This is a genomic window from Parasphingorhabdus sp. (assembly GCF_036964565.1).
Taxonomy (GTDB): Bacteria; Pseudomonadota; Alphaproteobacteria; order Sphingomonadales; family Sphingomonadaceae; genus Parasphingorhabdus.
Window position 1 is genome coordinate 285,406 of the sequence record NZ_JBALTN010000005.1, and the last position, 57,184, is coordinate 342,589.

Annotated in this window: 55 protein-coding genes (2 of these 55 running past the window's edge); 27 read left to right on the forward strand and 28 right to left on the reverse strand. The window is 61.2% G+C overall.

Annotated features, from left to right (window positions below; genetic code table 11):
* The 5 genes from V7650_RS09115 to V7650_RS09135 form a co-directional block, all read left to right on the forward strand.
* Nucleotides 1-803, forward strand: partial view of a helix-turn-helix domain-containing protein gene (locus V7650_RS09115; protein WP_335655918.1) — the 3' portion only. The gene continues 589 nt to the left of window position 1, outside the view; 803 of the gene's 1,392 nt are visible here — the last part of the coding sequence; the start codon falls outside the window, past its left edge; it ends in the stop codon at nt 801-803.
* Between the two features lie 163 nt (nt 804-966).
* Nucleotides 967-2,355, forward strand: a complete 1,389-nt coding sequence (locus V7650_RS09120) for a TIGR03013 family XrtA/PEP-CTERM system glycosyltransferase (protein ID WP_335655919.1) — start codon at nt 967-969, stop codon at nt 2,353-2,355.
* Nucleotide 2,356: 1 nt separating this feature from the next.
* Nucleotides 2,357-4,453 (forward strand): XrtA/PEP-CTERM system histidine kinase PrsK, encoded by a 2,097-nt coding sequence (gene prsK / locus V7650_RS09125; RefSeq protein WP_335655920.1) that lies wholly within the window; start codon nt 2,357-2,359, stop codon nt 4,451-4,453.
* Entirely contained in the window at nt 4,450-5,835 is a 1,386-nt protein-coding gene (gene prsR, locus V7650_RS09130) for a PEP-CTERM-box response regulator transcription factor (protein ID WP_335655921.1), read from the forward strand. The genes prsK and prsR overlap by 4 nt, the downstream gene beginning before the upstream one ends.
* A gap of 3 nt (nt 5,836-5,838) precedes the next feature.
* Nucleotides 5,839-7,830 carry a tetratricopeptide repeat protein gene (locus V7650_RS09135; protein WP_335655922.1) on the forward strand — a complete coding sequence of 664 codons (1,992 nt, stop codon included), beginning with the start codon at nt 5,839-5,841 and terminating at the stop codon, nt 7,828-7,830.
* Between the two features lie 172 nt (nt 7,831-8,002).
* Here the strand turns inward: V7650_RS09135 and V7650_RS09140 are convergent, their stop codons facing one another.
* Together V7650_RS09140 and V7650_RS09145 are read right to left on the reverse strand one after the other, a co-directional pair.
* Nucleotides 8,003-8,347 (reverse strand): GntR family transcriptional regulator, encoded by a 345-nt coding sequence (locus V7650_RS09140; protein ID WP_335655923.1) that lies wholly within the window; start codon nt 8,345-8,347, stop codon nt 8,003-8,005.
* 80 nt (nt 8,348-8,427) lie between these two features.
* Nucleotides 8,428-9,030 carry a nitroreductase family protein gene (locus V7650_RS09145; protein ID WP_335655924.1) on the reverse strand — a complete coding sequence of 201 codons (603 nt, stop codon included), beginning with the start codon at nt 9,028-9,030 and terminating at the stop codon, nt 8,428-8,430.
* A gap of 163 nt (nt 9,031-9,193) precedes the next feature.
* Between V7650_RS09145 and V7650_RS09150 the strand changes: the two genes are divergently transcribed.
* From V7650_RS09150 to V7650_RS09160, 3 genes are read left to right on the forward strand one after another with little or no spacing between them, the layout of a single operon-like run.
* Nucleotides 9,194-10,783, forward strand: a complete 1,590-nt coding sequence (locus tag V7650_RS09150) for a peptide MFS transporter (RefSeq protein ID WP_335655925.1) — start codon at nt 9,194-9,196, stop codon at nt 10,781-10,783.
* Nucleotides 10,784-10,799: 16 nt separating this feature from the next.
* The gene (locus tag V7650_RS09155) at nt 10,800-12,200 is read left to right on the forward strand and encodes an amidohydrolase (protein WP_335655926.1); all 1,401 of its coding nucleotides are present in this window, start codon (nt 10,800-10,802) and stop codon (nt 12,198-12,200) included.
* Nucleotides 12,197-13,492, forward strand: a complete 1,296-nt coding sequence (locus V7650_RS09160) for an amidohydrolase family protein (protein WP_335655927.1) — start codon at nt 12,197-12,199, stop codon at nt 13,490-13,492. Before V7650_RS09155 ends, V7650_RS09160 begins: the two co-directional genes overlap by 4 nt.
* Before the next feature lie 3 nt (nt 13,493-13,495).
* Here V7650_RS09160 and V7650_RS09165 read toward each other — a convergent pair whose 3' ends face one another.
* A complete protein-coding gene (locus tag V7650_RS09165) occupies nt 13,496-14,488 on the reverse strand; it encodes an aldo/keto reductase (RefSeq protein WP_335655928.1) in 993 nt (330 codons plus the stop codon).
* The gene (locus V7650_RS09170; protein WP_335655929.1) at nt 14,485-15,705 is read right to left on the reverse strand and encodes a dicarboxylate/amino acid:cation symporter; all 1,221 of its coding nucleotides are present in this window, start codon (nt 15,703-15,705) and stop codon (nt 14,485-14,487) included. The genes V7650_RS09165 and V7650_RS09170 overlap by 4 nt, the downstream gene beginning before the upstream one ends.
* Nucleotides 15,706-15,880: 175 nt before the next feature.
* On the opposite strand from V7650_RS09170, the gene glmM reads away from it, so the two are divergent.
* The 5 genes from glmM to V7650_RS09195 are packed head-to-tail and all read left to right on the forward strand — an operon-like array spanning nt 15,881 to nt 18,954.
* Entirely contained in the window at nt 15,881-17,218 is a 1,338-nt protein-coding gene (gene glmM / locus V7650_RS09175) for a phosphoglucosamine mutase (protein ID WP_442955277.1), read from the forward strand.
* Nucleotides 17,218-17,445, forward strand: a complete 228-nt coding sequence (locus tag V7650_RS09180; RefSeq protein WP_335655930.1) for a DUF1272 domain-containing protein — start codon at nt 17,218-17,220, stop codon at nt 17,443-17,445. The genes glmM and V7650_RS09180 overlap by 1 nt, the downstream gene beginning before the upstream one ends.
* Nucleotides 17,442-17,630: a hypothetical protein gene (locus V7650_RS09185; protein WP_335655931.1), complete on the forward strand. Its 189-nt coding sequence runs from the start codon at nt 17,442-17,444 to the stop codon at nt 17,628-17,630. The genes V7650_RS09180 and V7650_RS09185 overlap by 4 nt, the downstream gene beginning before the upstream one ends.
* Entirely contained in the window at nt 17,627-18,400 is a 774-nt protein-coding gene (thiD, locus tag V7650_RS09190) for a bifunctional hydroxymethylpyrimidine kinase/phosphomethylpyrimidine kinase (protein WP_335655932.1), read from the forward strand. The genes V7650_RS09185 and thiD overlap by 4 nt, the downstream gene beginning before the upstream one ends.
* Nucleotides 18,397-18,954 (forward strand): ribonuclease HII, encoded by a 558-nt coding sequence (locus V7650_RS09195; protein WP_335655933.1) that lies wholly within the window; start codon nt 18,397-18,399, stop codon nt 18,952-18,954. The genes thiD and V7650_RS09195 overlap by 4 nt, the downstream gene beginning before the upstream one ends.
* Here V7650_RS09195 and V7650_RS09200 read toward each other — a convergent pair.
* Nucleotides 18,951-19,982 (reverse strand): acyl-CoA desaturase, encoded by a 1,032-nt coding sequence (locus tag V7650_RS09200; protein ID WP_335655934.1) that lies wholly within the window; start codon nt 19,980-19,982, stop codon nt 18,951-18,953. The genes V7650_RS09195 and V7650_RS09200 overlap by 4 nt on opposite strands.
* A gap of 332 nt (nt 19,983-20,314) precedes the next feature.
* Here V7650_RS09200 and V7650_RS09205 point away from each other — a divergent pair, with 332 nt between their 5' ends.
* Nucleotides 20,315-21,457 carry a site-specific DNA-methyltransferase gene (locus V7650_RS09205; RefSeq protein WP_335655935.1) on the forward strand — a complete coding sequence of 381 codons (1,143 nt, stop codon included), beginning with the start codon at nt 20,315-20,317 and terminating at the stop codon, nt 21,455-21,457.
* Nucleotides 21,458-21,469: 12 nt separating this feature from the next.
* Nucleotides 21,470-22,594 carry a dihydropteroate synthase gene (gene folP / locus V7650_RS09210; protein WP_335655936.1) on the forward strand — a complete coding sequence of 375 codons (1,125 nt, stop codon included), beginning with the start codon at nt 21,470-21,472 and terminating at the stop codon, nt 22,592-22,594.
* Nucleotides 22,595-23,113: 519 nt separating this feature from the next.
* On the opposite strand, the gene V7650_RS09215 is transcribed toward folP, so the two are convergent.
* The 4 genes from V7650_RS09215 to V7650_RS09230 all read right to left on the reverse strand — a co-directional run bounded on the left by V7650_RS09215 (nt 23,114) and on the right by V7650_RS09230 (nt 27,184).
* Entirely contained in the window at nt 23,114-23,944 is an 831-nt protein-coding gene (locus tag V7650_RS09215) for a hypothetical protein (RefSeq protein WP_335655937.1), read from the reverse strand.
* A 146-nt stretch (nt 23,945-24,090) separates the two neighbouring features.
* A complete protein-coding gene (locus V7650_RS09220) occupies nt 24,091-24,669 on the reverse strand; it encodes a hypothetical protein (protein WP_335655938.1) in 579 nt (192 codons plus the stop codon).
* A gap of 397 nt (nt 24,670-25,066) precedes the next feature.
* Nucleotides 25,067-25,921 (reverse strand): archaetidylserine decarboxylase, encoded by an 855-nt coding sequence (asd, locus tag V7650_RS09225; RefSeq protein ID WP_335655939.1) that lies wholly within the window; start codon nt 25,919-25,921, stop codon nt 25,067-25,069.
* A 21-nt stretch (nt 25,922-25,942) separates the two neighbouring features.
* Complete coding sequence (locus V7650_RS09230) at nt 25,943-27,184, reverse strand: threonine ammonia-lyase (protein WP_335655940.1); 1,242 nt, start codon at nt 27,182-27,184, stop codon at nt 25,943-25,945.
* 75 nt (nt 27,185-27,259) lie between these two features.
* Here V7650_RS09230 and V7650_RS09235 point away from each other — a divergent pair, with 75 nt between their 5' ends.
* The 4 genes from V7650_RS09235 (at nt 27,260) to V7650_RS09250 (ending at nt 31,184) form a co-directional block, all read left to right on the forward strand.
* Nucleotides 27,260-28,132 (forward strand): NAD(P)-dependent oxidoreductase, encoded by an 873-nt coding sequence (locus tag V7650_RS09235; RefSeq protein WP_335655941.1) that lies wholly within the window; start codon nt 27,260-27,262, stop codon nt 28,130-28,132.
* A 15-nt stretch (nt 28,133-28,147) separates the two neighbouring features.
* Complete coding sequence (locus V7650_RS09240) at nt 28,148-29,821, forward strand: amidohydrolase (RefSeq protein ID WP_335655942.1); 1,674 nt, start codon at nt 28,148-28,150, stop codon at nt 29,819-29,821.
* A gap of 201 nt (nt 29,822-30,022) precedes the next feature.
* Nucleotides 30,023-30,256 (forward strand): hypothetical protein, encoded by a 234-nt coding sequence (locus V7650_RS09245; protein ID WP_335655943.1) that lies wholly within the window; start codon nt 30,023-30,025, stop codon nt 30,254-30,256.
* Between the two features lie 163 nt (nt 30,257-30,419).
* A complete protein-coding gene (locus tag V7650_RS09250; RefSeq protein ID WP_335655944.1) occupies nt 30,420-31,184 on the forward strand; it encodes an arginyltransferase in 765 nt (254 codons plus the stop codon).
* Nucleotides 31,185-31,289: 105 nt separating this feature from the next.
* Here V7650_RS09250 and V7650_RS09255 read toward each other — a convergent pair whose 3' ends face one another.
* From V7650_RS09255 to arfB, 4 genes are all read right to left on the reverse strand, one after another.
* Entirely contained in the window at nt 31,290-32,768 is a 1,479-nt protein-coding gene (locus tag V7650_RS09255; protein ID WP_335655945.1) for an RcnB family protein, read from the reverse strand.
* 161 nt (nt 32,769-32,929) lie between these two features.
* A complete protein-coding gene (locus tag V7650_RS09260) occupies nt 32,930-33,415 on the reverse strand; it encodes a GAF domain-containing protein (protein WP_335655946.1) in 486 nt (161 codons plus the stop codon).
* 2 nt (nt 33,416-33,417) lie between these two features.
* On the reverse strand, nt 33,418-35,511 hold the full coding sequence (locus V7650_RS09265; protein ID WP_335655947.1) for a S9 family peptidase: 2,094 nt from the start codon (nt 35,509-35,511) through the stop codon (nt 33,418-33,420).
* A gap of 89 nt (nt 35,512-35,600) precedes the next feature.
* Nucleotides 35,601-35,999, reverse strand: a complete 399-nt coding sequence (gene arfB, locus V7650_RS09270; protein WP_335655948.1) for an alternative ribosome rescue aminoacyl-tRNA hydrolase ArfB — start codon at nt 35,997-35,999, stop codon at nt 35,601-35,603.
* A 366-nt stretch (nt 36,000-36,365) separates the two neighbouring features.
* Between arfB and ctrA the strand changes: the two genes are divergently transcribed.
* Nucleotides 36,366-37,073 (forward strand): response regulator transcription factor CtrA, encoded by a 708-nt coding sequence (gene ctrA / locus V7650_RS09275; RefSeq protein ID WP_335655949.1) that lies wholly within the window; start codon nt 36,366-36,368, stop codon nt 37,071-37,073.
* 72 nt (nt 37,074-37,145) lie between these two features.
* Here ctrA and V7650_RS09280 read toward each other — a convergent pair whose 3' ends face one another.
* From V7650_RS09280 to V7650_RS09305, 6 genes are all read right to left on the reverse strand, one after another.
* Nucleotides 37,146-37,913, reverse strand: coding sequence for a metallophosphoesterase family protein (locus V7650_RS09280; protein WP_335655950.1), 768 nt, complete (start codon nt 37,911-37,913; stop codon nt 37,146-37,148).
* 104 nt (nt 37,914-38,017) lie between these two features.
* Nucleotides 38,018-39,202 (reverse strand): saccharopine dehydrogenase family protein, encoded by a 1,185-nt coding sequence (locus tag V7650_RS09285; RefSeq protein WP_335655951.1) that lies wholly within the window; start codon nt 39,200-39,202, stop codon nt 38,018-38,020.
* Complete coding sequence (locus V7650_RS09290) at nt 39,177-39,671, reverse strand: DoxX family protein (RefSeq protein WP_335655952.1); 495 nt, start codon at nt 39,669-39,671, stop codon at nt 39,177-39,179. Before V7650_RS09290 ends, V7650_RS09285 begins: the two co-directional genes overlap by 26 nt.
* A 72-nt stretch (nt 39,672-39,743) precedes the next feature.
* Nucleotides 39,744-40,298: a dCTP deaminase gene (dcd, locus tag V7650_RS09295; RefSeq protein WP_335655953.1), complete on the reverse strand. Its 555-nt coding sequence runs from the start codon at nt 40,296-40,298 to the stop codon at nt 39,744-39,746.
* Between the two features lie 19 nt (nt 40,299-40,317).
* Nucleotides 40,318-40,995 (reverse strand): glycoside hydrolase family 25 protein, encoded by a 678-nt coding sequence (locus V7650_RS09300; RefSeq protein WP_335655954.1) that lies wholly within the window; start codon nt 40,993-40,995, stop codon nt 40,318-40,320.
* 47 nt (nt 40,996-41,042) lie between these two features.
* Nucleotides 41,043-41,525, reverse strand: coding sequence for a UPF0262 family protein (locus V7650_RS09305; protein WP_335655955.1), 483 nt, complete (start codon nt 41,523-41,525; stop codon nt 41,043-41,045).
* A 150-nt stretch (nt 41,526-41,675) separates the two neighbouring features.
* Between V7650_RS09305 and V7650_RS09310 the strand changes: the two genes are divergently transcribed.
* Together V7650_RS09310 and V7650_RS09315 are read left to right on the forward strand one after the other, a co-directional pair.
* Nucleotides 41,676-43,175, forward strand: a complete 1,500-nt coding sequence (locus tag V7650_RS09310) for a replicative DNA helicase (RefSeq protein ID WP_335655956.1) — start codon at nt 41,676-41,678, stop codon at nt 43,173-43,175.
* Between the two features lie 94 nt (nt 43,176-43,269).
* On the forward strand, nt 43,270-43,713 hold the full coding sequence (locus V7650_RS09315; protein ID WP_335655957.1) for a DUF3592 domain-containing protein: 444 nt from the start codon (nt 43,270-43,272) through the stop codon (nt 43,711-43,713).
* Nucleotides 43,714-43,747: 34 nt separating this feature from the next.
* Here V7650_RS09315 and V7650_RS09320 read toward each other — a convergent pair whose 3' ends face one another.
* The 7 genes from V7650_RS09320 to V7650_RS09350 form a co-directional block, all read right to left on the reverse strand.
* Nucleotides 43,748-44,530: a phosphoadenylyl-sulfate reductase gene (locus tag V7650_RS09320; protein ID WP_335655958.1), complete on the reverse strand. Its 783-nt coding sequence runs from the start codon at nt 44,528-44,530 to the stop codon at nt 43,748-43,750.
* Nucleotides 44,523-44,948, reverse strand: a complete 426-nt coding sequence (locus V7650_RS09325; RefSeq protein WP_335655959.1) for a DUF934 domain-containing protein — start codon at nt 44,946-44,948, stop codon at nt 44,523-44,525. Before V7650_RS09325 ends, V7650_RS09320 begins: the two co-directional genes overlap by 8 nt.
* Nucleotides 44,941-46,575, reverse strand: a complete 1,635-nt coding sequence (locus tag V7650_RS09330; RefSeq protein WP_335655960.1) for a nitrite/sulfite reductase — start codon at nt 46,573-46,575, stop codon at nt 44,941-44,943. The genes V7650_RS09325 and V7650_RS09330 overlap by 8 nt, the downstream gene beginning before the upstream one ends.
* 1 nt (nt 46,576) lies before the next feature.
* Nucleotides 46,577-46,873 carry a DUF2849 domain-containing protein gene (locus tag V7650_RS09335; RefSeq protein WP_335655961.1) on the reverse strand — a complete coding sequence of 99 codons (297 nt, stop codon included), beginning with the start codon at nt 46,871-46,873 and terminating at the stop codon, nt 46,577-46,579.
* Complete coding sequence (cobA, locus tag V7650_RS09340) at nt 46,870-47,661, reverse strand: uroporphyrinogen-III C-methyltransferase (RefSeq protein WP_335655962.1); 792 nt, start codon at nt 47,659-47,661, stop codon at nt 46,870-46,872. Before cobA ends, V7650_RS09335 begins: the two co-directional genes overlap by 4 nt.
* 66 nt (nt 47,662-47,727) lie before the next feature.
* Complete coding sequence (astD, locus tag V7650_RS09345; protein ID WP_335655963.1) at nt 47,728-49,173, reverse strand: succinylglutamate-semialdehyde dehydrogenase; 1,446 nt, start codon at nt 49,171-49,173, stop codon at nt 47,728-47,730.
* A 121-nt stretch (nt 49,174-49,294) separates the two neighbouring features.
* The gene (locus V7650_RS09350; RefSeq protein WP_335655964.1) at nt 49,295-50,695 is read right to left on the reverse strand and encodes a protein adenylyltransferase SelO family protein; all 1,401 of its coding nucleotides are present in this window, start codon (nt 50,693-50,695) and stop codon (nt 49,295-49,297) included.
* Nucleotides 50,696-50,755: 60 nt separating this feature from the next.
* On the opposite strand from V7650_RS09350, the gene V7650_RS09355 reads away from it, so the two are divergent.
* From V7650_RS09355 to V7650_RS09375, 5 genes are all read left to right on the forward strand, one after another.
* Nucleotides 50,756-51,619, forward strand: a complete 864-nt coding sequence (locus tag V7650_RS09355; protein WP_335655965.1) for an alpha/beta fold hydrolase — start codon at nt 50,756-50,758, stop codon at nt 51,617-51,619.
* Nucleotides 51,620-51,650: 31 nt separating this feature from the next.
* Nucleotides 51,651-52,796: a glycosyltransferase family 4 protein gene (locus V7650_RS09360; protein WP_335655966.1), complete on the forward strand. Its 1,146-nt coding sequence runs from the start codon at nt 51,651-51,653 to the stop codon at nt 52,794-52,796.
* 80 nt (nt 52,797-52,876) lie between these two features.
* The gene (locus V7650_RS09365) at nt 52,877-54,280 is read left to right on the forward strand and encodes an NAD(P)H-dependent flavin oxidoreductase (protein ID WP_335655967.1); all 1,404 of its coding nucleotides are present in this window, start codon (nt 52,877-52,879) and stop codon (nt 54,278-54,280) included.
* Between the two features lies 1 nt (nt 54,281).
* Nucleotides 54,282-54,737, forward strand: coding sequence for a GNAT family N-acetyltransferase (locus V7650_RS09370; protein WP_335655968.1), 456 nt, complete (start codon nt 54,282-54,284; stop codon nt 54,735-54,737).
* Between the two features lie 42 nt (nt 54,738-54,779).
* Nucleotides 54,780-55,112, forward strand: coding sequence for a hypothetical protein (locus tag V7650_RS09375; protein WP_335655969.1), 333 nt, complete (start codon nt 54,780-54,782; stop codon nt 55,110-55,112).
* Here V7650_RS09375 and V7650_RS09380 read toward each other — a convergent pair.
* Both V7650_RS09380 and V7650_RS09385 read right to left on the reverse strand, forming a co-directional pair.
* Nucleotides 55,109-56,422, reverse strand: coding sequence for an ammonium transporter (locus V7650_RS09380; protein WP_335655970.1), 1,314 nt, complete (start codon nt 56,420-56,422; stop codon nt 55,109-55,111). The genes V7650_RS09375 and V7650_RS09380 overlap by 4 nt on opposite strands.
* 99 nt (nt 56,423-56,521) lie before the next feature.
* Nucleotides 56,522-57,184 carry the 3' portion of a 2-hydroxyacid dehydrogenase gene (locus V7650_RS09385; protein WP_335655971.1) on the reverse strand. The gene runs 336 nt beyond the window's last position, so 663 of the gene's 999 nt are visible here — the last part of the coding sequence; the start codon falls outside the window, past its right edge — the gene reads right to left on this strand; the stop codon is at nt 56,522-56,524.

Genomic DNA, 57,184 nt, shown 5'->3' on the forward strand with positions numbered 1-57,184 from the left:
GCCGTCTCGACCTGCATGCGCGGCAGTTGCAGCTCTCGGAAATGCTCGATCCGGCCTCCCGAACGTTCCAGGCGGCATTGCTGCTGGGCCAGATCGAGGCCAAGGCAGAAATTGACGCGCTGGCCGCGGGCGGGAATTTCGCCGATCGCGCTTCCGACAAATTGTTCCGTCGCCATCTGTCGAGCTATTTTGCCGCCGCGCTGATGATGCCCTACGACCGGTTCCTGAAGGCGTGCGAGCAGAGCGGCTACCGGATACAGCTGTTGCAGCGCCGTTTTGGTGCCGGGTTCGAGCAGATTGCGCATCGCCTTACGACCTTGCAGCGCGTGGGGTCCCGCGGATTGCCCTTTTTCATGGTCCGGATCGACCGGTCCGGCATGATCTCGAAACGCTATGCCGGGGCGAGCAACGCGCCGCTGGTGGAAAGCGCCCATCGCTGCCCGCTCTGGGATATCCACCGGGTGTTCGAACAGCCGGCGGAAATCCGGTCCCAGCTGGTGGCGCTGGAGGACGGCTCGACCTGGTTCACCCTGTCCCGCGCGGTGCAGGGCATCGGCTCGGGTGCAGGGGGCTATACGCCTGCCTTTGCAATCGGGCTCGGCGTCTCTGCCGATGTCGCATCGCAGCTATATTATGCGCGGGGGAAAAATCTCAACATCGAGCACGCTGATCCCATAGGTCTCGGTTGCCCCGCCTGTACCAGGACCCAATGTTCCCAGCGTTCCGCTCCGCCGCGCAGCCGGGCGCTCAAATTCGACGAAAGGGAACGGGGGCTGACCCCCTTTGATTTCGTCAACGACTAGGAATGCCACGGATGCTAGCCGTTTTACGCCCGCCAATATTGTCGGGAAATTGAACAGGATTCACGCAATTTGACGGATCAGGGCGAATTGTCCTGTAAAGTTTACCGACAGCTAACCAATTTTCCCTATGCACGTCGATGTCCAAGGAAAGATGGCGCGCAAGATGATCCGATTGTTCAAGCATTATATTGCCTATCCGGTCATTTTTCTCGGCCTGATCGATTTCGTGTTGCTGCTGATGGCTGCGGAAATAGGCTGGATATTGCGAGCCTTTCAGATCGGGATGGATGTCGGGTCGATTGCAGGCCGGCCGGCACCGATCATCAGCTTTGCCTTTGCCCTGCAGCTGGCCCTGATCGCGGTCGGGATTTACGGTACTGAAGCCCTGCAGTCCCTGCGCTTTGCCGCCGCCCGCATTCTCGTGGCGATTTCTCTCGGGGTAATTTTCCTGTCGCTGCTCTCCTTCGCCTTCCCGGGGATCACGCTCTGGCGTTCCAATTCGCTCTATGCGATGCTTCTGGCGATCCTCTTCCTGATGGTCATCCGGATGCTGCTGGGGACGGTGCTAGACAGCGATATTTTCAAGCGGCGGCTGCTGGTGCTGGGCGCCGGGCCGCGCGCCGGAAGGATTGCCGCGCTGGAGCGTCGCAACGAAAGCGGGTTCATCATTGCCGGCTATGTCGACATGAACGAGGGCCCGAGCCTGATCGACGGCGCGGTCCGCCGTCAGGATATCGTCAATCTGCCGCAGCACGTGATCGATCTTGCCGTCAGCGAGGTGGTGCTGGCGCTCGAGGAACGGCGGAATTCGCTGCCGGTGGCAGACCTGCTGACGATCAAGACGACCGGGGTTCATGTCAACGATCTGTCGAGCTTTCTGGAACGGGAAACCGGGCGCGTCGATCTCGACAGCGTGAACCCGAGCTGGTTCATCTTTTCCGACGGCTTTTCCTCCGGACGCCGCCTGTCGACCCTGTTCAAGCGGGGCTTTGACATATTCCTGAGCTTTCTATTGCTGGTCCTGACCGGACCGGTGATCCTGATCTTCGCGTTGCTGATCAAGCTGGAAAGCCGCGGTGGATCGTTTTTCAAGCAAGAGCGGGTCGGGCTGTATGGCCAGAAGTTCGCGATCCTGAAACTGCGCTCGATGCGATCCGATGCCGAGGTCGAGGGGCAGGCGATATGGGCGTCGGAAAATGATCCTCGAATCACCCGCATCGGCCGCTTCATCCGCAAGGTCCGGATCGACGAACTGCCGCAGGCCTGGAGTGTGCTGAAAGGCGAAATGAGCTTTGTCGGCCCGCGTCCGGAACGGCCGCAATTTGTCGACGACCTGCAAACGAAAATGCCTTTCTATGCCGAGCGCCACATCGTCAAGCCCGGCATCACCGGCTGGGCGCAGATCAACTATCCCTATGGTGCCTCGACCGAGGATTCGCGGCACAAGCTTGAGTATGACCTTTACTATGCCAAGAACTACACACCCTTTCTGGATCTGCTGATCATCCTGCAAACCATTCGCGTCATCCTGTGGCCCGACGGAGCGCGCTGAGATGGCGTCGGTTCTCGACTATATCAGCCTGCTGGGCCATGGCGTGGCGGCGGCGCTGTTTGCTGCGCTCGCCATCTGGCAGTTCCAGCGCAAGGTGGAGCGCAGCGAAAAGCATGCCTGGCTGATCATCGCGATTGCGCTGACCAGCTTCTGGTCGCTTTCGATCGCGGTCGAGGGTTCGCTGTCGCCGATTGCCCGCTTTGCCGAGACATTGCGCAATTTTGGCTGGCTGGCCTTCATGTTCATCCTGCTGCGTACCGGGGAGGGTCGCGACGAGCCGAAAACCGTCAACATCATCTATATCGCGCTGGCCTTCGTGCTGGTTGGGCAGGTGCTGGTCGACTCGCTCCTGCCTGCGCTCGTGGGCAGCCCCCGGCTCGAGGGCGTGACGCTGTACACATCGCTGGTGCTGCGGATGATCTTCTCCGTCGGCGCGCTGGTCCTGGTGCACAATCTCTATTCGATCACGGCGCCGGAAACCCGCTGGGGCATCCGGCTGCCGATGGCGTCGCTCGCCGCGATCTGGACCTATGACCTCAACCTGTTCACGATCACCTATCTGACCCAGCAAACCCCGTTGGAACTGCACGCCATGCGCGGGCCGATGATGGCGGTCATTGCCCCCATTCTCGTGCTCGCCTCGATCCGCAACACCGAATGGAACCTGAAGCTGTCGCGCAGCGTCGCCTTCCGGTCGCTGTCGCTGGTCGCGATCGGCAGCTATCTGCTGATGATGATCGTGATCGCCACGGCCTTGCAGATCATCGGCGGCGACTATGCGCGGCTGGCCCAGATCAGCTTCCTGTTCGGAACCACCATCGGTGCTCTGTTGCTGCTGCCCTCCGGACGGTTCCGCGCCTGGCTCAAGGTCAAGCTCGCCAAGAATTTCTTCCAGCACCGCTATGACTATCGTTCCGAGTGGATCCGCTTCACCGATACCGTCGGTCGTCCGGGCGCCGACAGCGCGCCATTTCACGAGCGGGTGATCAAGGCGATCGCCGACATCACCGATTCACCGGCCGGCATATTGCTGGTGCCGGACGAAGCGGGCCAGCTGGTGCTGCAGTCGCGCTGGAACTGGTCGTCGATCGTGGTGCCGCCCCGGGCCTGCACCGCTGGGACCACGGCATTTTTCGAGGACAGCGGACATATCGTCGAATTTGACACGCTGCGCGCCGGGCAGGATCCGAAATGCGATCCGTCCGTGATCCCGGACTGGATGAACAGCGACGAACGGACTTGGGTTGCGGTGCCGCTGGTGCATTTTGACCGGCTCGCTGGGGTTATGCTGCTGGCCCGGCCCCGCGTCCACCGCAAGCTCGACTGGGAAGATCTCGACATGCTGCGTATCGTCGGCCGCCAGGTCGCGAGCTATCTGGCCGAATATCGCAGCCAGGAATCGCTGTCGGAGGTACAGCGGTTCGACGAATTCAACCGCCGGATGGCGTTCATCCTGCACGATATCAAGAATTTGGTCAGCCAGCTCAGCCTGCTCGCCGGCAATGCCAAGCGTCACGCCGACAATCCCGAATTTCAGGCGGACATGATCGATACGCTGCAGGATTCGGCCCGGAAGATGAACGGCCTGCTCGAGCGCCTGTCCCAGCACAACAAGGCCAGCCCGGCCGAACCGCGCGCGGTCAAGGTCGCCGACCTGATCCGCTCCACGATCGAGAAGAAACGCCTGCTGCACAGTCTCGAGAGCAAGCGCGTCGATGATCTCACGGTGTTCGCCGACCCGGCGCGCGTCGAGCAGATCCTCGGCCATCTGATCCAGAACGCCATCGACGCCAGCGCGCCCGATGCACCGATCACGATCAATGCCCGTCGCCGCGACCTGTCCGTCGCGATCGAGGTCTGCGACCATGGCACCGGCATGTCGAACGAGTTCATCCGCAGCCAGCTGTTCAAGCCCTTTGCTTCAAGCAAGCAGGGCGGTTTCGGCATTGGCGCCTACGAGGCGCGCGAACTGGCCCGTGCGATGAACGGCCGTCTTGAAGTCGAGAGCACCGAGGGGGTCGGCAGCCGCTTCACGCTGATCCTGCCGCTCGCCAAGCATTTATCCGATGACGTTCCAGCAGACGAAAGGGCCGCATGATGCCGGACAAAAATCAACCGAGGAAGGAAAAGCTGCTGATCGTGGAGGACGATCCCGGTCTCCAGAAGCAGCTGAAATGGGCCTATGACGATTTCGAGGTGATCATCGTCGGCGACCGGGAATCGGCGATCGAGATGCTACGCGCCGAAGAGCCCGATGTCGTGACGCTGGACCTCGGTCTGCCGCCGGATCCCGATGGCACGACCGAAGGCTTCGCGACGATGGATGCGATTCTCAGCCTGAAGCCCGACACCAAGATCATCGTCGCCTCCGGCCATGGCGAAAAGGCCAGCGCGCTGCGGGCAATTTCCGGCGGGGCCTGGGACTTTTACCAGAAGCCGGTGGATATCGACGAGCTGGGCCTGATCGTCCGCCGGGCCTTCCACGTGCACAGGCTGGAACAGGAAAATGCCAGCCTCGCCGCGCGCGGTAGTGGCGAGAACGTCATCCTCGGCCAGATCGTCACCGGGGCGCCGGAAATGCTCAAGGTCGCGCAGATGGTGGAACGGGTTGCCAATACCAACGCATCGGTGATGCTGCTCGGGGCCAGCGGCACCGGCAAGGAGCTGCTGGCGAGGGGATTGCACGACGCCAGCGACCGTCGCAACAAGGCCTTTGTTGCCATCAATTGCGCGGCCATTCCCGAGAACCTGCTGGAATCGGAACTGTTCGGCCATGAAAAGGGCGCCTTCACCGGGGCGATCAAGACGACCGAGGGCAAGATCGAGCAGGCCAATGGCGGCACGCTGTTCCTCGACGAGGTCGGTGATATCCCGCTGCCGCTGCAGGTGAAGCTGCTGCGTTTCCTGCAGGAACGGGTGATCGAGCGGATTGGCGGACGTCACGCGATCGCGGTCGACACCCGGATCGTTTGCGCGACGCATCAGAATCTCGAACAGATGATTGCCGACAACGCGTTTCGTGAGGATCTCTATTATCGCCTCGCCGAGATTGTCATCAAGATCCCGCCGCTGTCCGGCCGCTCGGGCGACGCCAGCCTGCTGGCGCGGCATTTCCAGACGAAATTTGCCGCCGAGATCAACCCGGCGGTCAAGGGTATCGCACCCGATGCCCTGGCCGCACTCGAAGCGTGGCACTGGCCCGGCAACGTTCGGGAACTGGAAAACCGCATCAAGCGGGCCGTGATCATGGCCGATGGCAAGATGATCGGCGCCCGGGATCTCGACCTCGAAGTGAACGATGAAGCCGCCCAGGACCTGCTCAACCTCAAGGCCGCCCGCGAGGCCGCCGACCGGTCCGCGATATTGCGGGCGATTTCGCAGACCAGCGGCAATATCTCCAACGCTGCCAAGCTGCTGGGGATCAGCCGGCCGACGCTCTATGACCTGCTCAAGCAGTACAAGCTGCAGCAGGCCAGCTGAACGATGATGCACACCCTTGTTCACAGTCTGCGGGCCCGCAGCGGTCCGACCCTGCTGGCGGCGATGCTTGCGGCCAGCCTGATCGCCCTGCCAACCGCGATCCATGGCGCCAGCGAGGGGAATAGCGAGGCCCGCGAAGCCTTTGGCAAGGCCGAGCAGTTCCGTGCGCGTCGCGATGTTCGTTCGGCCCGCATCGAACTGATGAACGCGATCAAGGCCGACCCGCAATGGATCGACGCGCGCGTGGCGCAGGCCGAAGTCCTGCTGAGCCTCCGCGATGGGCTGGCGGCGGAAGCGGAACTCGATCGTGCCGTGCAGCTCGGGCTCGATCCGGCTGCCGTCCGACATCTCTACGGTCATGCCTATTTTCTGCAGGGCGAGCCGGTCAAAGCCCGCGACCAGTTACTGGCTGGCGATATTCCGGTCCGCCATCAGGGCTATGCCGCCCGGGTTATGGGCAAGGTGGCGCTACAAATGGAAGATCCGGCGCTGGCCGGCACGGCCTTCAACCGGGCCATGGAACTGGATCCGAAAAATCCAGACCTGTGGGTGGATATTGCTCGGTTTCGCGCCGATTCCGGCGATCAGGCAGGCGCGACCAACGCGGTCGACGAAGCGGTCAGGCTGGACCCCCGCAACATCCGGGCGCTGCAATATCGCGGCGAGCTGCTGCGCTTCCAATTCGGCCTCGGGGCGGCGCTGCCCTGGTTCGAGCGGGCGATGGAGATCGACCCCAATGATGTGCCGCTGCTCACCGAATATGCCGCGACCCTTGGCGACATGGGCCGGATGACCGACATGCTGGTGGTGGCCCGCAAGATCATTGCCCTCGATGGCCGCAATCCGCGTGCCTTTTTCATGCAGGCGGTGCTCGCCGCGCGCGCCGGCCAATATGGCTTGGCCCGGCGCCTGATGCAGCAGACCCGCGGGGTGATCGACAATGTCCCGGCGGTCCTTCTGGTGCAGGGCATCATCGAGCATGGCGAGGGCAATTATAACGCGGCGGTGGACAAGTTCTCCCGGCTTGTATCGGTCCAGCCGGACAACCGGCAAGCGCAGAATCTGCTGGCGCGGTCGCTCTATCTCGCCGGCAGCCCGGTGGACGCCGTGGATGTGCTGAAACCGCAGGTCAACCGCAGCGGAGCGGATCCCTACGCTCTGTGGCAGGCCGGCAGGGCGCTGGAGGCGATGGACGAGCGTAGTCAGGCCGCGGGTGTCCTGAACCGCGCCGCGATCCACGACAGCGGCCGCGAAAGTGCTCTTGCCGCCCCCGCGCCGCTCAGCGTGTTGCAGGCCGAAGCCGGTCGCAACCCGGATGATGCAAGGATCGTCGTTCCCTATATTCGCGCCCTGTATGATGCGGGCGACCTTGCCGCCGCCTTTTCCGAAGCGAAGCGACTCCAGCAAGGCAATCCGGGAGCCAGCGCGGCGCATGTGCTGGTGGCCGACGTTGCCGCCGCGATGGGCAATTATGACGAGGCACTGGACGCGCTCGGGCAGGCGCGCAGCATCCGCTTCTCGGAGCCGGTCATGTTGCGCATGGTGGAAATGTTGCGAGCCAAGGGCGCCATGCAGCAGTCCGGCGAGGTGCTTGCCCAGTATCTCAACTATAATCCAGGCAATATCGCGGCGCTGCGCTGGATGGCCTATTCCCATCTGGAAACGGAAAGCTGGTCCGTGGCCGCGCATATCCTGGAAAATCTGCGCAAGCGGATTGGCGACAATGACGCGCTGATCCTGGCGGGCCTGACCCGGGCCTATACCGGTCTGGGACAAACGGACAGCGCCATCGCAACGGGCCGTCTCGCCTATCGCGTGCAGCCGTCCAGTCCCGTGGTTTCCCATCTTTACGGCATGGCGCTGCTGGCGGACAAGGCGCGCCAGCGCGATGCGGTCAGCCTGCTGAAAAAGGCCGTGGCCATCGTACCGGAAAACGAGGCCTATCGGGAAAGCTTGCGGCGTGCCCGTACGCTGCAGAGGGCCAGTCGCCGATAAAATGTGACGCTCGAGCGCATGTCGGCCAGCAGTGATCGGAATTTATGTCGTCAGTGCTGCTGAGCCTGCCTGCCGTGGTTCCAGCGGGCGACTTGGTTCGATTGCTTGAAGGCTAACCGGGAATATCCAAAGGCGACCATGTCTTGGCAGAACCGGGCTAGCCGGCCGCCGCTCAGGCTTCGCTTTTTACCAGATCGTCGAGCGAGATATCCAGCCGCTCCATCTGGCGATGAACCGGCGGCCAGACATTCTTGAGAAAATCTTCGCGTTGCGCGACCCGCAGACGGTTCTTGGCACCCGGGGCGACAAACATGCCGACGCCGCGCTTGACCGTGACCAGTCCATCTTCCTGGAAACCTTGATAGGCCTTGGCAACGGTCAGGGGATTGGCACCCTGTTCGGCAGCAAATACACGTACCGAAGGCAGCATGTCGCCTTCCCGATATTCACCGTCCAATATGGATTCGGCGATAATATCGCGCAATTTCAGATAGACGGGTTTAGTTGCGTTGGTCATGCTGCATCACTGCCATAACACAGCGAGGCAGGCAAGGGATAGTTATGATTTTTCCGCCATTTAGTTAAGACTGCAACCAACTATTCCGCGACAGAAGGTGTCCATTGCGACAATATATTCCGCAATTCTGGTCGCGGGCGTTCTTCCAGCTCGATGTTGGAGGTGCCGAGGTAGAGATAGCCGGCGACCTTTTCGGGTGACTGGCCGAACATGTCGCGCACGTCATCATTATAGGCCGGCCAGCCGGTGATCCATCCGCCGACAAAACCCATGGCATGGGCGGCGTGCAGGATATTCATGGCAAAGGCGCCGCAGCTCAGCTGCTGTTCCCAGAGCGGGATTTTGGTCGATTCGACCGGAGACAGCAGCAGCACGAGCAGGGCAGGCGCCTCGTGCGCCATTGTTTCCAGTCCCTCCAGTTCCAGCCGGCCAGCGGCGGGCTTCTCCCGCAGATAGGCGTTCTTGAATCCCTCTCCGAGCAGGTCTCGCTGGTCCGGTGCGACCGACACGATCCGCCACGGAGCCAGCTTGCCGTGATCGGGCGTGCGCATCGCCGTGCTCACGATTTCCTCAATCTGGGCGTCGCTTGGCCCCGGTGCGATCATGTTGCGCGGACGACCGGACCGGCGCGATGGGAGATAGGTGGACAGACTGCTCAGGTCGTTGAATCGGATATTTGTCATCCGCGTCACTTTGGAAGCGAAGGGCGGAATTGCAAGCGGAATTGCCGATAAACCGGTCTCGCTTGCAACAATCTGCTTCACTTGCGCATTTTTTTCATTAGGGTGCGAGGCAACGGGGCTGCATTGGATGGCCCCCAGTAAGTCATTGTCGGGGAGTATATATATGGCAGGTGCGTATCTGGAATCGGGTGATGCAAGAGGGACATTCCTCGGTCATCCCAAGGGGCTATTTGTCCTGTTTTTCGCCGAAATGTGGGAAAGATTTTCCTACTATGGCATGCGCGCCCTGCTCATTTTCTATCTGGTTCAGCACTGGATGTTCTCGGACAGCGAAGCGGGAATTATCTACGGTGCCTACACCGCTCTCGTCTATATCACGCCGGTCATCGGCGGCTATCTGGCTGACCGATATCTCGGGCAGCGCAAGGCCGTGGCATTTGGCGCATTGCTCCTGACCTTTGGCCATTTCCTGATGGCTTTCGAAGGCGATGGTGCAGGGCAGGCCGATCCTGCGATCAATATTTTCTGGCTGGCACTCGCATTCATCATTGTCGGCTCGGGCTTTCTGAAAGCCAATATCTCGGTCATCGTCGGTCAACTCTACACGCGCACCGATATTCGCCGCGATCCGGCCTACACGATTTTCTACATGGGAATTAATCTCGGTGCCGCGCTCGGTGCGATCATCGCCGGCTGGCTGGGCCAGACCTATGGCTGGTCCTACGGATTCGGGGCCGCCGGTCTCGGCATGCTGCTCGGGCTCATCGTGTTTGTCTGGGGCAAGCCCTTGCTGGTGGGTCGGGGTGAAGCCAATGACCCCGCCCTGCTGGAAAGCAAGGTCGCCGGGATCAAGTTCGAATGGCTCCTTTATCTGCTCAGCTTTGCCACGGTCGGAATTGTCTGGATCTTGATCCAGAACCAGGCGCTGGTCGGCTCGTTGCTGGGCATTGCCGGGGCGATACTGGTTGCCTACGTGCTGTATACGGCCGTGGCCAAGCTGGAACCCCAGGATCGCGACCGCATCTTTGCCGCCATGTTCCTGATCTTCGGTTCCATCCTGTTCTGGGCCCTGTTCGAACAGGCCGGTTCTTCTCTGAACCTCTTCACCGACCGCAGCGTAGACCGCGATATTTTTGGTATCGAGGTGCCCGCATCGGTCTTCCAGTCGATCAACGCCATCTACATCGTTCTGCTGGCACCGGTCTTTGCCCTGCTCTGGACGATGCTCGGCCGTCGCGGACTGGAACCGTCCGCGCCGGCGAAATTCGGCCTTGGCCTGATCCAGCTGGGGGCAGGCTTCCTCGTGCTGGTCGCCGGTGCCATGGCTGCCGGTACCGGCAACCTTACGCCGGTGCTGTTCATTTTCCTGATCTACCTGCTCCACACGACCGGTGAACTTTGCCTGTCGCCGGTGGGCTTGAGTGCGATGAACAGGCTGGCGCCTGCCCATATGGCGAGCCTGATCATGGGCACATGGTTCTTTGCGTCGGCAACGGGCAATTTCGCCGCCGGACTGATCGCCTCGGCGGTCGGTGCGGAAGGCGCGGGTCCGGATCGGGTTCTCGACGTCTATTCCACCGTTGGCTGGGTAGCTGTCGGTGTGGGCGTCGCGGTGATTGTCATCTCTCCGTTCATCAAGAAGCTGATGCATCTCGATACGCTGTCCGATGACAATGTGGGCGACGATCTCGAAGGCCGGGCCGAAGTGGGCGAACCGCAGGCCGCCGGCGTGCATCCGACGACCAGGCCATAAGAAAAAGGGGCGCTATATGAAATTCCGGACTTTGCTGGCATTGTGCGCTGGCGGATCTCTGCTGGCTGGCTGTGCGGCCAGCAGCTCAGAGACAAATTCCGCCAGTACGGCTGCAACACCACCGTCGAACAGCAAGGACGCGACGGCATTTCCGTCCACCTACGAGGCTTACCCGTCGACACCCACCGCGATCACTGGCGTGACCATCTTTGACGGCGAGGGCCGCCGGATCGACAATGGCACGGTGTTCATGGCCGACGGGAAAATCAGCGCAGTGGGCGGGCCCGAAACGGCAATCCCCGCCGGGACGACGGTCATTGACGGGATCGGAAAATATGTCACACCCGGGATCATCGACGTGCACAGCCATCTCGGGGACTATCCCACGCCCAGCGTGGATGCCCACAGCGACGGCAACGAGGCGACCTCGCCGGTGACTCCGGAAGTCTGGGCCGAGCATAGCGTCTGGCCGCAGGACCCCGGATTTTCACGCGCCATGGCCAATGGCGGGATCACCGCACTGCAGATCTTGCCCGGGTCGGCCAATCTGTTCGGCGGCCGATCAGCGACGCTCAAGAATGTACCGGCACGGACGGTGCAGGCGATGAAATTTCCCGGCGCGCCCTATGGCATGAAAATGGCCTGCGGGGAAAATCCGAAGCGCGTCTACGGCAACCGCAACCGGATGCCGTCGACCCGCATGGGCAGCCTTGCGGTCAACCGGCAGACGTGGATCGACGCGCAGGAATATCGCAGCAAGCGCAACGACGCCAAGCCGCCGAAGCGCGATCTCGGCAAGGAAACGCTGGCCGCGGTGCTCGACGGCGACATACTCGTCCACAACCATTGCTACCGCGCCGACGAAATGGCCCAGATCATCGATATGTCCAAGGAATTCGGCTACAAGGTCACCGCCTTCCACCATGCGATCGAAAGCTACAAGATTGCCGACATCCTGGCCAAGGAGGGTATCTGTTCGGCGGTATGGGCGGACTGGTGGGGCTTCAAGATGGAGGCCTATGACGCCATTCCGGAAAATGCGGCGCTGCTGCAGAATGCCGGCGCCTGCGTGATCATCCACAGCGACGACGAAAACCAGATCCAGCGTCTCAACCAGGAAGCGGCCAAGGCGCTCGCTGATGGCCGGGCGATGGGTATCGAGATCAGCGATGCGCAGGCCATTCAGTGGATCACCTACAACCCCGCCAAGGCGATGGGGATCGAAACCATGACTGGCAGCCTCAGGCCCGGCAAGATGGCCGACCTCGTGCTGTGGAACGGCAACCCGCTCAGCGTCTACTCGCGTCCGGACAAGGTCTGGATCGATGGCGCGCTGCTGTTCGACAGCAGCGATGCCAAGCGGCGTCCGGTCAGCGATTTCGAGCTCGGCCAGCCCGGAGAAGGAGACGTCAAATGAACCGCCTTTCCCTGTTGCTCGCCACCGCCGCCGCCCTGATTGCGAGCCCGCTTGCCGCGCAGACCACCGCGATTACCGGTGGCAAGGTCGTGATCGGCGACGGTAGCGCGCCGATAGAAGGAGGCACCGTGCTGATCCGGGGCGACCGGGTCATTGCCGCCGGCGCCAATATCGCGATTCCCGCCGATGCGCAGCGGATCGATGCGACCGGCAAATGGGTGACGCCCGGAGTTTTTGCCGGCTTCAGCCGGATCGGCCTGGTCGAGGTCGGCGCGGTCAGCGCGACCAATGACACGGAAGCCGACAAAAGCGTCTTTTCGGCGGCCCTCGACATACAATATGCGATCAATCCCTTTGCTTCGCCGATTGCGGTCAACCGTGCGGCGGGTGTTACCCGCGCGGTCGTCTCGCCCGAGAGCGGGTCGACGATTTTTGGCGGCTACGGAGCGGTGATTGATCTGGGTCAGGACGAAAATCCGATTACCCAAGCCCGGGCCTTTCAGTTCGTCGAGCTTGGCGAGACCGGGCACCGCCGGGCGGGCGGTAGCCGGGCCGCTGCCCATATCCTTTTTCGCGCCTTGCTCGAGGAGGCCCGAACCTATGCGCGCAGCCCCGCAGCGTTCGACAGCGACCTGCTGAAGGCGTCCGATGCCAAGGCCCTGCTTCCGGTACTCAACGGCAGTACCAAGCTGCTCGTCCATGTCGAGAGCGCCAACGACATTCTCAAGGTGCTCGACCTGCGCAAGGATTTCCCGGCGCTCGATCTGGTGCTGGTCGGCGCGAACGAGGGCTGGCGCGTTGCCAGGCATATCGCTGCAGCCAATGTCCCGGTTCTGGCATCGGCGCTCAGCGACCTGCCAGCCGGATTCGAGGATCTGTCCGCGACCCAGTCGAATATCGGCCGCATGAAGGATGCCGGGGTCAAGGTGGCGATCGGCATGATCAATGATCGCGATGCGCACCAGTTGCGCTATTCGGTCCAATATGCTGGCAATCTTGTTGCACTGACCAAGGTGCCCCGCGCCACAGGCCTGACCTGGGACGAGGCTTTTGCCGCGATCAGCTCGGTGCCGGCCGAGATCATGGACATGGGCGGTCAGCTCGGTTCGCTCAAGGCCGGCCACAAGGCCGATGTCGTTATCTGGTCCGGCGATCCGCTGGAGCTTTCCACCCAGGTGGAATCGGTGATGATCGACGGCGTCGACCAGTCGCTGGGCAACCGTCAGATGCGACTGCGGGACCGGTACAGCAATCCGACCCCGGGCGCCTTGCCCAAAGCCTATGATCACTAAGGCCTAGAGGCGGACCATCGCCATCATGGCCTCGCCATAGCGGGGACCGGCGGTGCCGCCGACCGGCGCTGCGGATTCCAGCTCGTCGAGATCGTCGCCGGTCAGCGTGATCTCGACCGCGGCCATGCTGTCCTCGAGCGTCGCGCGGCGCTTCGAGCCGGGGATCGGCACGACGAAATCGCCCTGCGCGAGCAGCCAGGCCAGTGCAATCTGCGCCGGCGAGCAGTGATGCCGCCCGGCGACCGCCTTGACCACGTCGACCAGCTTCATGTTGCGCGCAAAATTCTCTTCCGAATATCGAGGATCATTGCGCCGGTAGTCGCCTTCCGGCAGGTCGTCGCGGCTGCTGATCTGGCCGGTCAGAAATCCTCGGCCAAGCGGGCTGTACGGCACAAAGCCGACACCGAGATCCTGGCAGGCCGGCAGGATTTCCTCTTCCACGCCGCGTTCCCACAGCGAATATTCCGACTGCAGCGCCGCGATGGGGTGCGTCGCGTGCGCCCGCTTCAGCGTGTCTGCCCCGGCTTCCGACAGCCCCAGATAGCGGACCTTACCCTCCGCCACGAGCTCGGCCATGGCCCCCACCGTGTCCTCGATCGGCACCTTGGGATCGACTCGGTGCTGGTAGAAAAGGTCGATCGTCTCTACGCCCAGCCGGCGCAGCGATCCTTCGCAGGCGCGCCGCACATTGGCGGGAGAGGAGTCGGTCCCGACGACCTGTCCGTCGCTGAAGGCAAAGCCGAACTTGGTCGCGATCACCAGCCTGTCCCGGCGGCCGCGTATCGCCTGTCCGAGCAGCTCTTCGTTGATATGCGGACCATAGACCTCGGCGGTATCGAAAAAGGTGACGCCCAGCTCGATCGCTCGGTCGATCGTCGCCAGGCTTTCCGCCCGGCTGGCTTCGCCATACATGCCCTTGCCGATGCCGGCCATCGGCATGCACCCGAGGCCGAGGGCGGATACGTCAAGCTCTGCTCCCAGTTTGCGATATTTCATGTCAAATCTCCTTCGCTCTTGGCGATGATCGCCGTCACGCTCATGTCGGCGCTGACATTGGCCACCGTCCGGATGATATCGGGAAAGGTCTCGATCGCCAAAAGCAGGACCAGCGGTTCGATGGGGATACCCATGGCGAGGCATATCGGCGCGATCGAGGTGATGAAGCTGATCGAGCCGGGCAGGCTGACCGCTCCCATCGTGGTGATCGCGGCCACCACGACGCCGATCGCCAGCGCCCCGACGGACAGTTCGATGCCCAGCAGATGCGCGACATAAATCGCCACCGCAAGATTCATGCAGGGACCGGTCGCGCGGAACAGCGCAACCGCGATCGGCAGGACGACATCGGCCGACCGCTCGCCCACACCCATTGCCCGGACGCCGCTGACCATCGCCGGCAGCGACGCCAGCGAGCTCTGGGTGGATATGGCGACCGCCTGGGCCGGTGCCGACGCCTTGAAAAAGGCAACCGGGCCGGTTCTGCTTCCCGCATAGGTCAAGATGTAGCTGAACGCCCAGACCACCACGCCGACGCTGCTCACCACGAGCACATAATGCAGCAGGGCGCCGAAGGCCGCCAGCCCGGCATTCGCTCCGACACCGAGCGCCAGGGCAAACACGCCCACGGGGGCCAGCGCCAACACCCACTGGATCAGGATCAGCAAGGCATCGGCCACGGCGTTGAAAAACCGGTCGAGCATCAGCCTTTGCTCGTCGGGCAGCCGCGTGATGGCGAAGGCGAAGGCAAGGGCAAAGACCATCAGCGGCAGGACGGCATCTTCAGCGGCCGCGGCGATCGCGTTTGTCGGGATCAGTGCGCGCAGGAACTCGCTGAACGGCGGCACGTCTCCGGGCGGCGCTGCCGTGCCCAGCGCTGCTTGGAGCGCCGCTGCCGCATCGCCATCGAGGGGAAACAGTTCGAGCAGCGCCGGCGTCACAAAAGCGGCCATCGCGGACGAGCACCAGAGGATCAATATCATGAACAGGATCGCGCGTGCGGTCATCCGTCCGGCGCGGGCCATGGACGCCGCCTTGCCGATGCCGACGATCAGCAGGGTGAACACCAGCGGGATCACCGTCATCCGCAGGGCATTGAGCCACATGTTGCCGACGACATCGGCGGTTTCTACCAGCAGCGGACTCCGGGGCCCGGCCAACAGCCCGATCAATATGCCGAGAATGAGGGCCAGCAGGATGATGAGCGCTTTTTTCAATGTCTTTGTCCTTGCCTTCGCCGAAGGGACCATCAACCATGACAGGCGACTGCTGGCAAGTGATGATTACCGGCAATTTCGGCCCGTGATGCCATTCTCTCTTGGTCTCCCCTGGGTCCTTCGGCTAGAGACACCCGAAACCGGGCGCGATGTTTCGTTGATATAGGCAGATATTATGAAAAGATTTTTTGGCACCGACGGCATACGCGGCCTGACCAATTCCCACCCGATGACGGCCGTGATCGCGATGAAGGTCGGTCAGGCAGCCGGCCGACATTTTCAGCGCGGTGACCACCGCCATCGCGTGGTTATCGGCAAGGATACCAGACTGTCCGGCTACATGATGGAAAACGCCCTGGTGGCCGGCTTTACCAGCGTCGGGATGGACGTTGTCCAGGTCGGGCCGCTGCCGACGCCCGCGGTGGCGCTGCTTACCCGTTCGATGCGCGCGGATCTCGGCGTGATGATATCGGCAAGTCACAATCCCTATTTTGACAATGGCATCAAATTGTTCGGACCCGACGGGTTCAAGCTGTCCGATGACGACGAGTTCCGGATAGAGGCCTTTCTTGACGAGGAGGCGAAGCTGGCACGGCCGCAGGATATTGGCCGGGCGCGGCGCTACGAGGATGCCCGCGGCCGCTATATTCACGCGGTCAAGATGTCCCTGCCGGAGCATATTCGCCTCGACGGCCTGAAGATCGTCTGTGATTGTGCAAACGGCGCTGCCTATCAGGTGGCACCCTCGGCCTTTTGGGAATTGGGCGCGGAGGTGATTTCGCTCGGCGTCAGTCCGAATGGCCTGAACATCAATGACAAATGCGGCTCCACCGACGTCGCCACCTTGCAGGAAACCGTCGTCGCCTCCGGGGCGCATATCGGTATCGCGCTGGATGGTGATGCCGACCGCCTGATTGTGGTCGATGAAAAGGGGCAGGTGGTCGATGGCGATCAGCTGATGGCCCTCATCGGATCCAGCTGGAGCCGCAACGGTCTGCTGCGGGGCGACGGAATCGTCGCCACCGTCATGTCCAACCTTGGACTGGAACGATTTCTGAATGCCCAGCATCTCGACCTGGTGCGGGCGAAGGTCGGCGATCGCTACGTTCTGGAAGAGATGAAAAAGGGTGGCTTCAATGTCGGGGGAGAACAGTCCGGGCACATGATCCTGCTCGATCATGGCACCACCGGCGACGGCACGGTCGCGGCGCTGCAGGTGCTCGGCGAACTGGTCGACAGCGGCAAGCCTGCGAGCGAACTGCTGCACCTGTTCGACCCGGTGCCGCAATTGTTGAAGAACGTCCGCTACAGCAGCGGCGAGCCACTCGAATCGGACAAGGTCAAGGCGGTGATCGCCGAAGCGGAACAGGAGCTCGACGGCACCGGGCGTCTGGTGATCCGCAAATCCGGCACCGAACCGCTGATCCGTGTGATGGCCGAGGGCGATGACGAAGACCAGGTCCATGCCGTCGTTGACCGGATTTGCGCCGTGGTGGAGGAGGTTGCCGGCTGATGCTGGACATGCGTCCCGATTGCGAGCGTTGTGGCAGGAACCTTCCGGCAGTGCAGACTGGAGCGTTGATCTGCAGTTTCGAATGCACGTTCTGCGAAAACTGCAACAACACAGCGCTGCACGATATATGCCCCAATTGCGGCGGCGCGTTGCGGTCTCGGCCGCCACGCTCGGCCGATCTGCTCGTCAAATATCCGGCCTCGACAGAACGGAAGTACAAGCCATGAATTTTCTCGACGCACTGGACGCCCGGACCATCGTGGCATTGGGCCTGATCCTCCCGATCCTGCTCACCGCCATTCTCTTTTATTTCGCCCGCGATTTCTTTCGCCGTTTCTGGCTTCCGATTCTTCTGGTTGTCGGCGCGCTGGAATGGTTTCTCATCGTCCAGGTCGGGCCGCTTTTCCTGTGACCGAGACTTGCCCGCGCATATTGTCGATCGCCGGTTCGGACAGCGGCGGCGGAGCCGGTATCCAGGCCGATATCAAGACGATCACCATGCTGGGCGGTCACGCGATGACGGCGATCACCGCGATCACCGCGCAGAATACCGTCGGCGTGCAGTCGGTGCATAAGGTGCCCACCGCGATGATCCTCGCACAGATCGAATCCGTGGTCAGTGATATTGGCGTCGATGCCGTCAAGATCGGCATGATCGGCAGCGCCGAGGCCGCGCTTGCCGTGGCGGGCTATCTGGAAAAACTGGGCATCGCCATCGTCTTTGATCCGGTAATGGTGGCCACCAGCGGCAGCCGGCTGGCGGACAGCGACACGATCGCCGCCTTTGGCAAGCTGATGGACGTGGCTTCGGTGGTCACCCCCAATTTGCCGGAACTGGAAGCACTGGGCGGCAGGGACGAGATATTGAGCCACGGCTGCCATCTGGTGGTGAAAGGCGGTCATGGCGAGGGTCCGGTGGTGGTGGATGAGCTTCATGCCCCCGGCGGCCTGATGCGGCGCCTCGAAGGGAAGAGGCTGGAAACCAGCGAAACCCACGGCACCGGCTGCACCTTTGCCAGTGCGCTTGCAGTCGGTCTCGGTAGCGGTCTCGATCTGACCTCGGCCTTCGAGCAGGCGATCTCATTCACCCGCATCGCGATCCTCGAGGCACCGGGGCTCGGCGCGGGCAACGGACCGCTGGGCCACCAGTTTGTCACCGACTTTCAGGATGACTTTCAATGATCGCCGGCGTCGACGAGGCGGGCAGGGGCCCGCTCGCTGGACCGGTGGTGGCGGCGGTGGTCATATTGCCCGACAATCACGGGATCGCGGGACTCAACGACAGCAAGAAACTGACCGCCAAAGCGCGGGCGCGGCTGGAGCTGGAGATTATCGCCTGCGCGGATTTTGCGGTGGCGCAATGCTGCCAGGCGGAGATTGATGAGTTCAATATCCTGCAGGCGACGATGATGGCGATGACTCGTGCCGTCGAAAGCCTCGCGCGGGCACCCCGGCACCTGTTGGTCGATGGCAATCGCCTGCCGCGCTGGAAATATTCTGCCGAGGCGGTGATCGGTGGCGACGCGATCCATCCCTGCATTTCCGCCGCCTCGATCCTGGCCAAGGAATATCGCGACCGGCTGATGATCGCGGCTGCGGCGCAATATCCGCAATATGGCTGGGACCGGAACAAGGGCTATGGCACGGCGGAGCATCTGACGGCGCTCAGACAATATGGACCGACGCCGCTCCATCGCAGGAGCTTCGCGCCGGTGGCGCAGATGGAACTGCTCTAGGCTTCGGCCTGTGCCTGCTTGGGCGCGATCTTGCGCTCGGCGAGCACCCATTCGCCGCTTTCGCTTTTTACATATTTGGGCTGGCGGGTGACGTTCCAGACCAGACCCAGCTTCTCGAGCAGCAGCAGCACGTAGCCGGCGATGTCGATCTCCCACCAGGCCATGCCCTGGAAGCTGGCACGCGGATGCTTGTGATGGTTGTTGTGCCAGCCTTCGCCAAAGGTCAGCAGCGAGAAGATGAAGCTGTTCTTGGCGGTGCCGACGCCCTTGGTGTGGCGCTGGGAGCCGACGACATGGGCATAGCTGGAAATGCCCAGCGTGATCTGCAGGACGACGAAGGTGCGGAAATAGCCGCCGATCAGGATCGTGCCAATGACATGGTCCCAGCCGCCGAAAACCAGGCCCCAGATGCCGGGGAAGATGATCAGCGAGAAGATCAGCCAGTACCAGCGGGTCTTGTGCAGCCACAGCACCACCTTGTTGTCGGCGAGGCCCTTGCCGTAGATGCTCATGTCGGTGACGCAGTCATCCATGAACCAGCCGAAATGCGAGTGAAACATGCCTTTCAGGCGGCTGGTCGGGCGGCCGCGGCCATCGAGCCAGGGGCTGTGCACGTCGCCCACCTCGTCGGAATGGGCGTGATGGCGGCGGTGATCCGAGGCCCAGCGCAGCACCGAGGACTGGATCGACATCTGCGCCATCCCCCCCAGGATATATTGCATAGGTACCGAGGTCTCGAAGGCCTTGTGCGAATAATAGCGGTGAAAACCGAGCACGATCCCGAGCATCAGGATGATATAGCCGGCGATGAAGGCGGACCATTCGACCCAGCCAGTGTCATAGGTAAACATCCACCAGACCGCGGCGATCGAGCCGAAAATCTTGGAGCCGAACACGATCGCATATTCGCGCCGCTTCTCGCGGCCCGCTTCGCCGCCAACAATCACGCCGGGATGCGGGCGGGGTTCGTCGCTCTGCTGGGCGATGCCATATTGGTGCTGATATTTATCGCGAAAGTTGCGCGCCATAATCTCTGTTGATCCCTGGCCAGTTCCGTTCGGGAGCTGTTCTGTCGCTTTGGCTTATAGCGGCAACGCGATTTGTTGTGAACCGAATTTACTTTTGCCCGCTTTTGACAAATTGCCGAATAAATATCCCGAACGAGTCTTTTTCGTCACACCACTAGGGATTGAGTCTGGCTCGGGCGCGCTGACTCCATATCTGGTGGCGGACTCGTTTCGTTCCCGCGCTCCATCTTTCGTTAACCATTAAGATACGCCTTTAACCTATATTAACGGCCTTGACCGCCTGCCATTTCGGACTCACCGTGGGTGCGACTTAACAAAGGGATCACAGGTTCATGGGGATTATCGAGCGCATCAAGGCGCCAAAGACAAGCACCGCGCGCAAGACTGTCGAGCGAAAGGCTGTGGACCTGCCACTGGGGCAGATACTGAAGATGGATTGCGTCGAGGCGATGGCCTCGCTGCCCGACGCCTCGGTCGACATGATCTTCGCCGACCCGCCCTACAACCTGCAGCTCGGCGGCGATCTCTACCGGCCCGAAGGCGGGCAGGTCGATGCCGTGGACGATGCCTGGGACCATTTCGACAGCTTCGCCGCCTATGACGCCTTCACCCGCGCCTGGCTCGCCGAAGCGCGCCGCATTCTCAAGCCCGACGGCTCGCTGTGGGTGATTGGCAGCTATCACAATATTTTCCGGGTCGGTGCGTCGCTGCAGGACCTGGGCTACTGGATCCTCAACGACATCATCTGGCGCAAGGCCAATCCGATGCCGAACTTCAAGGGAACGCGCTTCACCAATGCCCATGAGACTTTGATCTGGGCATCGAAGTCGGAGAAGTCGAAATATACGTTCAACTACCGGGCGATGAAGAATCTCAACGACGAATTGCAGATGCGCAGCGACTGGGTGATGCCGATCTGCGGCGGCCAGGAACGGCTGAAACGCAACGGCACCAAGACGCATCCGACGCAGAAGCCGGAAGCCTTGCTCTACCGGATCATGCTGGCGACGACCAATCCCGGCGATGTCGTGCTCGACCCGTTCTTCGGCACCGGCACCACCGGCGCGGTGGCGAAGCGGCTTGGCCGCCAGTGGATCGGCTGCGAGAAGGAGGACAGCTATTGCGAGGTCGCCGAGCAGCGGATCGCCGAAGCGCTGCCGCTCGACGAAAGCTCGCTCAAGACGATGCAGTCGCCCAAATCCATGCCGCGCGTTGCCTTCGGCACTTTGGTCGAAACCGGCTATCTCCAGGTCGGCACCGAATTGTGCAGCAAGAACCGCAAATACAAGGCGAAGGTGCGCGCCGACGGCTCGCTGCTGTGGGACGGGCAGGAAGGCTCGATCCACAAGATTGGTGCCACGGTTCAGGGCGCGCCCAGCTGCAACGGCTGGACCTACTGGCATTATGACGACGGCACCAAGCTGAAGCCGATCGACGCATTGCGCCAGACCTATCTGCTCGCCACCGAGCCCTGATCGGGACGATTTATGGAAGGTTTGGAAGCTTGCGGGACAGGGGCCAGAATCTACCTGAAGCCGGTCGGACTGGTCGACAGTCCGCACTGGCATGGGGATAAAAATGGACGCCTAAACAACAGCTTGATCTGGTTTTCTCAGATTGAATATCTCGTTGTTGAAAGTGGCCGTCCGAACCTGCGCGGTCTTGTCAACCTGACCCAGTGGCCGGAATGGTCAAACGCCTTGCCGGAGCCGCTGGCCGAGCGCGCCGCCACGCTGTTCGCCCATCTCACCCGGCAGCACGACCCGCTGACCTGCGGCGAGCGAATCCTGCGCTTCGACCAGCCGCACGTGATGGGGATTCTCAACATAACCCCCGACAGCTTTTCCGACGGCGGCAAGCATCAGGACGATCCCGACCGGGCCGCCGAGGCTGGGCTGATGATGGCCGCCGCCGGGGCGTCGATCCTCGATATCGGTGGCGAAAGCACCCGGCCCGGCGCTGACCCGGTCTGGGAAGGCGACGAGATCAAGCGGGTGCAGCCGGTGATCGAACGGCTCGCCCATTGCGGCGCGGTGCTGTCGATCGACACCCGCAAGGCAGCCGTAATGGAAGCCGCCCTCGCGGCGGGCGCGCATCTGATCAACGACGTCTCGGCCTTGCTGCACGACAGGAGATCGCTCGAGGTCGCCGGTATCTCCGGCGTGCCGGTGGTGCTGATGCACGCGCCGTCGAGCGGCAGCAATCCGCACCTGGGCGACGGCTATGGCAATATCGTCACCGACACGCTCGACTGGCTGGAACAGCGCATTGCCGATGTTGTCGCCGCCGGTTTCGAGCGCGAGAAGATCATCGTCGACCCGGGCCTCGGCTTCGGCAAGTCGCTGGCCGACAATCTGGCGCTGATGAACAATATCGCCATGTTCCACGCGCTCGGCCAGCCGCTGCTGATCGGCGCCAGCCGCAAGCGGATGATCGGCGCGCTGTCGAAAGAGGCACCGGTCGACAAACGTCTTGGTGGCTCGATTGCCTTTGCCCATCACGCGATCCAGCAGGGCGCGCAGATCGTACGGGTGCATGATGTGCCGGAAACGGTCCAGGCCGTTCAGGTGTGGCGCGGGATGCGCGATGCGGGGCTGACGGCGGCGGTTTAGAATCCGACCGCATTCAAAGCGGGAATTATTTCACCGTCAATCGGCTCCCGCGACGTGCCGGTCGATATACCAGTATAAACAGCCACCACCTAGAATGCCGATCGGAATTGGTGCGGCCCCACGATCCACTATGGTCAGCACAGCGCCCGCGGCCGCAGTAAATACGACGAATGCGACCGCCAAGACCTTGAGAAGACAGGGATGCTTTTTTCTCAACCCGGAAATCTTCAAAGGCCAACACGCAGAGACCCAATGCAACTAGGACGGACAAAATAAGAGCACCAGTTTCTTCTGAAAAGTTTAGAAACAGGGGACCAAGGAGGAACGCTATTTCCAGAAAAGCCAGCGCAAGGCGGGTTCTGGCTTTTCCATTCACTGTCTCTGCGGAAAATTTTAAAAACGCTTGTGCTTAGGGAAAGTGGACGGTCACCGAAAGCCACCGTAGTCCCGGGCACTGAACGAATGCCTGCGAATGTCGGCACCACTTGCCGGGATCAGCAAAGCGATCACCGTTGATGGTCAGGGCATCTCCACCCGATACTCGATTTTTGAGACGGCATAGCCTTGGTCATAAGGTTCGATGCTGATGAGCAGATAGTCGTTCCTCGCGTTATCCGACAAAAAGAAACGGTCAAAATTATGGTCACCTGCGGCGGCTTCTATTCGGGTCCATTGTGACATGGTTTCCGTCAGTTTGAAGGCCTCTATCCATTGGAGCTCGGGAGGCACTGTGCAATCCGGATTTTCCCAAGTGTAAGTGGTTTCAAATGGAAAACCGGTGTCGACATCGCTAGCGGGGAGCAGCTCAACATATCCGGTCGTTGCAGCTGCACAGGGGTGTTTCACCATATAGACGTAGGATATCTGTGGTTTAAGCAAATCTGCAACCGGCGCGCCGTCCCGCAATCGCTGCACGAACAGTTTGATAAAGGCCAACCTTCGCTGATTTACGGGCTCATCGAAATCGCTCGATGGAAGCTCCGTCGGCGATGCTTCTGCCTGCAGTGGGGTCGTCGCTGTCGGATACTTGTCCAAGCCAGCCCCGTCTTGCACCGCTTCCGGTTGCGTTGAACACAGGCCAAGATTTCCGAAATAGGTGTACGCCGCCGCCTTATCGCCCGCCAACGCAAGCGTCAGCAGGCGCTCGGCCTCGTCGGCGGCATCGCGATAGGCGGGATGGGGTCGATCCTCCGTGAGGAAAAAATCGGCTGCATGCACAGCGGCGGGGAACTGCAACTGATCAATGAAAGCGGCTGTTGCCGCTTCTGGGAAGGCTTCGTCATCGACCGCATCGGCGTGGAGCGTCCAGCGACCGATGCAGCGCGCAGCATCCTGCATGTCGAAGACCATTGGAGACCTCTGCTCTCCATCCGCAAAGCCGGCTATGGCAGATTGCCAGTCGACTGGCGCAGGCTCGCCAGCCGACACTGGGCCACCGGATAGCGCCGCGGCGGCGGCACTGGCGATGAACCACCTGCGGCGCGTAGGCGAAGCGTTCAAGGTGGATCCCCTGCTTCGCATTTTACCCCTTCGAGGATCTGCCAATCGCTGGAAGCACTGGACACATAATGGTCTCGTGTAACGCTTGGAAGGATTTCCCATTTGCCTTCAAAACGGTCATAGGGGACCGCTGATATGTGTAGGCAGTGCTCGCCCTCCCAGCGGTCTATCCGCCAATCATACATGGGATAGAGCGGCGGCCCCGCATGGACGATATAGGGCTCAAGCGTGTTTCCGTAGATTTGCCAGATCGCAAAGCCCTCAAAACCGCCATAGTTTGCATCGGACCTTTGCAACGTGGCAAATTTGCTACCGTCAGGCGAAAAAATCGGCCTGGAGCCTGTATCGATTTCGCGACCTTGGCGGGCCCGGTCAATGATCACATAGCCAAAGGCCTCGAGGCCGAACCAGTCAAAGCCGAGAAATCGTTCGCCAAATCGTTCGAGATTGGTGGCCTCAAACATCCATGCGGTTTCCACGCAATAGGTTCTGCCATGCTCGGTCGACACCGCGATCCAGTTGCGCGAAGATGCAGCGATGCGCTTCCAAGCGGCTGGCAGGGGGATGGGATCCACGCGGTCTACCGTCGTTTCCCCGTCACTCGGTAGGTCGTCGCAAATGGAGATGTCTGGCGCTTCGGCAGCGAGGGCGGGAGTTGCCGGCGCGAGGGCCATCGCTGCAAGGGCGGAGCTGCCCGCTATCATTCGACGGCATGTTCTGCGCAGCGGCTTCGGTCTCATCTCAGTTGCCGCCTTTCCCTGCGTTTCGGCGTCTTTTCATAATGTCAGCCACCATGTTTACAAGAAAAATGGCTAAACGGCTGTGATTGGCGGCGCGAGCGGAAGTGCTTAGAGCAGATGCGAATATGGTGACAGCACGTTAATTCGTCTCGGTGTTTTGATAAAAAGGCACGGGCACCGGTTTTGCACCGTCAGTCCTTCGTCGCTTAACCGCAAACTGGTGGAAGAACCTTCAAACGCCGGGCCGGTGGCCCATCGTCTCGCCGAGACGCACCGCTCTCTCCGCTGCCCAGTCGTCCGAAAAGGCGATCGTGTCCGGCCGGAACAGCATGACGATGGTGGAGCCGAGCAGGAATCGTCCCATCTCCTCGCCCTTGTCGAGCGTGATATTCTGGTCGGCATAAGTCCATTGCGTGATCCCGGTGGTGGGCTTTGGCTTGACGACGCCGTGCCAGACCGTTGCCATGCTGCCGACGATCGTAGCGCCGACCAGAACCATCGCGAACGGGCCATGGTCCGGCGATTCAAACACGCAGACCACCCGCTCGTTGCGCGCGAACAGGTTGGGTACGCCGCGGGCAGTGGTCGGATTGACGGAAAACAGCGAGCCTGGCACGTGGGTCATGCTTGTCAGCCGGCCGGCGCAGGGCATGTGCAAGCGATGATAGTCTTTGGGTGAGAGATAGAGGTTGGCGAAGCTGCCGTTGCGAAACGTTTCGGCCAGTGCCGGATCGCCGCCAAGCAGCTCGGTCGTGGTGAACACATGGCCCTTCGCCTGCAGGATATGGTGGTCGTCAATCGCCCCAAGCTGACTGATCGCGCCATCCACCGGGCAGGCAAAATCAGCTTTGGTGATGGGCCGCGCGCCGGCCCTGAGCGGACGGGTAAAGAAGGCGTTGAAGCTGTTGTAGCTGGCGATGTCTGGATTTTCGGCCTCGCTCATGTCGACCGCATATCTGCCAACGAACCAGCGGATCAGCCGGGTCGTCCGTACGCCTTTTTCCGCTGCCGCAATGCGGCCGGCCAGGGTTGTCAGCCACCGCTTGGGCAGCACGTACTGGGACGCGACTTTCAGACGGTCGAGCAAGGTCTAACTCGCATCAACCGGTCAATCGGCCAGTTCGACTTGCCGCACATCATAGCCCGCCTTGTTGAGATCGACGATCAGCCCTTCCAGCTGTTCGCGGTCCTTGGCCTCGCATTCGATATCGGTGATCAGGCCCTTGGCCGGCAGGTTGGTGAACACCCGCTGGTGATAGACCTCGATGATATTGACCTCATGCTCGGCGAACTGCTTGACAACATTGTAAAGCGCGCCGGGCTGGTCGCGCAGATGGAGGCGCAGGCGCGCCAGGCGGCCCGAGCGGGCGAGATCGCGCAGCAGAACGTTGGCGAGCAGGCGGGTGTCGATATTGCCGCCGCAGAGAACGAGGCCGACTTTCTCGCCGGCGAATTTTTCCTTGTTGCCGAGCAGGGCGGCGAGGCCAGCGGCGCCGGCACCCTCGACCACGGTCTTCTCGATCTGCAGCAGCAGGCTGACCGCTGCCTCGAGCTGGGCCTCGCTGACCAGCAGGATCTCGTCGACATGCTGCTTGATGATCGCGGCGGTAAATTCCGCCGGGTTCTGCACGGCGATGCCTTCGGCCAGCGTATCGCCGCCGGCGGCCATGGTCTTGCCGTTGAGCTTGGCATACATGCTGGGATAGAGAGCGGCCTGCACGCCGGTCAGCTTGATCCCCGGCTTGATGGCACTCGCCGCCGTCGCCATGCCGGAAAACAGGCCGCCGCCGCCGATCGGAATGATCAGACGGTCGAGATCGGGCACCGCTTCGAGCATCTCGATGGCCACCGTGCCCTGGCCGGCGGCCACGCGCGGGTCGTCGAAGGCGTGGATATAGGTCAGCCCGCGCTGTTCGGCGAGCAGCATGGCATGGGCATAGGCCTCGTCGTAATTGGTTCCGAAAATCACGATCTCGGCGCCGTGGCCGCGGGTCTGCTCGACCTTCACCATCGGCGTCGTGCTGGGCATGACGATGGTGGCGGGAATGCCGAGGTTGCGGGCATTATAGGCCAGGCCCTGGGCGTGATTGCCGGCGGATGCCGCGATCACGCCAGCCTTGCGCTTGCTTTCGTCCATCAGCAGCAGCGCATTCAGCGCGCCGCGTTCCTTGTAGGCCGCGGTGAATTGCAGGTTCTCGAACTTCAGAAACACCTCGGCGCCGCTCAGTTCGGAAAGCGTGATGCTCTTCAGCGTCGGCGTATGGACGACCCGGCCCCTGATCCGGTCGTGGGCGGCTTTCACATCATCAAAAGCGAGCGATGGGCGAACTATGGTCTGAGTGTCATTCATATGGGCAGTGCCCCTAACGCATCTGGTCATCGAGGGAAACAATGATTATGGCCATTGTACAAGGCGGGGAAAGATATGACGGAAATAGCATTTATCGGGATCGGCGTGATGGGCGGACCCATGGCGGGCCATCTGGCCGCGGCGGGGCACAGTCTGACCGTGTACAACCGCACGCGGGCCAAGGCAGAGGCGTGGGTGGCCAAACATGGCGGCACCGTCGCCGACGATCCTGCGGCAGCGGCGCGCGACAAGCAGATCGTGATCAGCTGCGTCGGCAATGACGATGATCTGGCGGCGGTCACCATGGGCCGCGACGGTGCCTTCTCGACCATGGCCTCGGGTGCGCTGTTCATCGACCATACGACGGTGTCGGCGCGGATCGCCCGGCAGCTGTCTGTGGAAGCGGAGGGACGGGGCATCCATGTCGTCGACGCTCCGGTCTCGGGCGGACAGGCCGGCGCCGAAAAGGGCGCCCTGTCGATCATGTGTGGCGGCAGCGACGAAGCCTTTGCCGCGGCCGAGCTGATCATGTCGGCCTATGCCGCGCGGATCGTCCACGTCGGCCGGACCGGTGCCGGGCAGACCACCAAGATGTGCAACCAGATCGCGATCGCAGGCGTGCTGGAAGGCCTGTCGGAAGCGTTGCGCTTTGCCCAGGCCAGCCGGCTTGATCTCGACAAGGTGCACCAGGCCATTTCTGGAGGCGCGGCGCAGAGCTGGCAGATGGACAACCGCTGGGCGACGATGGCCAGGGACGAGTTTGATTTCGGCTTCGCGGTCGACTGGATGCGTAAGGACCTCGGGCTGGCGATCGAGGAAGCGCGGACCAATGGTGCGACGATTCCGGTGGCGGCCCTGGTCGATCAATTCTATGCCGAGGTGCAGGCCGCGGGCGGCGGCCGCAATGACACCAGTTCGCTAGTGTCCCGCCTTCCGAAAAGAAAATAGACAGGACCAGTTGATATGAGCGGATGGCTGAAAAAATATGGCTTGGGCCTATGTGCAGGGGTCGCCGCTTGCGTGCTGGTGCCGGCCGCGGCCCATGCCGACGGCCTGATCGAGAATGTCAACGGCATGACGCTCGATGCCGATGGCAAGGTCATCCGCTTTACCGGCATGGTCATTGATGACGAGGGCCGGGTCAAGGAGCTGCTCGATCGCCGCGACAAGCGGCCGAAGGATATGGATTTTCAGTTTGACGGAAAAGGCAGATCGCTGATCCCGGGCTTTTTCGATGCGCACGGGCATGTCATGGACATGGGCTTTGGCGCGCTGACACTGGATCTTTCGGACACGCAATCGCTGGCGGAAGCGCTCGCCAAGATCGCCCGCTATGCAGCGGACAACCCCAACCGGCAGTGGATCCTGGGTGGCGGCTGGAACCAGGAAACCTGGGGTCTCGGCCGCTATCCGACCGCTGCCGAGCTCGATGCGGTGGTTGGCGATCGTCCGGTCTTTCTCAACCGGGTCGACGGCCATGCCGCGTGGGCCAACGGCGCGGCGATGAAGGCCGCGGGGATCACCGCTGCGTCCAAATCGCCAAGCGGCGGCAATATCATCAAGGCGGCGGGCCAGCCTTCCGGAATATTCGTCGACACCGCGATGAGCCTGTTCGGCGACGTCATTCCGGCTCCGCGACCGGTGGAACGCGATCTGGCGCTGGGCAAGGCGCAGGACATATTGCTGGCCAACGGCGTGACCTCGATCGCCGACATGGGCACGACGATGCAGGACTGGCAGAGCTTTCGCCGCGCGGGGGACAAGGGGCAGCTGAACATCCGGATCATTTCCTATGCCTCGGGCATAGAGGAGATGATCGGCATTGCCGGGCCCGGCCCGTCTCCCTGGCTCTATGACGACCATCTCAGGCTGGCCGGAGTGAAGCTTTATGTCGACGGCGCTCTGGGGTCGCGCGGTGCGCTGCTGAAACAGCCCTATGCCGACATGGCGAACGAGAGCGGCCTGGCGATGCTGAGCCCGGCGCAGCTCAAGAACAAGATGAGCCGCGCGGCGATGGACGGGTTCCAGACCGCGGTTCACGCGATCGGCGACAAGGCCAATGACGAGGTCCTCTCGGCGATCGAGGAATTGCGCGAAACCTACAAGGGCGACCGGCGCTGGCGGATCGAGCACGCGCAGATCATCGACCCGGTCGACATCCCTCGGTTCAGCGCGACCGGGACCATCGCCTCGGTGCAGCCGGTGCACCAGACCTCGGACCGGCTGATGGCGGAAGTGCGACTGGGGGCAGGGCGTCTCGCCGGGGCCTATGCCTGGAAGTCGCTGCTCGATTCCGGCGCGCGTCTCGCCTTCGGGACCGACGTTCCGGTCGAATCGTCCAATCCCTTTGCCGGTCTCGCCGCGGCGATGACCCGCGAAGACGCGGCCGGGCAGCCGTTCGGCGGCTGGATGCCGGCGCAGCGGCTGGGCCGCGAACAGGCGTGGCAGGCCTATACCAATGGCGCCGCCTTCGCTGCTTTCGCCGAGGACCGGCTCGGTAGCCTCGAGCCGGGCAAACACGCCGATTTCCTGATCATCGACCAGGACATATTGCTCGCCACACCGGATCAGATCCGCGCGCTGCAGGTCCGGGAGACATGGATCGGCGGCAAGCCGGTGTTTGTGCGGAAACCGTGATTCCGGCTTAAGTGGTTTTAAATCAAGCCAAGTTGGGACCAAGGCGAGCGATTGGCAGTTGTGACGAATCGCAAAATAAGCTAAAGACTGTCTCCAGGAGGGCGGTCTAAAAGATCCTCCATCAAGGAAAACAAATGGGGCGCATGGTGGTTCAGTTTCGTGGATCGCTACTATTTGTCTGGTATTAATTGGAGCATTATTATGAAATTTGGAAAACTGGCAGCTGGCATTGCAGCCGTATCCCTGGTTGCGGCACCCGTCGCGGCCCAGGCTACTGGCAGCCTCGCGCCGGCGGTAGAGCGCGTTGGTGCAGCATCTGCATCTTCGGAAAAGCTTGAAGGCGGCAACGGCATCCTGATCGGTGTCCTCGCGGCTGCTGCGGTGATCGCCGGCATCATCATCATCGCCGATGATGATGATCCAACAAGCCCCTGAGCTTCACAAACATACAGGAAAACGGGGCGCGATTATCGCCCCGTTTTTTTTGCGCGCCGCCACCGCCATGGTGAATTTATGTGGTAAATCGCCTTTTCATTTCTCCCGCCGCGCTGCATATTGTCATGGTCGATTCTCGCGACTGTAACAAAAGGCCGGCTTTGTGACTGCACCCGTTCGCTTCCCGCGATTCTTTGTGACCAATCCCAGCCCGTGCCCCTATCTGCCCGGCAAAAGCGAACGCAAGGTTTTCACCGAACTGAACGGCGCCCACACCGACGAGCTCAACGATGCGCTTGGCCGGATCGGCTTCCGCCGCAGCCAGAATGTCGCCTATCGTCCCAGCTGCCTCGACTGCAAGGCCTGCGTCTCGGTCCGTGTGCTGACCGACGAGTTCCGGCCAAGCACCACCCAGCGCAAGCTGATCCGCCGCAACCGCGATCTGGTCGTCGAGACCTGCGAGCCCTGGGCCACCGACGAGCAATATCAGCTGCTCCAGAAATATCTCGCCAAGCGCCACCCCGGCGGCGGCATGGCCGAGATGGACGAGATGGACTATTCCGACATGGTCGAGCAGTCGCCGGTCAAGAGCTTCATCATCGAATATCGCGAGCCGACCGATGACGGCAGCAAGGGCCGTCTGGTCGGGGCCTGCCTGACAGACCAGCAGGGTGACGGCCTGTCGATGATCTACAGCTTCTTCGACGCCGAACATGAAGAGCGCGCCGGCCTGGGCAACTATATCATCATGGACCATATCCTGCGCGCCAAGACCGCAGGGCTGCCTTATGTCTATCTCGGCTACTGGGTCGATGGCTCGCCGCAGATGGAATACAAGATCCGCTACCGCCCGCTGGAAAGGCTGACCCCCGATGGCTGGCAGCGCTTCGATCCCGCCGAACTGCTCCGGCGCCAGGGCGCACGCTGATCCGGCCACCTGGCGACGAGCGCCGTCCGCTCGCCTCCCACCCATGAAAAAGCCTGCCGACCCGGAAAGGGGACTGCAGGCTTTTTGTAGCGGAGATCGCGCGGATCAGTCGTACAGGCAGCGTGCCTGCTGGCATCCCTTGAGCGGAACCGCCTTTGAAGCAGGCTTCCAGACCTTTTTCGAGGCCGGCTTGCGGTAGGCTGGCTTGCTGTAGATCACCTCTTCCTCGACATAGGTCGTGGTCGTCGTGGTGGTGACCGGCGCCGACTGCACGACGATCGTGGTGACCATCGGCTGCTGCACCTGCGGATAATAATAGCCCGGCGTATAATAGCCGCTCCAGCCGCTGGGATAGGTGGGATAGCCCTGCGGGGCTGGCGGCTGGTGATGCTGGACCGGCGGACGCGCGGGATAATGTCCCGCCTGCTGCCCGTCATAGCCATATTTCTTAAGCAGATGGCGGCAGCGGTCCGTGCCCTGCTCGATCGCAGCGCCCGCGACCGCGCCGAGGCCGCCACCGATCAGCGATCCGGCCAGTCGGTTGCCCCTGCCGGCGATCCGGTTGCCGGCGAATGCGCCGACTGCGCCGCCGACAATCGCCCCGCCGATACCGCTGCTTTCCTTGCACCGTTCCAGATAGGCCAGTTCTTCGGCACGTTCGCGGTCCGCTTCGTCATAGCCCGGATAGCCCCGGTCGGGACCACGCCACGCATTCGCTTCGCCGCATCCGCGCGGATCAAAGCGGGGATCGACCCGGCAGTCCGACCGTGCGTCGGCACCGGCGCTCCAGTGCGGCGCCATCGAACCCTCGCCGATGAAGGTGCCGGCATATTCGCCTTCATAGACGCGGCCGTCGGCGTCGCGGTAGGTGCCCTGCCATTCGCCCTGATAGCTGCCGTCCTCGCGATAGGCACCGTTCCAGTCGCCCTGGTAGGTGGAACGGTCGTCGCCATAATATGGTGGCGTCGCGACCACGCGGTCATCGCCGACGAACACGCCGGGATCATATGTCGCCTGTCCGGCACGATAGCCGTCGCTATAGCCCTGGTTATAGCGGTCCCAGTCGACATTGTAGCGGGCGTCCTGGACCACGCCGTAGCGGTCGGTCAGTACGGCATCGTCATAATAGCGCGACCAGCCATAGCCGGCGCTCGGCTGGCTGAGCCCGTAATAGCCGAAGTTGCCGATGAAATAGCTGGGCTGGATATAGGTGCGGGGCAGGCGAAAGCCGCGATGCGGCCGGTTATAGCCCTTGTCATAGCCGATCTTCCCGCGACGGACATAGCTGCCGCCAGGAAAATGGCCCTTCATCGGACGGGCGCCGCCCATATGCTTCATCTGGCGCATGTTGCCCATTTGCTTCATCTGGTGCATGCCGCCCATATTCTTCATCGGCCGCATGGATCCGGGCCGCGGAGCGCTCGCTGCGCCTCTGGCCTCTCCCGCCAGCGCGGTAGGGAACGCGAAACTCAGGTCGATTGCCGCATTGCCGGAAGCCGGAACAGCCGAGTCGAGAGCGGCGATTGCCGAGCCCGGGGCCATTGCCAAAACAGCCGCAACGCCAGTGTATAAAAGGGTCTTCATGGTTAACAACTCCCTGGTTTCAGGCCTGCACCAAGCAGGCCCGAGCGAAATCTGGTTAACGAATATTTAACAGTTTTCGCAGGGTTTGACCATTAGCAGCTTGTAAAATAGAGTAGATTTGCCGGCCTGTCTCGAAATGGGGCAGGTTGGTTTACCGTGCGTTAACCAAGACTGTCCGAAATCGCCGCGACCAGACGGCACAAACCCGCTTCATCCTCGGCGCGAAAGCGGTCGGGCAGGGGGCTGTCGAGGTCGAGAACCGCGATTACCCGACCCTGGCTGATGATCGGAATCACCAGTTCGCTGCGGCTTTCGGCATCACAGGCGATATGCCCCGGGAAGGCGTGGACATCGGCCACGCGCTGCACCGCTGCCGTCGCCGCAGCGGTTCCGCACACGCCCGCCCCGATGGCAATCCGGATGCAGGCGGTCTTGCCCTGGAAGGGGCCCAGTACCAGCTCGTCGTCGACGACCCGGTAGAAGCCCGCCCAGTTGATGTCGGGCACATATTGCCAGATCAGCGCGGCGATATTGGCCATGTTGGCAATCGCATCCGGCTCGCCGTCGACCAGGGCGGCAGCGGACGAAGCGAGCTCTGCATAAAAGCCGTCCACGGGCTGGTTGCTGTCAATCGTCACGTCCAGCATGGCTAGGGCTCCTGTCGCTCGGGCATTGCGTCGGTCCCGGGTTTGCTGGCCGGATCATATTTTGCGAACCAGCCCATGATATTGTCGACCTTGGCAATCAGCTGGCTCGGCCTCCGGGCGATCAGATGCGATGCACCCGGCACCCTGACCAGAACGGTATCGACATTCTGCACCTTCAGCGCAGTGTAGAACTGTTCCGCCTCCCACGCCGGCGTCCTGAAGTCGGATTCGCCGACCATGACCATTGTCGGCGTGGTGACATTGTTGACGATCGAAAGCGGGGATCGCCGCCAATATTCCTGGGGTTGCTCCCATGGCTGGGCGCGAAACCAGTGGCGACTGACGAAGCGGGCAATGTCGCCGGCCAGCGCCATGCTGGTCCAGTTGATCACCGGCTTGACTGTCGCGGCGGCAGCAAAGCGGTTGGTCTTGCCGACCGCCCATGCCGTGAGGACGCCGCCACCGGAGCCGCCGGTGATGAACAGCCGGTCCTTGCTGACATAATTTTTGGCCAGCAAGGCATCGACTACGCTCATCAGGTCGTCATGGTCGTTGCCCGGATAATCCAGCTCGATCAGCTGGGTAAATTCTTCGCCATAGCCCGTCGACCCGCGCGGATTGGCATAGACCGTGACATAGCCTTCCGCCGCATAGCGCTGGATTTCCGCGGCGAAATAGGGACCGTACATGGTGTTCGGGCCGCCATGAATCTCCAGAATCATCGGAAAGCTTCCGTCCGGGCGAAAATTCGGCGGCAAGGCCACCCAGGCTTCGATTTCACGGCCGTCGTGGCTCGACGTGACCTTGATCTCCTCGATCCTGGCCAGGTCAATCCGGCCCAGCGCGTCCTCGTTCAGGCGGGTCATCTGGCGACCGTCGCCGCCACCGCGGATCATCGCGACCTCGGCAGGCCGGTTGCTGCTGCCCTTGGTATAGGCAATCAGCGGAGCGGAGCCGCCCGCCCTGGCGGCAACCGAAAAGCTGCCGGAGGCATAGGGCCGGCCCAGCGATGTACCGCCAATATCGCTGGCCAGTTCACGGACCTTGCCGGACAGGTCGATGGACACAAGCGTCAGCAGGCCATCGACCTCGGTCTGGCCGATCAGCCCCCGGCCATCGGGCCGCCAGGCGATCGCATCGATCGACCGGGGATAGGCGGCGGTAAGATTCTGCACCGACGTTCCGTCGGGCGCCATGACATAGACATGGGTTTGCTGATAGGCCTTGAGCTGGTCATCATAGCCGAGATAGGCGATGCGCGAACCGTTGGGCGACACCACCGGGGCATAATCCGGGCCGTCGCGCTGGGTGAGCGGGGTCAGGGTGTCGCTGGCCAGGTCTACGCGATAAATCTCGCTCTCGATCGGATCCAGGTTGGCGTCCTCCGCCTCGTTGCCGGTCACCAGCAGAGCGTTGTTGCCGAGCCATTGCGGGCTGTCATAGCCATTCTTGCCGAAGGTCACCTGGCGCGGCGTACCACCTTCCGCGCTGAGCGTGAAAATCTGGGTCTTGCCCTTTGGCAGATAGCCGGCGCCGTCAAAGCGGAACACGAGATCATCGACAATCCGTACGGGCTTCGCCCAGTCCGCCCCTTCTGGGCTTTTCGGCGGGTTCGCAAAGCTGGCGCGTTCGTTGGGGACCAGCATCGAAAAGGCGATGGTCTTGCCGTCGGGCGACCAGACCGGCGCGCCGGGACCCTCTTCCAGCTGCGCGAGGGAAAAGCTTTCGCCGCTGTCCTGATAGCGCACCCGCAATTCCGGCTTGCCGTTGCCGGATGTCAGGTAGACGAGGCGATCCCCTTCAGGTGACCAGCGGACGGACGAGCTGCTGCCCTGACCGCTGATCAGCGGCCGATGGCTGCCGGACCGGGTATCGATCGTCCACAGGTCGCTGGCCACCTGGTCCTTGAACCGGTCCATTGACTTGCGGGCATAGACGATGGTCGAACCATCGGGCGAGATTTGCGGATCCTCGGCATATTCAAGGTCGAACACGCGTTCGGCGGTAAACTTGCGGGCGTCCTCGGCCGGCTGGGCCATCGCCGTGGTTGCCAGCAGGGGCAGGCAGCCCAGGGCCAGCACATAGCGCTTTTTCATGTAAATTCCCTTTTGCTATCAGCGTTTCCCTTATGGGCAATATGGCCGCTTTGCCAATAGCAAAGCTCTCCCGCCACGGCGCCGCGCACTCAGTCGAGCGTTGGCTTGCCCCGCGTCTTCTTGATGGTTGCTTTCTTCTTCTTGCTGTCCACCCGCCGCGCCTTTGCCGCGCGGCTCGGCCTCGTCTTGATCCTGCGCGCGTCGCGCTGATGGGCCTCTTCGATCATTTCGTTCAGCCGCCGTCGGGCCTCCTCCCGATTGGCTTCCCGTGTGCGATAGGCGCGCACCGTGAAAACAAGTTCGCCGCTGCTGGTCATTTTGCGTCCCGCCAGAACCCTGAGCTTGCGAAACGCGTATGGCTGCAGTCCCAGCGCATAGACGTCGACGCGCATCTGGACCGCAGTGGCCACCTTGTTGACATTCTGGCCCCCGGGACCGCTTGCGGCCAGAAATGTCTCGGTGATCGCGCTTTCGGGTATCTCGGGCATGCACCCTGTCTAGCGCGGCGCGCCGATGCACGACAGGTTGTTGTTAACGAAGCTTGCGATTTGTTCACTTCGCCGCACGGGATTGATGCCATTTTGCCACGAAATCGCATCGAGAAGCCGTCGAAACAGCCTCATTTGGGGACAGCAGACCGAAAAAGTTAATTTTTTTTTGGAGGAGTCCGGGAGTCCTGAAACGACTCAATTCTGCGGGTTACAGACTCATTTCATCGCCCGCGACTCGTGCTGAATCCTGCCTTAGCAAAAAATTAACCTTTTACGTTCATTAATCTTATGGTTAATAAATAGTCCATCGGGTCGGCGCAGGGATCGATCCGCGGGTGAGTAAATTAAAAAAGGGGCTGCCTGATGCGCGTGCTGCTGATTGAAGATGAACCTACGACCGCAAAAGCCATCGAGCTGATGCTGACGACCGAAGGGTTCAACGTATACACCACCGATCTGGGCGAAGAGGGTCTCGATCTCGGCAAGCTCTATGATTATGACATCATATTGCTCGACCTGAACCTGCCGGACATGCACGGCTATGATGTTCTCAAGAAGCTCCGGGTCGCGAAGGTGCAGACCCCGGTGCTCATTCTTTCCGGTATCAGCGAAATGGACAGCAAGGTGCGTTCCTTCGGCTTCGGTGCCGACGACTATGTCACCAAGCCTTTTCACCGCGACGAACTGGTGGCCCGCATTCATGCGGTTGTACGCCGTTCCAAGGGCCATTCGCAGAGCGTGATCCGCACCGGCAAGCTGGCCGTCAACCTGGATGCAAAGACGGTCGAGGTCGACGGCAACCGGGTGCATCTGACGGGCAAGGAATATGCCATGCTCGAGCTGCTATCCCTGCGCAAGGGAACGACCCTGACGAAGGAAATGTTCCTCAACCATCTGTACGGCGGCATGGACGAGCCCGAACTGAAGATCATCGACGTGTTTATCTGCAAGTTGCGGAAAAAACTGGCCCTTGCCTGCGGTGGCGAAAATTACATCGAAACCGTGTGGGGTCGCGGATATGTTTTGCGCGATATGGAAGAAGAAAACGGTCCAACCGCGCAGGTTGCCTGATAGAGTTTACTACCCAGAAGTGGTCTGTTGGTCAGACAGGAAAATGGCGGGACCCGTTGGTCCCGCCTTTTTTCATGGGGCGGTGTCGAGATACCAGCGTTCCGATCCCTGCAGGGCCAGCGCGGTCAGCTTGTTGGAATGATAGGCGCCGGTGTCGATGCCGATCCGGTTGCCGGCCTCGACAACCTCGTCGCTGATCGTATGTCCGTAGACGATGACCTTTTCGTGGGCATCCTCAGCCGCGAGAAAATCGTCGCGGATCCAGCGCAGGTCCTTGGTTCGCTGCTGGTCCAGGGCGACGCCGGGGCGAACGCCGGCATGGACAAAGGCATAGTCGCCGATGATGATCTTGTCCTCGAACCCGGCGACAAAATCGACATGATGCCTGGGAAACAGTGCGGGAATCCGTTGCGCAAGCTGGGCGATGTCGAGTTCGATATATTCCTTGAGGCTGATGTCATAGCTCAGGATCGTCTCACGTCCGCCAATGCGGTTGAAAAACCGCACGGATTTTTCGTCGCCGGTCGCGGCGGCCAGGTAAACCTCCTCGTGATTGCCCATCAGGAAGCGGACATTGCCCAGCTCTGCCTTCAACTGCATCGCCGTATCGAGCACCCCGGCGCTGTCCGGGCCGCGATCGACCAGGTCGCCGAGAAAGATGATCTCGCTCTCGACCTTGTCGCGCGCGCCGTCATCCTCGATGATTTTCTCGATCAGTTGCAGCAGCAGGTCATTGCGGCCGTGCACATCACCGATCGCGTAGACCCGCCGTCCTTCGGGGACGGTGGCATTCTCGATCGGTCTGGCAGGCTTTTTTCTGCGTAACAGTGAATTCAGCATAGGGCCTGTATTTGTGTCCTTTTCAGCGAGTTTCAAGGGCCTGGATCAGGCTCTCTTCCCGTCGAATCATAAAGCTGTAACCATCTGAATGATTGCTGAAAGGTTCAACTTTCCGCGACAAAGCTCAGGCCCGCCTTGTCTTCCAGACGCTCGACCAGCTTTTTACCCATTAAAGCGCCCGGTGTCCATAGCCCGCCACCCTTGGAGACCGGGTCTTGGGCGAGGCAGAGCGCCGCTTCGGCGATCATTTTTGAGGTGGAGCCATAGCCGGGATCCCTGTCGCCCTTGACCGACAGGCTTGCCGTTTCGCCATCCGCCGTTTCGCCGATGAAGACGATGTCATAATGGCCGTTGTCGCGCTGCTCCTTGGTCGGGCCTTCGCCGGGCTTGGGCGCGTCGCTGCCGCCGAAAGGATTGGCCTTTGCCACCATTTCCGCCGCCTGCTTGCCCAGGTCGCCCGGGCTGGTCACGACCATTTCGTCATATTGGAAGTCTTCGCCGAACGGGAAGTCGAGCAGGAAGTTGGTCCGGTGCACATTCTTCGTGTTGATCGGCGCCATGATGAACGGCGCGACCCAGCTGTCGATGGTCTTGTCATATTTCGGGATCAGCATGTTGGGCTGGTCGGGTCCCTTGAAGCCGGGGGTCAGGCCGAAGCTGCTGCCGAGGATCTTGACCAGGCCGGGGTTCTTCGCCAGCGCCTTCATGGTGGCGCCGAGGCTCGCGGCGGTGCCGCCGGAGAATGTCCCCTCCATTGCGCGCACCCGGCCGCGCACGCGGACGGCGGGCTTGCCGAAGCGCTTGCTCATTTCCTGCTGCAGCATCAGCACCCCCAGATCGAAGGGGATAGAGTCAAAACCGCATGAAAAACAGATCTGTGCGGCCGATTCTTCGGCCGCTTTCTGATGCTCGTCGATCATCGCGCGCATCCATCCCGGCTCCCCGCAAAGGTCGACATAATGGGTCCCGTGCCGGACGCAGGCCGCAACGACTTCGTCGCCGTACAGCTGGTAGGGCCCGACCGTCGTCAGCACCACCTTCGTGCGGCTCGCCATCATGTCGATCGAGGCCGGGTCATCGGAATCCGCAACCACCAGCGGCGTGTCCTTCGGCGCGCCGATCAGATCCCGCACTTCCTCGAGCTTGTCCAGGTTGCGCCCGGCCATCGCCCAGTTGGGGGCCTTGGCCGACACGCCATATTGCTCCGCCATATATTCGGCGACGAGCCGGCCGGTATAGCCGGTCGCGCCATAGATGATGACGTCAAATTCGGGGTTCTGGGCGCTCATATCGTTCTTCCTTCATAACTTCTGCGCGCCCTTCCGCCTTGGCGGCGCGCAGCTCTGCCTTGTTGGTTTCGCGGTCGGCCTTGCGGCGGGCCCGCAAGCTGTCAAAACTATAGGCCATGTTGCTATAGGCAAACAGCACCAGCAACCCGCCAGCGATCGCGACATTCTTCATCGCCATCTGCATCTGCAGCGGATCACGGAAATCGCCGTGAAAAAATAAAATCGTCACCAGTGTAAAGCCGGCAAAGGCTATCGCCAAAGGCCGAGTGAACAGTCCGACCAGCAAAAGCAGTCCGCCGACCAGTTCGAAGGAGGCCGTCGCTATCGCCAGACGGCTCGGCAGGCCGTTGGCGTCAATATAGGCGTCGGTGCCCGGGATATCCATGAACTTGCTGGCACCGGCGCCGATGAATAGCGACGCGATCATGACCCGTCCTACAAATGCAACCACTGCCGCGATCCACCGCATGTCCTGTCTCCTCTAATGTCGAGGCAGTATGACCGAGTGGCTGGCGGCTGTCACATCTTTTCGCCCCGGAGTCTAAAGCTTGGGCAATGTCACACCCTGTTGGCGCATATATTTGCCCGCACGGTCGGCGTAGCTGGTCTCGCAGGGTTCGTTGCCCTTGAGAAAGAGGAACTGGCATGCCCCCTCATTGGCGTAGATTTTTGCGGGCAGGGGACTGGTATTGGAAAATTCCAGCGTCACATGTCCCTCCCATTCCGGCTCCAGGGGCGTGACATTCACGATGATCCCGCAGCGCGCATAGGTGGACTTGCCGAGGCAGATAACCAACACGTCTCGCGGGATGCGGAAATATTCCACCGTGCGGGCCAAGGCAAAGCTGTTGGGCGGAATGATGCAGCAGTCGGTTTTCCGGTCCACGAAGCTGTTTTCGGCGAAGTTCTTGGGATCGACAATCGCGTTGTCGACATTGGTAAATATCTTGAACTCATCCGATACACGCGCGTCATATCCGTACGAGGACAGGCCGTAGCTGATGCTGCCCTCGCGCTTCTGGCCCTCGACAAACGGCTCGATCATGCCGGAATGCTTGGCTTCATTGCGGATCCAACGGTCGGATAAAATGCTCATGGGAATTTCCTGCTGATGATCATGGTCGCACTACGTTCCAGTTGATCGGGCCGTCAACCCCGCTGATGCGCCGCATGTCCGAGGCGCGCCACATCACCCAGGGCTTGGTCGCATAATCGGGCGGGAAAAAATTGGCTTCGAGCCAGAAGGTCCGATCCATGCCGCTGCTGATATTGTACATTTCCTCGAAATCACGCGACACCGCGATGATCGCCCGCTTTCCGCTGTGCGACTCGATCTGGTTCAGAAAGGTGTTCAGCTCGCTGAGAACCAGGGCCCGCCCGGGTCGTTCACCGCATCCATGGTCGAACGCCAGCCGGACGGCAGGCGGCAGCATGTTTTCCGCCCGCGGAACGGTCGTGACAAATATCGTCGCCTGATCGGTGGCCAGGCGGCACAGGGAATAATTGTGGAGCGCGCCATATCTGATTCCGGCCTCCCGCGCGCCGCTGACATTTGCCGCAAAATTGGCATCTCTCGTCTCTGCGCCGCGGGTGGCCTGGATATAGGCAAAGTCCACGCCGGTGGCACCAGCAACATGCCAGCCAATATTTCCGCTCGTTTCATCGACGGAAATTCCCTGCACCGGATATTGGTCGCGGGAAGGCGCCCAGCTGACCGCGATATTGTGCAGGACAAATGCAATCACCAGAAGCACCACCGCAACAACGGCGATACTGAAAACAGTTTTTCTCATGTCTCGATTGGCCACCCTGTGTCCCTGATACGCAGCGGAAGAATCATTCAGTTTTTGATATGCAAAACGCAGATCAAAGTGAAGAGCCGCCGAGCGGTCTTGAAGTCGACGTCGATCTTGCCCTCCAGCCGTTCGACCAGCAGCTCGGCGCCCTGATCGTGGACGCCACGCCGCGCCATGTCGATCGTTTCAATCTCGGCGGCACTGGCCTTGCGGATCGCCTGATAATAGCTGTCACAGATCGCAAAATAGTCTCTGATCGGTCGCCGAAACCGACCCAGGGCCAGGATCAACGTCTCGAGCGGTTCGCCATTTTCGCGGCCAATCGAGATCACCAGTCGCCCTTCCTGGACACTCAGCCGCAGCTGATAGGGGCCGGCATAGGCATCGGGGTGCGATTTCAGGGGTTTGAAGTAATTCTCTTCGATCAGGTCGAAGATAGCAATGCGCCGCTCCTGCTCGATATCGGCGTTGCGCCACAGGATCGTGGTTTCATCCAGTTCAACAGATATGATGCGCGGATCAGCCATTGCGCCCTGTTGCCGGAGCGCCCGTCTCAGGACAAGGCTTTTTGCAGTGCATTGGGCAACAGCAAGTTGTCCACAGGACTGTCCCCGGACCCGTCGCAAAAAATTCATGCGGCCCCTTGCCCTGAATCGATTCAGGGTGGATGAAGAGCCATGGTCGAATTGATGCGTTTCCGGAATGACGAAAGTGATGAGCAGCGCCTGCCGCGCAATGTCGAGGCAGAGGCGACGTTTCTCGGCGCGCTGCTGATCGACAACCGGGTCGCCGAGGATGTCCAGATCCGGTTGCGGCCAGAGCATTTCTACGAACCGCTGCACGGGCGCATTTACGAGCAGGCACTGAAACTGCTCGACAAGAACATGGTGGTCACCCCGGTGACGCTGAAGCCCTATTTCGAGTCCGACGAGGCGATGAAGGCGCTGGGCGGCCCGTCCTATCTCGCCAAATTGACGGGTGACGGGGCCGGCCTGATCGGCGCCCGCGATTTTGCCAATCAGATTTACGATCTGGCGCTGCTGCGCGAGCTGGTCAGCGTCGGGCGGACACTCGTCGAAAACGCGCTCGATACCAGTGAGACGGTCGATCCGAAGGAGCAGATCGAGGAAGCGGAAACCGCGCTGTACCGGGTGTCGGAAGGCGAGGCGCAGGAAGGAGGCGTGCGATCCTTCCTGCAGGCGTCCACCGAAGCGCTGAACAATGTCGAGCGCGCCTTCAACAGCGGCGGCAAGGTTTCGGGGATTACCACCGGCCTCACCGACGTGAACGCCAAAATGGGCGGCCTGCACAAGAGCGATCTGCTCATCCTGGCCGGCCGGCCCGGCATGGGCAAGACATCGCTTGCCACGAATATCGCCTTCAACGCCGCCAATCGCTTTCGCCGTGACATGGAGGACGGAATCGCTCCGGAAGATTCGCTCGGCGCCCGGACCGCTTTTTTCAGTCTCGAAATGTCGGCCGACCAGCTGGCGACGAGAATCCTGTCGGAACAGGCCGAGATCAGTTCGGAAAAACTGCGCATGGGCGCGATCAGCCGGGACGACATGCACCGGCTGGCCATGGCCTCAAGGGAGCTGCAGGATCTGCCGCTGTTCATCGACGACACGCCGGCGCTGACCATTGCGGCGCTGCGCACGCGCGCACGGCGGCTGCAGCGGCGCCAGGGGATCGGGCTGATCGTGGTCGACTATCTGCAGCTTCTGCAGGGTTCGGGCCGGGCGAACGACAACCGGGTCAATGAAATTTCGGAAATCAGCCGTGGCTTGAAGACGCTGGCCAAGGAGCTGCAGGTGCCGGTGATGGCGCTTTCGCAGCTGAGCCGGGCAGTCGAAAGCCGCGAGGACAAGCGGCCGCAATTGTCCGATCTCCGCGAATCCGGTTCGATCGAGCAGGATGCGGATATCGTCATGTTCATTTTCCGCGACGAATATTATCATCTCGCGATCAAGCCGGATGAGCCGGACGGCAATTCGACGCCGGAACAGATTGCCAAATATTCCGCCTGGGAAACCGATCACCAGAGCAAGGTCAACAAGGCGACGGTGATCGTGGCCAAGAATCGTCAGGGTTCGACGGGCAATATCAACCTCAGCTTCATCAGCGAGTTCACCAAATTCGGTGATCTGGCCTATGGTGACGGGCCGGAGGAATATTAGGGCAATCCGGACGGATCGGCATTCCGTCGCCTCGGCCTAAAGACACGCAGGCATGTGCCTGAAGGCTCAAGGGCTTGCAGCAGGGGAAGCGACGATGAGTGTTTGGATACGCGTCCCGGTCTTGCTGGCCGTTTTTCTGTTTCTCTTTCTCGGCATTGCGATCGGTGTCGATATCTGGCAATTTCGCAACGGCAGCGAGGCAGGTGTCGCCGAGATATTGTCGTTGCGCAAGGAAAGCCGGAGCACCGAAGATGCAAGCGACCGGTCCTTCACCATCATTTCCTACTATCCGACGATCCGCTATACGACCGCTCAGGGGCGCTATTTCGAGGCGGAATTGGCTGACAGTCTGGATGAACCGCTGCCCGCTGTCGGTCAGGACATCGCCATCCGTTACATTGCTGGCCCGCGCGCCCAGGTCCGTCTTGACCGAGGTCCAGTCCGCGACTGGCTGGTAGCGGGATTGATGTTTCTGGTAAGCCTGATATTCCTGATCGTCGCGCTGATATTCACGCGGCGCGATATTCCCGAGATTTGACCGGCGCCGACCGAAGGGGAAGGATTTCCGCTGCCTAGAAGATCGGGTCGTTCACGCCATTGTCATCGCCGCTCGTCACGGGGGTCACGTCCTCGTGGATGCCGCATTCGGATTTGTCCCAGCCGCGCCAGCGACCGGCCCGCGGATCCTCGCCCGGCAGCACCTTCGACGTGCAGGGAGCGCATCCGACAGACAGATAGCCTTCGGCTTCCAGCGGATGCCGGGGCAGGGCATGTTCTTCGAAATAGGCTTCGAGATCATCCTTGATCCAGTCTCCAAGCGGATTGATCTTCAGTCTGCCGTCGTCAATTTCGAACCGCGGAATATTGTTGCGGGTCACCGATTGAAAGGCCTTGCGACCCGAAATCCAGCTGTTGAGGCCTGCCTTGGCACGCGCCAGCGGCTCCACCTTGCGGATCTCGCAGCAACCGTCCGGATCATAGGACCAGCGCAGGCCGTTGGCGTCTTTTTCCGCCAGGACCGTCGCATCGGGTGCGACGATATTGCTGTTCTTTATTCCCAGCGTACGGATCAGCGTGTCCCGATATTCCAGCGTTTCCGGAAACATCTTGAGCGTGTCGACGAAGGTCACCGGAATGGTCGGATCAACCGCCGCCACGAGATGGAGAAGGACGGCGCTCTCGGTTCCGAACGAGGACACGACCGCGACTTCTCCGAGCTGGCGCTCGTCAAACAGCGTTTTCAGCATGGTCGTTGTGTCAACGCCTTCGAACCGCTGGTTCAGTGCATCGGCGTCGGCCTGGGTAAAGTCCGGACGAACATCGATCGTGTCGACCTTGCGTGCTGCTTCACCCATGACGATGCCTCCAGATTGGCGTGCGCTGATCGGAGGTAGCCTGATAGACATGCTCGTAGCGGTTCAGTGCCGTTTCCATGTCGTCGGGATCAATCGGTGAATCGGGAGCGAAGGCATCAAAGCCGCAGCGGCGCATATAGGCGAGCTGGTCGACGAGTACATCGCCGCTCGCGCGCAGCTCTCCCGCATAGCCGGCCTCGCGCAGTATCTGCGCCGAAGAATAGCCGCGACCATCACCGAAAACCGGGAAATCGACCTCGATCAGCGACAGCCGGTCGAGAAAGGGCAGCAACGCCCGTGCGTCCTCGCCCGCTTCGATGCGGACGGCGGTGGCGTTGGACTGATCGAGGAAGGAATCGAGCGAAACCGCAGGTTCTTCGTGGACCTCGTCATCGCGCAAGCGGATTGCATCAACCATAAATGGCCTCCTTGAACTTTTCCATGCCGACCCGGCGATAGGTATCGATGAAGCGTTCGCCCGTCTCGCGCTCGGCGAGATAGAGATCGGTCACAGTCTCGATCGCGTCGATCACGCCGTCCTCGGTAAAGCCGGGGCCTGTGATCTTGGCGAGGCTGGCGTCTTCCGCGCCCGAGCCGCCGAGCAGCAGCTGGTAATTTTCCGTGCCCTTGCGGTCGACACCCAATATGCCGATATGGCCGGCGTGGTGATGGCCGCAGGCATTGATGCAGCCGGAGATTTTCAGCTTCAGCTCGCCCAGTTTCCGTTGGCGGCCGAGATCGGCGAAGCGCTCGCTGATCTTCTGGGCCAGCGGAATCGAGCGGGCGTTGGCAAGGCTGCAATAGTCGAGCCCGGGGCAGGCGATGCTGTCCGTGATCAGGTCGAGATTGGCGGGCGCCAGACCGGCCTCGTCGAGCTTCTGCCAGAGCGCGTAAAGATCACTCTTCTTCACATGGGGCAGAACGATGTTCTGGCTGTGGGTGACGCGCAGCTCGTCGAAACTATATTGTTCGCCCAGATCCGCCATCAGGTCGATCTGCGCCGAGTTCGCGTCGCCGGGGATGCCGCCGCGCGGTTTCAGGCTGATCGTCGCGATCGCATAGCCCGGCTGCTTGTGCGCGGAAACATTCTGGTCGACCCAGAGCGCGAAATCGGGATCGGACAGATCAAGATCATCGCCGGCCTGTGTGTCGAAGGGCGGATCGGCGAAAAATTCTGTGATCCGCGCCAGTTCCTCGACCGGAGGGTCGAGATCCAGCTGCTTCATATGGGCAAATTCTTCCTCGACCTGGCGGGTATATTCCTCCTTGCCAAGCTCGTGCACGAGTATCTTGATCCGCGCCTTGTACTTGTTGTCGCGGCGGCCATAGCGGTTGTAGACGCGCAGGCAGGCCTCGGCATAGCTGATCAGCTCATCCGCCGGGACAAAGTCGCGGATTTCCGGGGCGATCATCGGGGTACGGCCCATGCCGCCGCCGACGAAGAACTTCGCGCCCAGTTCGCCCGCATCGTTGCGGACCAGCTGGATACCGATGTCGTGCAGCCGCATCGCTGCCCGGTCGGTGTCGCTGGCGATCACCGCAAACTTGAATTTCCGGGGGAGGTAGGAAAATTCCGGGTGGAAGCTCGACCATTGGCGCAGCAATTCGGCCCAGGGACGAGGGTCGGCGACTTCGTCGGCGGTTGCGCCGGCGAACTGGTCGGACGAGATGTTGCGGATGCAATTGCCGCTGGTCTGGATCGCGTGCATCTCGACCGAAGCCAGGTCGGCGAGGATGTCGGGCGCATCGGCAAGCTTGATCCAGTTATACTGGATATTCTGGCGAGTGGTGAAATGGCCGTAGTCGCGGTCATATTTGCGGGCGATATGGGCCAGCATGTGCATCTGTTTGCTGCTGAGCGTGCCATAGGGAATGGCGACCCGCAGCATATAGGCGTGGAGCTGCAGATAAAGACCGTTCATCAGCCGCAGCGGCTTGAACTGGTCCTCGGTCAGCTCGCCGGCAATCCGGCGCTTCACCTGGTCGCGGAATTCTTCCACGCGCGTGTCGACCATCTTCTGGTCATATTGGTCATATTGGTACATGTCAGATCACCCATTCGGCGGCGTCGGGATCCGCCGGTTTCAATGTCAGGTCGGGACGAACGGTTGGTCCGAGTGCGCGCACCCGGTCCTTGATGTGCCCCGGTCTGGGGCCATCTTCGGTCTTTTCGGCGTCAATGATATAGGGGGCGTTCACGCGACGAGCGGCTTCCTCGCGGTGCAGGATCGCCTCGCCCTGGTCGCCGACGTCGGTCGCATCCTTGACGAAGCGCGACCAGTCGAGGCCGGTCCACCAGATCACGTCTCCGGTCTTGAGGTCATTACCGGTCAAAATATTCATGCGCCGACTCCCGCGATTTGAGCAAATTCCCGAAACTTGTTTTCGGCGTCGCCATAACGGGCGACCTCGCCGACCACCAGCAATGCCGGGCTGCGGACATTTTCGCGCTGGACCAGATCACCTAGATCGGTCAGCAGGGTCCGCAGCGCGCGAAAATCGTTGCGCGTGCCATTTTCCAGCACCGCCACCGGCAGGTCCGGGGAGGCGCCGTCGGCGATCAGTTTCTCGACGATCGCCTCGGCATTGGCGACGCCCATGTAGATAACGAGGGTGCGGCCCTTTCCGGCGAGGCCGGACCAGTTCTGGTCGGACAGGCCCTTGCACTGGCCGGCGACGAAGGAAACGGCGCTGGAGGCATCGCGATGGGTCAGCGGCATTTTGGCCTGCGCGGCACAACCGAGGGCGGCGCTGATCCCGGGCACGACTTCCACCGCGACGCCCGCTTCGCGACAATCATCGGCTTCTTCGCCGCCGCGGCCGAAAATGAACGGATCGCCGCCTTTCAGCCGGACGACAATGCCGCCCTTGGCCGCTTCGCGGACCAGGATCTGGTTGATCTGGTCTTGCGGGACGCTGTGCAGGGAGCGTTTCTTGGCCACCGAGACGAGACGAGCGGACGGCGAGGCCATATCCAGTATCTCCTGGCTGACCAATCCGTCGTGCACGATCACATCGGCGCTTTGCAGGAGTCTGGCCGCCTTCAGGGTCAGCAGTTCCGGATCGCCGGGACCGGCTCCCACGAGATAGACCATGCCGGCCGGCGCATTCTGGTTCGATGTTTCTTCCATGCCTCCGATATGCGCGTATCGTGCCGGATGTACAAAACAGAAGTTTTTGGGGCTGCCTAAGTTCAGCTATTTGGACGGAACGGCCGCTTCCGGTTCTGCAATTGTCTCGTCCTTCAGGCCGACACCGATCGAGGCCCGCGCCTGTTCCGCTTCCATCGACACCACCGGATAGGCGCAATAGTCTGCGGCATAGGTTGCGCTCGGCCGATGGTTGCCGGACAGGCCTATGCCGCCAAAAGGCGCCTCTGAGGACGCGCCGACCGTCATCTTGTTCCAGTTGACGATGCCCGCGCGGCTGTTGGACCAATATTGGTCATATTGCTGGGGGGAGCCGCCGATCAGGGCCGAGGACAGGCCATAGCGGGTATTGTTGGCCTCGGCGATCGCCTCTTCGAAGTCGGCCACGCGGACCACTTGCAGGATCGGCCCGAACAATTCGATATCCGGCCGTTCTTCCAGCTCGGTCACGTCGATGATACCGGGAGTCAGAAACGGGCGCCCGGCGACCGGTCTCGCCATATGCTTGATCGGCTTGCCGCCGTGACTCATCAAAGCGAGGAAGCTTTCCGTGAGGCCGTCCGCGGTTTCGTTGTCGATCACCGGGCCCATGAACGGGGCAGGGGACGCGAAGGGCTCGTCGATGATCAGGCGATCGGAGATATGCTTCACTTCCCGGATGATCCGGTCGTACAGGGTGTCTTTGACAATCAGCCGGCTGGCGGCCGAGCATCGCTGACCGGCGCTCAGGAAGGCGGATTGCACGATCAGCACGGCGGCGCTGTGGATATCGTCGGTATCCCATGCGATGATCGGATTGTTGCCACCCATCTCGAGGGCCAGAATCTTGTCGGGCCGCGCCGCAAACTGCCGGTTGAGCGCAATGCCGGTTCGCGCAGAACCGGTAAAGAGCACGCCATCCAGTCCCTCGTTCGCGGTCAGCTGCTTGCCCGTGTCGGGACCGCCGTGCAGGATGTTGACGACACCCTCCGGCAGACCGGCATGGGCAAGGGCATCGACCAGAAACTGACCGACTGCGGGGGTTTTTTCCGAGGGTTTGAATATGATCGCGTTCCCGGCAATCAGCGCCGGAACGATGTGGCCGTTCGGCAGGTGGGCGGGAAAATTATAGGGGCCGAGCACGGCGAGCACGCCGTGCGGCTTGTGGCGCAGGGTTGCGCGCATATTGGCAGGGCTGGGGAGCTGGCGCTGGGGGGTTCGCTCGGCAAATGCATTGACCGAGATATCGACTTTCTTGACCACTGACTCCACCTCGGTGCGCGCTTCCCATAGCGGCTTGCCGGTTTCGCGGGCGATCAGCTCGGCAAGTTCCTCGCCGGTCGACCGGATGCGATTCGCATAGCGGCGCACCGCCTCGATGCGCTTGATCAGGGCCGTCGCTGCCCAGCCCGGCCAAGCGTCTCGCGCCTTGGCCACGACGGCGTCTGCGTCGCCGCTGGTCCCCGTCCACAACGTGGCGCCGGTCGCCGGTTCGGTTGATATCAGGTCGCTCAAATTGCCCTCTGGTTTCAAAGCATATTGGAAATGGATTGTCGTATGGCACATCTAACGGGTTTGATCATAGGTTTTAAAGACCTAAATGGACCCGCCAAACATTTGACTGCGGGAGACAGCGTCAGCCGTTTCGCAGCGCGTGCCCCATATCCCGAATTTGGCTGATTTTGTCATCGAGCGGCCGCCAGTTGTCATCGTCGGCAATCGCGGACCAAATCGATTCGACCTCATCGATATGCATCGAGCAAGGGTCCGGTCGCTGCCAATAGTCGCTGACCGGCATGCGTTCGCGCTGCCGGCAGGCGACCAGCGCACGAAATTCGGCAAATTCCGACATATCGTCGTCGGGTTTCGCAATATCTTCCATCCTGCCCCAGTTGTGGAAAAAGCGGTCAATCTCGATCGTTTTGGCCGCCAATCCCTTTTCCGCCGCAACCACGAGATCGCGATCCCGTTCAAATCCCTCGGACCTGACGCCGAGGCGCCAGCAGAAATGCTCGGTGAACGCGGTGCCATAGGCTTTGGGAAAGGATTCCAGCGTCGCGACCAGGGGATTGCTGTCGGCGATCAGGCGAAGGGCGCTGGCAAATTGCGCAAGGTTCCAGTGCAACGCTTCCGGTTGCCGGGCGAAACAATAGAGGCTTTCATGATCGAAATAGGCCGCCGTAAAGCCGGGCTCCCAATAAGGCGTGAAGCGCCATGGACCATAGTCGAAACTTTCGCCGCTGATGTTGATATTGTCGGTATTGAGCACGCCGTGGACAAAGCCCGCGGTCATGTAGGAACCCGCCAGCCTGGCGACTTGCTGCGTGACCTTGGCAAATAGTTCGGTTGCCGGATGCTCGGTCTGCGCGCCGCCATAATATTGCTCGAGACAATAGCCGACCAGTTGGTGCATCAGCGCCTCATTTTTCTCATAGGCGATGCGCTGGAAGGTCCCGATCCGGATATGGCCGTGGCTCAATCGGGTCATGACCGCCGAGCGTGTGGGCGACGGCTCATCGCCGCGCATCAATTTCTCGCCCGTTTCAACCAAGGAAAACGTCTTCGAGGTGTTTACGCCGAGCGCTTCCAGCATTTCCGTGGCTAGGATTTCACGAACGCCACCCTTGAGCGTCAATCGTCCGTCGCCCGCCCGGCTCCACGGTGTCGTGCCCGATCCCTTTGTTCCCAGATCCATCAGGCGATCTTCCTGGTCCCTGAGTTGCGCAAACAGAAATCCCCGGCCATCCCCGATTTCGGGATTATAGGTGCGGAACTGGTGGCCATGGTAACGCAGCGCCAGCGGGGGAGCGAGATTGTCCGGCAGCGGATCGAACTTGCCGAAATGGGCGAGCCATTGCTCGTCGCTCAGCCGCTGAAGCCCGACGCTCTGGTCCCAGCGACCGTTCCTGAAGCGGAGTATATGCGCGGGAAAGTCAGCGGGAACGGCAGCGTCGCCAATCTTCTCTCCCAGGCTGGTTATTTGTACATCGGGCTTATAGTCGGTCTTGCCGGGTTCTATTTGCGGTTTATATGGCATTTGCACACAGTGGCGGCTAATCGGTCGCGCAGCAAGGGCGAACACAAGGCCAATTCCAGCATGAGCGATCAAAAATCTTATCAGGATATTTACTGGGAATCCGATGACGGATTAAAATTGCATGCATGGGACTATCCGTCCGACAGCGGCAAGACGCCGGTTATCTGCATCCCCGGCCTAACGCGCAACGCCCGCGATTTTCAGCATCTCGGCACGATATTCCACGGCGAGCGGCGCATCCTGATGCTGGACCTGCGCGGCCGCGGCGCCAGTGAATATGCCAAGGACAGCAGCACCTACAATCCGAGGCAATATGTGTCGGATGTCGTCATGCTGATGGACGAGATGAAGATCGACAAGGCGATATTCATCGGGACGTCGCTGGGGGGCATTGTGACCATGCTATTGGCGAAGACCGACCCCCAGCGGGTTGCGGCTGCGGTGCTCAACGACATCGGTCCGGAACTCGACCAGACCGGACTCGACCGGATCGCCTCCAACGTTGGCCAGGGCCGGAGTTTCGACACATGGGCGCATGCCGGCCGTGATCTGGCTGAAAATAACGGCGACATATTCCCTGACTTCACCCTGAGGGACTGGATAGTCTTTGCCAAGAAGGTCTACCGGATGAACAGTTCGGGCCGGATCAAGCTGGACTATGACATGAAGATCGCCGAGCCGTTCAGCAGCAAGGGCGGCGGCAGCGGCGCGCTCTGGAATGCCCTAGAACATATGAAAGAGATACCCACGCTGATATTGCGCGGCGAGTTGTCGGACCTGTTCAGCCAGAAAATAGCGGAAAAAATGCTCGAAACACTGGACAAGGGTGAACTGGTGACCGTTCCGCGGGTCGGCCATGCCCCGACCCTGGAAGAACCCGCCTCGCTTGACGCGATCAGCCAATTGCTCCACCGCATCGACTGAATGATCTTAGACAATCGAGCGTGAAGTCCGCATGAAGCCAGCAAAGATATTGCATCTCCACAGCACGTTCAATCTGGGCGGGAAGGAGGCGCGCGCGGTCCGGCTGATGAACCATTTCGGCGAAGCCGCCGAGCATGTCATCTTGTCTGCCGAACCCGAAAGCCTGTCCGCACGCGATGCGATTGACCGCGGCATCCGTGTCTCATTCCCGTCCGATGCGCCGTCCCTCGGCGGCAAGCCGGGCCTGAAGCGATACCGCGAGTTCGTGACCTATTATCGCCAGTTTGATCTCATTCTGTCCTACAACTGGGGCTCGATGGACGGGGTGATGGCACGCACGCTTTTTTCCCGGCTCGAGGGTCTGCCGCCGCTGATCCATCACGAGGACGGATTCAACGAGGACGAGCAGCGAAGGCTCAACTGGAAGAGAAACTGGTTCCGGAAATTTGCGCTCGGCGCGGCGCAGGCGCTGGTTGTGCCGTCGGAACGACTGGCCCGGATCGCCAGCGACGTCTGGAAGCAACCGGAGCAGAAGATTCAGCGCATACCGAACGGCATCGACGTGAAGCGCTTCGAGAAAAAGCCCCAGCGCGGTGCCGTGCCCGGCTTCACCAAGCGCGAGGGCGAGGTTGTTGTCGGGACCGTCGCCGGACTGCGCGCGGTCAAGAATCTGCCGCGACTGGTGCGCGCCTGCGCGGCGGCCGGCGACAATGTCCGCCTCGTGATCGTCGGCGAGGGGCCGGAACGGGACGCGATACGGGCCGAGGCGGAACGCGTCGGCCTGGGCGACCGCCTGCTGATGCCCGGCTTTCTCGCCGAACCGGCCCGCTATGTTGGCCTTTTCGACATTTTCGCGCTATCGTCCGACAGCGAGCAATTCCCGATTTCGCTGATCGAGGCGATGGCGGCAGGATTGCCGGTCGTGGCGACCGACGTCGGCGATATCCGATCGATGGTATCGCAGGCCAACCAGGGCTTCATCAAGCCGTCGCTGGACGAAAGCGGTTTTCAAGAATCGCTGACGACCCTGGCCCAGCATCAGCAATTGCGCGAGGATCTGGGCCTGCAGAATCGGATGAAGGCACAGGCCGAGTATAATGAGAGCAAGATGCTCGGCCGATATGCGCTGCTGTACGGGCATGCGCTGGGACGGGCGAATTTTGGCGTTACCAAATGACCGGACTCATAGCAGAGTTTTTTCGAGCATTTTGATGCATGGCCGTCTATATCGGCTTCAAGGGATAAGAGGAGATTTCATTGTTCAAGGGCTTAAAACCCATTCAGTATAACGGCCAGGAAGTTTGGCCGCTGATCGAGGGTGGAAAAGGCGTCGCTGCCACCAATCACGCAAGTTCGGGAGCATGGGCCGCTGCCGGCGGCATCGGCACCGTGTCGGCCGTCAACGCCGACAGCTATGACGAGGATGGCAATGTCATCCCGCAGATATATCATGGCCGCAAGCGCGAGGAACGCCACCAGGAGCTGATCCAATATGCGATCGACGGTGCCGTCGAGCAGGTCACGCGGGCCTATGAAATTTCCGGTGGCAGGGGCGCGATCAATATCAACGTCCTGTGGGAAATGGGAGGCGCGCAGCAAGTGCTGGAAGGCGTGCTCGAGCAGACCAAAGGCATGGTCGCCGGAGTGACCTGCGGCGCCGGCATGCCCTACAAGCTGTCCGAGATTGCCCAGCAATATGGCGTGAACTATCTGCCGATCATCAGCTCCGCGCGCGCCTTCCGGGCGCTGTGGAAGCGGGCCTATCACAAGGTTCCGGACCTGATGGCCGCCGTGGTCTATGAGGATCCCTGGCTGGCAGGCGGTCACAACGGCCTGTCCAATGCCGAAGATCCGAGAAAGCCGGAGGATCCCTATCCGCGGGTCAAGGCGCTGCGCGAAACGATGCGCGGCGAAGGCATAGCCGACAGCGTGCCGATCATCATGGCCGGCGGCGTCTGGCATCTGCGCGACTGGCAGGACTGGATCGACAGCGAGGAACTGGGGCAGATTGCCTTCCAGTTCGGCACCCGACCCCTGCTGACCAAGGAAAGCCCGATTCCGGAGAGCTGGAAGAGCGAGCTGACCAAGATCAAGGAAGGCGACATCCTGCTGCACAAATTCTCCCCGACCGGCTTCTACAGTTCGGCCGTGCGCAATGAATTTCTGCGCAGTCTGGAAGCGCGCTCGGAGCGGCAGATTCCCTATTCGACAGAGATGGCGGGCGAACATACCCACCAGCTCGATGTTGGCATCAAGGGCAAGAATTTCTGGGTGACCCGCAACGACCTGTTGCGCGCGCGCGAGTGGGACGGCCTCGGCTTCACCATGGCGATGAAGACGCCGGACAACACGCTGGTCTTTGCCACTCCGGAAGAATCGAAGATGATTCGCAAGGACCAGGCCGACTGCATGGGGTGCCTGTCGCACTGCGGTTTTTCCGCCTGGAAGGATCACGACAACAACAGCACCGGTCGGCTCGCCGATCCCCGCAGTTTCTGCATCCAGAAAAGCCTGCAGGAAATCGTCCATGGCGCGCCGGTCGAGGAACATTTGATGTTTGCCGGTCATGGCGCCTATAATTTCGGGACCGATCCCTTCTATTCCAACGGCTTTGTGCCAACGGTGCAGCAGCTGATGGATCGCATCCTCGCTGGCGACTGACATGGATATCCGGCTCGATGACCTCGGCAGCCGGCAGGTGCAAGACCTGCTGGCTGCCCATCTCGCCGGCATGCAGCAAAACTCGCCCCCGGACAGCGTGCACGCGCTGGACCTTTCCGGCCTGCGCCTGTCCAGCGTTTCGGTCTGGACGGCATGGGATGGCAGGGACCTGATGGGCATCGGCGCGCTCAAACAGCTGTCGCCAGCGACCGGCGAGATCAAGTCGATGCGGACCGATCCAGCCCACCTGCGCAGGGGAGTCGGTCTGTCAATTCTCAACCACATAATTGCCGAGGCACGGAAACGGGGTTATCACCGGCTGAGTTTGGAAACCGGATCCGGCGACGAGTTTGAGCCAGCGCTCGGACTTTACCGGAAGCGGGGATTCGAAAATGGCGAGCGGTTCGGTGATTATGTCCCGACCGCTTTCAACCAGTTTCTGCATCTCGATCTCTAACCGGGTGAGGGCAATATGGTCGAACGAATATGCTGGCTGGCTTTGGCGCTGGCCATTCACTTGCCGCCATTTGCTGCGTTTTTCGTTCCGGCATTGATCACGAAGCTCTATGCCGTCACCGCTGATGACCCGAATTTTGCGTTGCTCCAGCATCGTGCCGCTTTGTTCGGGGTGATCGCCGTCGGCTGCCTCTGGGCGGCCTTCAGCCCGGACGTTCGGAAACTCGTGTTCGTCCTCACATCGCTATCGATGACAAGCTTTCTGGCAATATACCTGGCTTATTGTCAGCCGCCGTCGCTCGGAACCATAGCGCTGGTCGATGTCCTCGGATTGCCGCTGCTCGGCTATGTGGGGTGGAAAGCCTTCTTTTCCTAATCCAGATCCCAGGCCCGTTCGCCATGATTGGCAATGTCCAGGCCGTCGCGTTCGTCATCGTCGCTGACCCGCATCGGCAATATGAAGCTGATCCCGAATCCGAGGACCGCGGTTGCAACCGCGGACCAGATGGCGACGGCACCGATGCCGATCAGCTGCGCGACGAACTGGCTGCCGAAATCCATCCCCTCGGCATAGCCGGTGCCGCCGAAACCTGCGCCAATGAACAGCGCGAGCAACAGGCTGCCCAGCATCCCGCCGACGCCGTGCACGGCAAAGACGTCGAGGCTGTCGTCGATCTTGAACCCGTTTCTGACGAGGCCGACGGCAAAGAAGCAGACCATGCCCGCGGCGGCGCCGATCAGAATGGACGCGCCCGGACCAACGAAGCCTGCTGCGGGCGTGATGGTCGCCAATCCGGCAATTGCGCCCGTTGCGACACCGACTGCGGTCGATTTTCCGACCTTGATCTTTTCGATCAGGATCCAGACTAGAGCCGCCATCGAAGCGGCGATGTGCGTGTTGATGATCGCTGCGGAGGCATCATCGGTGGCGGTCAGCGCCGAGCCGCCATTGAAGCCGAACCAGCCCACCCAGAGCAGGCCAGCACCGGCCAGGGTCAGCGCAGGGCTGTGCGGCAACATAAGGGTCTTGGGCCAGCCCATCCGCTTGCCCATCATGATTGCGACGACCAGAGCGGACACGCCGGCGGTTGTGTGCACGACGATACCGCCGGCGAAATCAAGGACACCGAGGCCGCTCAGCCAGCCGCCACCCCAGACCCAGTGGGTCACTGGCGCATAGACCACCAGCAGCCAGAGAGCCGAAAAAGCCACGACCCATCCGAAGCGGGCGCGTTCGACCCAGGCACCGATCATCAGGGCGGGCGTTATCACGGCAAAGGTCAGCTGGAACATCGCAAAGGTCGATTCGGGTATGGAGGTGCCTTCCCGAATATTGCCCAGATTGCCGAGCATCCAGTTGATGCCGTTGCCCAGAAAGCCGTTCGTGGCTCCGCCAAACGCCAGTGTGTAACCGACCACGACCCACAGAACCGAGCATATGCCGGCCACCGCCATGCACTGCACCAGCACCGAAAGGAAATTCTTGGACCGCACAAGGCCGCCATAGAAAAGCGCCAGTCCGGGCAGGGTCATCATCAGCACCAGGGCGCTGGCGGTGAGTATCCATGCGGTGTCACCGCTGTTCGCGACATCGGCGATCGCCGGATCGATGGTCGTCTGCGCGTGGAGCGGAGTGGCAAGGGCAGCGATCGCGGCCAATCCGAAGGATTTGACAGAAAATTTCATGAAGTCCCCTGCAGCTATTATCTTATATGTCCGATGCGGTGCGCGAATCAGATTTTCGCAAATTCCTAGTCCAGACGGGAAGGGTACTCAACGGAAAGCTTATACCCAGCCGTCGAGCACCTGATCGGGCGGACGATGGCCGTCTGCCCAGACCCGGATGTTGGTGATCACCCGCTCTCCGGATGCTTCCCGGCCCTCGAACGTGGCGCTGCCCATGTGGGGAAGCAGGACGGTGTTTCGCAGGGCCAGAAACCGCGGATCGATCGCCGGCTCATTCTGGTAGACATCCAGCCCGGCTCCGCCGATCCGTTCGTTCTCGAGGGCTTCGATCAGGGCATTTTCATTGACCAGATCACCGCGCGCGGTGTTGATCAGGTAGGTTGATGGTTTCATCATGCCGATCCGCTCGGCGTTGATCATTTCGTGGGTCTCCGCAGTGTGCGGACAATGGAGGGTGATGATGTCGCACGTGCGGATCAGCTCGTCGAGATCGGAAACAAAGGTCGCGCGCAGCGATTCCTCGACGGCGGGCGGTAGCTGACGACGATTGTGGTAGAAAATCGAGAGCCCGAATCCGGAGGCACGGCGAGCGACGGCTTGGCCGATCCGACCCATGCCGATGATCCCCAGTTTTTTCCCGCCGATGCAGTGACCGAGCATGCCGGAAGGCTTCCAGCCCTTCCATTGCCCCGATCGAATCAGCTTTTCGCCATCCGAAAGCCGGCGTGGCGCGGAGAGGATCAGGGCCATGGTCATGTCGGC

Bases quoted from the DNA above. Each gene is read 5' to 3' on its own strand.
- V7650_RS09380 (WP_335655970.1), bottom strand. From the start codon at position 56,422: ATGAAATTTTCTGTCAAATCCTTCGGATTGGCCGCGATCGCTGCCCTT.
- glmM (WP_442955277.1), top strand. From the start codon at position 15,881: ATGAAAAGATTTTTTGGCACCGACGGCATACGCGGCCTGACCAATTCC.
- V7650_RS09255 (WP_335655945.1), bottom strand. From the start codon at position 32,768: ATGAAGACCCTTTTATACACTGGCGTTGCGGCTGTTTTGGCAATGGCC.
- V7650_RS09215 (WP_335655937.1), bottom strand. From the start codon at position 23,944: ATGGTCTTCGACATGCAGGATGCTGCGCGCTGCATCGGTCGCTGGACG.
- V7650_RS09330 (WP_335655960.1), bottom strand. From the start codon at position 46,575: ATGTACCAATATGACCAATATGACCAGAAGATGGTCGACACGCGCGTG.
- V7650_RS09300 (WP_335655954.1), bottom strand. From the start codon at position 40,995: ATGAGAAAAACTGTTTTCAGTATCGCCGTTGTTGCGGTGGTGCTTCTG.
- ctrA (WP_335655949.1), top strand. From the start codon at position 36,366: ATGCGCGTGCTGCTGATTGAAGATGAACCTACGACCGCAAAAGCCATC.
- V7650_RS09200 (WP_335655934.1), bottom strand. From the start codon at position 19,982: ATGGCGCGCAACTTTCGCGATAAATATCAGCACCAATATGGCATCGCC.
- V7650_RS09335 (WP_335655961.1), bottom strand. From the start codon at position 46,873: ATGAATATTTTGACCGGTAATGACCTCAAGACCGGAGACGTGATCTGG.
- V7650_RS09145 (WP_335655924.1), bottom strand. From the start codon at position 9,030: ATGACAAATATCCGATTCAACGACCTGAGCAGTCTGTCCACCTATCTC.
- V7650_RS09245 (WP_335655943.1), top strand. From the start codon at position 30,023: ATGAAATTTGGAAAACTGGCAGCTGGCATTGCAGCCGTATCCCTGGTT.
- dcd (WP_335655953.1), bottom strand. From the start codon at position 40,298: ATGAGCATTTTATCCGACCGTTGGATCCGCAATGAAGCCAAGCATTCC.
- V7650_RS09195 (WP_335655933.1), top strand. From the start codon at position 18,397: ATGATCGCCGGCGTCGACGAGGCGGGCAGGGGCCCGCTCGCTGGACCG.
- V7650_RS09165 (WP_335655928.1), bottom strand. From the start codon at position 14,488: ATGAAATATCGCAAACTGGGAGCAGAGCTTGACGTATCCGCCCTCGGC.
- V7650_RS09230 (WP_335655940.1), bottom strand. From the start codon at position 27,184: ATGAATGACACTCAGACCATAGTTCGCCCATCGCTCGCTTTTGATGAT.
- folP (WP_335655936.1), top strand. From the start codon at position 21,470: ATGGAAGGTTTGGAAGCTTGCGGGACAGGGGCCAGAATCTACCTGAAG.
- V7650_RS09240 (WP_335655942.1), top strand. From the start codon at position 28,148: ATGAGCGGATGGCTGAAAAAATATGGCTTGGGCCTATGTGCAGGGGTC.
- V7650_RS09185 (WP_335655931.1), top strand. From the start codon at position 17,442: ATGAATTTTCTCGACGCACTGGACGCCCGGACCATCGTGGCATTGGGC.
- V7650_RS09120 (WP_335655919.1), top strand. From the start codon at position 967: ATGATCCGATTGTTCAAGCATTATATTGCCTATCCGGTCATTTTTCTC.
- V7650_RS09260 (WP_335655946.1), bottom strand. From the start codon at position 33,415: ATGCTGGACGTGACGATTGACAGCAACCAGCCCGTGGACGGCTTTTAT.
- V7650_RS09140 (WP_335655923.1), bottom strand. From the start codon at position 8,347: ATGACCAACGCAACTAAACCCGTCTATCTGAAATTGCGCGATATTATC.
- cobA (WP_335655962.1), bottom strand. From the start codon at position 47,661: ATGGAAGAAACATCGAACCAGAATGCGCCGGCCGGCATGGTCTATCTC.
- V7650_RS09180 (WP_335655930.1), top strand. From the start codon at position 17,218: ATGCTGGACATGCGTCCCGATTGCGAGCGTTGTGGCAGGAACCTTCCG.
- V7650_RS09315 (WP_335655957.1), top strand. From the start codon at position 43,270: ATGAGTGTTTGGATACGCGTCCCGGTCTTGCTGGCCGTTTTTCTGTTT.
- V7650_RS09325 (WP_335655959.1), bottom strand. From the start codon at position 44,948: ATGGTTGATGCAATCCGCTTGCGCGATGACGAGGTCCACGAAGAACCT.
- prsK (WP_335655920.1), top strand. From the start codon at position 2,357: ATGGCGTCGGTTCTCGACTATATCAGCCTGCTGGGCCATGGCGTGGCG.
- V7650_RS09370 (WP_335655968.1), top strand. From the start codon at position 54,282: ATGGATATCCGGCTCGATGACCTCGGCAGCCGGCAGGTGCAAGACCTG.
- V7650_RS09265 (WP_335655947.1), bottom strand. From the start codon at position 35,511: ATGAAAAAGCGCTATGTGCTGGCCCTGGGCTGCCTGCCCCTGCTGGCA.
- V7650_RS09155 (WP_335655926.1), top strand. From the start codon at position 10,800: ATGAAATTCCGGACTTTGCTGGCATTGTGCGCTGGCGGATCTCTGCTG.
- V7650_RS09310 (WP_335655956.1), top strand. From the start codon at position 41,676: ATGGTCGAATTGATGCGTTTCCGGAATGACGAAAGTGATGAGCAGCGC.
- V7650_RS09320 (WP_335655958.1), bottom strand. From the start codon at position 44,530: ATGGGTGAAGCAGCACGCAAGGTCGACACGATCGATGTTCGTCCGGAC.
- V7650_RS09305 (WP_335655955.1), bottom strand. From the start codon at position 41,525: ATGGCTGATCCGCGCATCATATCTGTTGAACTGGATGAAACCACGATC.
- arfB (WP_335655948.1), bottom strand. From the start codon at position 35,999: ATGCCCGAGATACCCGAAAGCGCGATCACCGAGACATTTCTGGCCGCA.
- V7650_RS09290 (WP_335655952.1), bottom strand. From the start codon at position 39,671: ATGCGGTGGATCGCGGCAGTGGTTGCATTTGTAGGACGGGTCATGATC.
- V7650_RS09285 (WP_335655951.1), bottom strand. From the start codon at position 39,202: ATGAGCGCCCAGAACCCCGAATTTGACGTCATCATCTATGGCGCGACC.
- V7650_RS09160 (WP_335655927.1), top strand. From the start codon at position 12,197: ATGAACCGCCTTTCCCTGTTGCTCGCCACCGCCGCCGCCCTGATTGCG.
- V7650_RS09280 (WP_335655950.1), bottom strand. From the start codon at position 37,913: ATGCTGAATTCACTGTTACGCAGAAAAAAGCCTGCCAGACCGATCGAG.
- prsR (WP_335655921.1), top strand. From the start codon at position 4,450: ATGATGCCGGACAAAAATCAACCGAGGAAGGAAAAGCTGCTGATCGTG.
- V7650_RS09355 (WP_335655965.1), top strand. From the start codon at position 50,756: ATGAGCGATCAAAAATCTTATCAGGATATTTACTGGGAATCCGATGAC.
- V7650_RS09205 (WP_335655935.1), top strand. From the start codon at position 20,315: ATGGGGATTATCGAGCGCATCAAGGCGCCAAAGACAAGCACCGCGCGC.
- V7650_RS09350 (WP_335655964.1), bottom strand. From the start codon at position 50,695: ATGCCATATAAACCGCAAATAGAACCCGGCAAGACCGACTATAAGCCC.
- V7650_RS09135 (WP_335655922.1), top strand. From the start codon at position 5,839: ATGATGCACACCCTTGTTCACAGTCTGCGGGCCCGCAGCGGTCCGACC.
- V7650_RS09235 (WP_335655941.1), top strand. From the start codon at position 27,260: ATGACGGAAATAGCATTTATCGGGATCGGCGTGATGGGCGGACCCATG.
- V7650_RS09150 (WP_335655925.1), top strand. From the start codon at position 9,194: ATGGCAGGTGCGTATCTGGAATCGGGTGATGCAAGAGGGACATTCCTC.
- V7650_RS09360 (WP_335655966.1), top strand. From the start codon at position 51,651: ATGAAGCCAGCAAAGATATTGCATCTCCACAGCACGTTCAATCTGGGC.